The 57,457-nt window shown below is 71.0% G+C and carries 45 protein-coding genes and 2 pseudogenes (2 of these 47 running past the window's edge); 28 read left to right on the top strand and 19 right to left on the bottom strand.

The window, feature by feature from the left end; translation table 11 throughout:
* Window positions 1-975, bottom strand: partial view of a beta-galactosidase family protein gene (locus tag ACIBG6_RS02100; RefSeq protein ID WP_399220545.1) — the 5' portion only. Its footprint begins 777 nt before the window's first position; the window shows 975 of its 1,752 coding nt (coding positions 1-975); its start codon is at window positions 973-975; the stop codon falls past the left edge of the window.
* Window positions 976-1,399: 424 nt separating this feature from the next.
* Here ACIBG6_RS02100 and ACIBG6_RS02095 point away from each other — a divergent pair, with 424 nt between their 5' ends.
* Both ACIBG6_RS02095 and ACIBG6_RS02090 read left to right on the top strand, forming a co-directional pair.
* Window positions 1,400-2,476, top strand: a complete 1,077-nt coding sequence (locus ACIBG6_RS02095; protein WP_399220544.1) for a glycoside hydrolase N-terminal domain-containing protein — start codon at window positions 1,400-1,402, stop codon at window positions 2,474-2,476.
* Window positions 2,407-3,048 carry a glycosyl hydrolase family 95 catalytic domain-containing protein gene (locus ACIBG6_RS02090; RefSeq protein ID WP_399220543.1) on the top strand — a complete coding sequence of 214 codons (642 nt, stop codon included), beginning with the start codon at window positions 2,407-2,409 and terminating at the stop codon, window positions 3,046-3,048. The genes ACIBG6_RS02095 and ACIBG6_RS02090 overlap by 70 nt, the downstream gene beginning before the upstream one ends.
* Here ACIBG6_RS02090 and ACIBG6_RS02085 read toward each other — a convergent pair.
* The gene (locus ACIBG6_RS02085) at window positions 2,999-3,355 is read right to left on the bottom strand and encodes a hypothetical protein (protein WP_399220542.1); all 357 of its coding nucleotides are present in this window, start codon (window positions 3,353-3,355) and stop codon (window positions 2,999-3,001) included. The genes ACIBG6_RS02090 and ACIBG6_RS02085 overlap by 50 nt on opposite strands.
* A gap of 142 nt (window positions 3,356-3,497) precedes the next feature.
* Here ACIBG6_RS02085 and ACIBG6_RS02080 point away from each other — a divergent pair, with 142 nt between their 5' ends.
* The gene (locus ACIBG6_RS02080; RefSeq protein ID WP_399220541.1) at window positions 3,498-3,896 is read left to right on the top strand and encodes a molybdopterin-binding protein; all 399 of its coding nucleotides are present in this window, start codon (window positions 3,498-3,500) and stop codon (window positions 3,894-3,896) included.
* A 34-nt stretch (window positions 3,897-3,930) separates the two neighbouring features.
* Here the strand turns inward: ACIBG6_RS02080 and ACIBG6_RS02075 are convergent, their stop codons facing one another.
* Window positions 3,931-5,541, bottom strand: a complete 1,611-nt coding sequence (locus tag ACIBG6_RS02075) for a PucR family transcriptional regulator (RefSeq protein ID WP_399220540.1) — start codon at window positions 5,539-5,541, stop codon at window positions 3,931-3,933.
* Window positions 5,542-5,779: 238 nt separating this feature from the next.
* Between ACIBG6_RS02075 and ACIBG6_RS02070 the strand changes: the two genes are divergently transcribed.
* The 4 genes and pseudogenes from ACIBG6_RS02070 to modA all read left to right on the top strand — a co-directional run bounded on the left by ACIBG6_RS02070 (window position 5,780) and on the right by modA (window position 10,532).
* On the top strand, window positions 5,780-6,616 hold the full coding sequence (locus ACIBG6_RS02070; protein ID WP_399220539.1) for an FAD binding domain-containing protein: 837 nt from the start codon (window positions 5,780-5,782) through the stop codon (window positions 6,614-6,616).
* On the top strand, window positions 6,613-9,393 hold the full coding sequence (locus ACIBG6_RS02065; RefSeq protein ID WP_399220538.1) for a molybdopterin-dependent oxidoreductase: 2,781 nt from the start codon (window positions 6,613-6,615) through the stop codon (window positions 9,391-9,393). The genes ACIBG6_RS02070 and ACIBG6_RS02065 overlap by 4 nt, the downstream gene beginning before the upstream one ends.
* Window positions 9,394-9,520: 127 nt before the next feature.
* Window positions 9,521-9,607 (top strand): annotated as a pseudogene (locus ACIBG6_RS02060) (MerR family transcriptional regulator); the annotation flags it as partial.
* A 106-nt stretch (window positions 9,608-9,713) separates the two neighbouring features.
* Window positions 9,714-10,532: a molybdate ABC transporter substrate-binding protein gene (gene modA / locus ACIBG6_RS02055; RefSeq protein ID WP_399220537.1), complete on the top strand. Its 819-nt coding sequence runs from the start codon at window positions 9,714-9,716 to the stop codon at window positions 10,530-10,532.
* Window positions 10,533-10,738: 206 nt separating this feature from the next.
* Here the strand turns inward: modA and ACIBG6_RS02050 are convergent, their stop codons facing one another.
* Together ACIBG6_RS02050 and eno are read right to left on the bottom strand one after the other, a co-directional pair.
* Window positions 10,739-11,158: a molybdopterin-binding protein gene (locus ACIBG6_RS02050; RefSeq protein WP_399220536.1), complete on the bottom strand. Its 420-nt coding sequence runs from the start codon at window positions 11,156-11,158 to the stop codon at window positions 10,739-10,741.
* Between the two features lie 863 nt (window positions 11,159-12,021).
* Entirely contained in the window at window positions 12,022-13,329 is a 1,308-nt protein-coding gene (gene eno / locus ACIBG6_RS02045; protein WP_399220535.1) for a phosphopyruvate hydratase, read from the bottom strand.
* Window positions 13,330-13,492: 163 nt separating this feature from the next.
* Between eno and ACIBG6_RS02040 the strand changes: the two genes are divergently transcribed.
* Entirely contained in the window at window positions 13,493-13,915 is a 423-nt protein-coding gene (locus tag ACIBG6_RS02040; RefSeq protein ID WP_399220534.1) for a MarR family winged helix-turn-helix transcriptional regulator, read from the top strand.
* A gap of 76 nt (window positions 13,916-13,991) precedes the next feature.
* Here ACIBG6_RS02040 and ACIBG6_RS02035 read toward each other — a convergent pair whose 3' ends face one another.
* A complete protein-coding gene (locus ACIBG6_RS02035; RefSeq protein ID WP_317593359.1) occupies window positions 13,992-14,177 on the bottom strand; it encodes a CsbD family protein in 186 nt (61 codons plus the stop codon).
* A 47-nt stretch (window positions 14,178-14,224) separates the two neighbouring features.
* Window positions 14,225-14,650 carry a Fur family transcriptional regulator gene (locus ACIBG6_RS02030; protein WP_399220533.1) on the bottom strand — a complete coding sequence of 142 codons (426 nt, stop codon included), beginning with the start codon at window positions 14,648-14,650 and terminating at the stop codon, window positions 14,225-14,227.
* A gap of 201 nt (window positions 14,651-14,851) precedes the next feature.
* Between ACIBG6_RS02030 and katG the strand changes: the two genes are divergently transcribed.
* Window positions 14,852-17,041 (top strand): catalase/peroxidase HPI, encoded by a 2,190-nt coding sequence (gene katG, locus ACIBG6_RS02025; protein WP_399220532.1) that lies wholly within the window; start codon window positions 14,852-14,854, stop codon window positions 17,039-17,041.
* A gap of 300 nt (window positions 17,042-17,341) precedes the next feature.
* On the opposite strand, the gene ACIBG6_RS02020 is transcribed toward katG, so the two are convergent.
* The gene (locus tag ACIBG6_RS02020; RefSeq protein ID WP_399220530.1) at window positions 17,342-17,863 is read right to left on the bottom strand and encodes a hypothetical protein; all 522 of its coding nucleotides are present in this window, start codon (window positions 17,861-17,863) and stop codon (window positions 17,342-17,344) included.
* Between the two features lie 81 nt (window positions 17,864-17,944).
* On the opposite strand from ACIBG6_RS02020, the gene ACIBG6_RS02015 reads away from it, so the two are divergent.
* A complete protein-coding gene (locus ACIBG6_RS02015) occupies window positions 17,945-18,466 on the top strand; it encodes an AAA family ATPase (RefSeq protein ID WP_399220529.1) in 522 nt (173 codons plus the stop codon).
* 8 nt (window positions 18,467-18,474) lie between these two features.
* Here ACIBG6_RS02015 and ACIBG6_RS02010 read toward each other — a convergent pair whose 3' ends face one another.
* The 4 genes from ACIBG6_RS02010 to ACIBG6_RS01995 form a co-directional block, all read right to left on the bottom strand.
* Window positions 18,475-19,317: a hypothetical protein gene (locus tag ACIBG6_RS02010; RefSeq protein ID WP_399220528.1), complete on the bottom strand. Its 843-nt coding sequence runs from the start codon at window positions 19,315-19,317 to the stop codon at window positions 18,475-18,477.
* Window positions 19,318-19,389: 72 nt separating this feature from the next.
* Window positions 19,390-20,241, bottom strand: coding sequence for a universal stress protein (locus ACIBG6_RS02005; protein WP_399220527.1), 852 nt, complete (start codon window positions 20,239-20,241; stop codon window positions 19,390-19,392).
* Window positions 20,242-20,365: 124 nt separating this feature from the next.
* Entirely contained in the window at window positions 20,366-21,367 is a 1,002-nt protein-coding gene (locus ACIBG6_RS02000) for a transcriptional regulator TrmB (RefSeq protein WP_399220526.1), read from the bottom strand.
* Between the two features lie 137 nt (window positions 21,368-21,504).
* The gene (locus ACIBG6_RS01995; protein WP_399220525.1) at window positions 21,505-25,251 is read right to left on the bottom strand and encodes a S8 family peptidase; all 3,747 of its coding nucleotides are present in this window, start codon (window positions 25,249-25,251) and stop codon (window positions 21,505-21,507) included.
* A 230-nt stretch (window positions 25,252-25,481) separates the two neighbouring features.
* Between ACIBG6_RS01995 and ACIBG6_RS01990 the strand changes: the two genes are divergently transcribed.
* The 7 genes from ACIBG6_RS01990 to ACIBG6_RS01960 all read left to right on the top strand — a co-directional run bounded on the left by ACIBG6_RS01990 (window position 25,482) and on the right by ACIBG6_RS01960 (window position 33,739).
* A complete protein-coding gene (locus tag ACIBG6_RS01990) occupies window positions 25,482-25,751 on the top strand; it encodes a hypothetical protein (protein ID WP_399220524.1) in 270 nt (89 codons plus the stop codon).
* A gap of 32 nt (window positions 25,752-25,783) precedes the next feature.
* Window positions 25,784-26,701 carry a cyclase family protein gene (locus ACIBG6_RS01985; protein WP_399221156.1) on the top strand — a complete coding sequence of 306 codons (918 nt, stop codon included), beginning with the start codon at window positions 25,784-25,786 and terminating at the stop codon, window positions 26,699-26,701.
* Window positions 26,702-26,852: 151 nt separating this feature from the next.
* Window positions 26,853-28,433 (top strand): GMC oxidoreductase, encoded by a 1,581-nt coding sequence (locus tag ACIBG6_RS01980; RefSeq protein ID WP_399220523.1) that lies wholly within the window; start codon window positions 26,853-26,855, stop codon window positions 28,431-28,433.
* A 160-nt stretch (window positions 28,434-28,593) separates the two neighbouring features.
* Window positions 28,594-29,433, top strand: coding sequence for an SDR family oxidoreductase (locus tag ACIBG6_RS01975; RefSeq protein ID WP_399220522.1), 840 nt, complete (start codon window positions 28,594-28,596; stop codon window positions 29,431-29,433).
* A 42-nt stretch (window positions 29,434-29,475) separates the two neighbouring features.
* A complete protein-coding gene (locus tag ACIBG6_RS01970; protein WP_399220520.1) occupies window positions 29,476-30,936 on the top strand; it encodes a cytochrome ubiquinol oxidase subunit I in 1,461 nt (486 codons plus the stop codon).
* Window positions 30,933-31,967, top strand: coding sequence for a cytochrome d ubiquinol oxidase subunit II (locus ACIBG6_RS01965; RefSeq protein ID WP_399220519.1), 1,035 nt, complete (start codon window positions 30,933-30,935; stop codon window positions 31,965-31,967). The genes ACIBG6_RS01970 and ACIBG6_RS01965 overlap by 4 nt, the downstream gene beginning before the upstream one ends.
* Window positions 31,964-33,739, top strand: coding sequence for a cation:proton antiporter (locus tag ACIBG6_RS01960; protein ID WP_399220518.1), 1,776 nt, complete (start codon window positions 31,964-31,966; stop codon window positions 33,737-33,739). Before ACIBG6_RS01965 ends, ACIBG6_RS01960 begins: the two co-directional genes overlap by 4 nt.
* Before the next feature lie 16 nt (window positions 33,740-33,755).
* Here the strand turns inward: ACIBG6_RS01960 and ACIBG6_RS01955 are convergent, their stop codons facing one another.
* A complete protein-coding gene (locus ACIBG6_RS01955; protein WP_399220517.1) occupies window positions 33,756-35,606 on the bottom strand; it encodes a glycoside hydrolase family 15 protein in 1,851 nt (616 codons plus the stop codon).
* Window positions 35,607-35,816: 210 nt separating this feature from the next.
* Here ACIBG6_RS01955 and ACIBG6_RS01950 point away from each other — a divergent pair, with 210 nt between their 5' ends.
* The gene (locus tag ACIBG6_RS01950) at window positions 35,817-37,094 is read left to right on the top strand and encodes a DUF2254 domain-containing protein (protein ID WP_399220516.1); all 1,278 of its coding nucleotides are present in this window, start codon (window positions 35,817-35,819) and stop codon (window positions 37,092-37,094) included.
* A gap of 4 nt (window positions 37,095-37,098) precedes the next feature.
* On the opposite strand, the gene ACIBG6_RS01945 is transcribed toward ACIBG6_RS01950, so the two are convergent.
* The gene (locus ACIBG6_RS01945; RefSeq protein ID WP_399220515.1) at window positions 37,099-40,002 is read right to left on the bottom strand and encodes an AfsR/SARP family transcriptional regulator; all 2,904 of its coding nucleotides are present in this window, start codon (window positions 40,000-40,002) and stop codon (window positions 37,099-37,101) included.
* Between the two features lie 80 nt (window positions 40,003-40,082).
* Between ACIBG6_RS01945 and ACIBG6_RS01940 the strand changes: the two genes are divergently transcribed.
* The 7 genes and pseudogenes from ACIBG6_RS01940 to ACIBG6_RS01910 all read left to right on the top strand — a co-directional run bounded on the left by ACIBG6_RS01940 (window position 40,083) and on the right by ACIBG6_RS01910 (window position 47,981).
* Window positions 40,083-40,628 carry a carboxymuconolactone decarboxylase family protein gene (locus ACIBG6_RS01940; RefSeq protein ID WP_399220514.1) on the top strand — a complete coding sequence of 182 codons (546 nt, stop codon included), beginning with the start codon at window positions 40,083-40,085 and terminating at the stop codon, window positions 40,626-40,628.
* Between the two features lie 128 nt (window positions 40,629-40,756).
* The gene (locus ACIBG6_RS01935) at window positions 40,757-41,833 is read left to right on the top strand and encodes a GNAT family N-acetyltransferase (protein WP_399220513.1); all 1,077 of its coding nucleotides are present in this window, start codon (window positions 40,757-40,759) and stop codon (window positions 41,831-41,833) included.
* Window positions 41,834-41,939: 106 nt separating this feature from the next.
* Window positions 41,940-43,178, top strand: a complete 1,239-nt coding sequence (locus ACIBG6_RS01930) for a glycosyltransferase (RefSeq protein ID WP_399220512.1) — start codon at window positions 41,940-41,942, stop codon at window positions 43,176-43,178.
* A gap of 67 nt (window positions 43,179-43,245) precedes the next feature.
* A pseudogene (locus ACIBG6_RS01925) lies at window positions 43,246-44,436 on the top strand (glycosyltransferase); the annotation flags it as partial.
* Window positions 44,437-44,454: 18 nt separating this feature from the next.
* The gene (locus ACIBG6_RS01920; RefSeq protein WP_399221155.1) at window positions 44,455-45,192 is read left to right on the top strand and encodes an SAM-dependent methyltransferase; all 738 of its coding nucleotides are present in this window, start codon (window positions 44,455-44,457) and stop codon (window positions 45,190-45,192) included.
* Between the two features lie 20 nt (window positions 45,193-45,212).
* Window positions 45,213-46,082: an alpha/beta fold hydrolase gene (locus ACIBG6_RS01915; protein ID WP_399220511.1), complete on the top strand. Its 870-nt coding sequence runs from the start codon at window positions 45,213-45,215 to the stop codon at window positions 46,080-46,082.
* A gap of 183 nt (window positions 46,083-46,265) precedes the next feature.
* Window positions 46,266-47,981 carry a PP2C family protein-serine/threonine phosphatase gene (locus ACIBG6_RS01910; RefSeq protein WP_399220510.1) on the top strand — a complete coding sequence of 572 codons (1,716 nt, stop codon included), beginning with the start codon at window positions 46,266-46,268 and terminating at the stop codon, window positions 47,979-47,981.
* A 64-nt stretch (window positions 47,982-48,045) separates the two neighbouring features.
* Here ACIBG6_RS01910 and ACIBG6_RS01905 read toward each other — a convergent pair whose 3' ends face one another.
* Both ACIBG6_RS01905 and ACIBG6_RS01900 read right to left on the bottom strand, forming a co-directional pair.
* Window positions 48,046-49,023: a Ku protein gene (locus tag ACIBG6_RS01905; RefSeq protein WP_399220509.1), complete on the bottom strand. Its 978-nt coding sequence runs from the start codon at window positions 49,021-49,023 to the stop codon at window positions 48,046-48,048.
* Between the two features lie 162 nt (window positions 49,024-49,185).
* Complete coding sequence (locus ACIBG6_RS01900; protein ID WP_399220508.1) at window positions 49,186-49,371, bottom strand: CsbD family protein; 186 nt, start codon at window positions 49,369-49,371, stop codon at window positions 49,186-49,188.
* Window positions 49,372-49,505: 134 nt separating this feature from the next.
* On the opposite strand from ACIBG6_RS01900, the gene ACIBG6_RS01895 reads away from it, so the two are divergent.
* Complete coding sequence (locus ACIBG6_RS01895) at window positions 49,506-50,426, top strand: potassium channel family protein (RefSeq protein ID WP_399220507.1); 921 nt, start codon at window positions 49,506-49,508, stop codon at window positions 50,424-50,426.
* 62 nt (window positions 50,427-50,488) lie between these two features.
* The gene (locus ACIBG6_RS01890) at window positions 50,489-52,780 is read left to right on the top strand and encodes a PP2C family protein-serine/threonine phosphatase (RefSeq protein ID WP_399220506.1); all 2,292 of its coding nucleotides are present in this window, start codon (window positions 50,489-50,491) and stop codon (window positions 52,778-52,780) included.
* A gap of 28 nt (window positions 52,781-52,808) precedes the next feature.
* Here ACIBG6_RS01890 and ACIBG6_RS01885 read toward each other — a convergent pair whose 3' ends face one another.
* The 3 genes from ACIBG6_RS01885 to ACIBG6_RS01875 form a co-directional block, all read right to left on the bottom strand.
* On the bottom strand, window positions 52,809-55,847 hold the full coding sequence (locus ACIBG6_RS01885; protein ID WP_399220505.1) for a HAMP domain-containing protein: 3,039 nt from the start codon (window positions 55,845-55,847) through the stop codon (window positions 52,809-52,811).
* 88 nt (window positions 55,848-55,935) lie between these two features.
* Window positions 55,936-56,382 (bottom strand): ATP-binding protein, encoded by a 447-nt coding sequence (locus tag ACIBG6_RS01880; protein ID WP_399220504.1) that lies wholly within the window; start codon window positions 56,380-56,382, stop codon window positions 55,936-55,938.
* A 56-nt stretch (window positions 56,383-56,438) separates the two neighbouring features.
* Window positions 56,439-56,804, bottom strand: a complete 366-nt coding sequence (locus ACIBG6_RS01875) for an STAS domain-containing protein (RefSeq protein WP_399220503.1) — start codon at window positions 56,802-56,804, stop codon at window positions 56,439-56,441.
* A gap of 268 nt (window positions 56,805-57,072) precedes the next feature.
* Between ACIBG6_RS01875 and ACIBG6_RS01870 the strand changes: the two genes are divergently transcribed.
* On the top strand, window positions 57,073-57,457 hold the 5' portion of the coding sequence (locus tag ACIBG6_RS01870) for an STAS domain-containing protein (protein ID WP_399220502.1). The gene runs 56 nt beyond the window's last position; only the first 385 of its 441 coding nucleotides appear in the window; its start codon is at window positions 57,073-57,075; its stop codon lies beyond the right edge, outside the window.

Raw genomic sequence — 57,457 nt, 5'->3', positions numbered from 1 at the left:
GGTGGCGTACTTGGCGATCACGTCGCGGAAGGCGGCGTACTTCGGCGTCGGGTCGCCGGCTTCGTCGAGGGGTGCGTCGTAGTCGTAGGAGGTGACGGTGGGCCGGTAGGTGTGCTTGTCGTTGGCGCCGTTGGTGAAGCCGAAGTTGGTGCCGCCGTGGAACATGTAGAAGTTCACCGACGCGCCGGTGGCGAGGAGTTCGTCGAGCTCGCGGGCCGCCTGGCCGGGGTCGCGGACCACGTGGTGCGCGCCCCAGCGGTCGAACCAGCCGATCCAGAACTCCGTGGTCATCAGGGGACCTTCGGGGCGCCGGGCGCGGAGGTCGGCCAGGTGCTCAGCGGAACGGCTGCCGAAGTTCGCCGTGGCGAGGACGCCGGGCAGGGCGCCGCGCTCCAGGTCGGCGGGCTGGTCGCAGGTGAAGAGGGGGACGTCGACGCCACAGCGGCGCAGGGTTCCGGCGAGGTGCTCCAGGTAGGCGGTGTCGTCGCCATAGGCCCCGTACTCGTTCTCGACCTGGACGGCGAGGACGGGGCCGCCCTGGGAGGCCAGGTAGGGCCGGAGCGGGGTGAGGAGGCGGTCGAAGTAGTCGTCGACCGCGGCGAGGAACCGGGGGTCGCGGGAGCGCAGACGTATGTCCGGCTCGGCGAGCAGCCAGGAAGGGATGCCGCCGCCCTCCCATTCGGCGCAGATGTACGGGCCGGGGCGGAGGAGGACGTACAGGCCCTCGGCGGCGGCGAGGTCGAGGAACCGGGGCAGGTCGAGGCCGCCGTCCAGCGTGAAGCGGTCGGGCCGCGGCTGGTGGAGGTTCCAGGGAACGTACGTCTCGACGGTGTTGAGCCCCATGAGCCGGGCCTTGCGGAGTCGGTCCGCCCACTGGTCGGGGTGCACGCGGAAGTAGTGGAGACCGCCGGACAGGAGCCGAAACGGTTCGCCATCGAGGGTGAAGCCGCCCTCGTCGATCTGGAGAAGAGGCATGGACGGATGCTCCTGTGCTGGGGTGAGGTGCGCTGTCGCGGAACGGGAAGATCCTGATGCGGCTATGTTTGCGTAAACACGCCATACCTGGCAAGCCTCCATCACCCCCCGCTCAACACCCACCCAGTCCCCACCCAGTCCCCGCCCGGTCCTCACCCAGCCCTCGCCCGACCCCCGCCCACGAGGCGCCGGCACGCATCGCGGAAGCGGACCGACAGGGAATTCCCCCGAGCCTCAAGGGATCCGCACTGATATTGACGCGCTGTCGCGGCGCGTGCTGCACTGACCCGGGGCTGAATGTTTACGTTCACATTGCGCACGAGCAACGCCGGAGGGGACGCCGCGTGACTCGCCGCCGCCCACCAGCCACCCCGGCAAGCCGTCTTCCCCCTCCCCCCTCTCCTCCTGATGAAGGAGCCATGCAATGCCCTCCCGCGACGCCTCCCACGACGTCTCCCGCGATACCTCCCTCGACCGCAGGGGCTTCCTGGCCGCCGCCGCGCTCACCGCGGCAGGCGCGGTCGTGCTCCCCGGCGGCCTCCTCCCGACGAGGGCCGAGGCCGCCGTCCCGTCCCAGGTCGCGCTCCCGCAGTGGGGCATCCACGACACCGCTCCGGCGTCGGCGTGGACCGACGGCTTCGTCGGCGGCAACGGCGAGTACGGTGCGGTGTTCCACGGAACGCCGCAGCTGGAGAGGATCGTTCTCGACCACCACCGCTTCGTCCTGCCGAACGGCACCCGCGACGTGCTCCCGCCCGTGCTCGCCGACCGTCTGGAGTCGGTGCGGGACAGGGCTCTGGCCGGCGACTACTGGGGCGCCGCGGGGACCTTCGCGGAAGGCTGGTCCCTGCGCTGGACCCAGACCTTCCACCCCGGGTACGAACTGGTGCTGAGCACGCCCGGCGCGACCACCGCCGACGGCTACGCCAGGACGACCGACTTCCGTACCGGCGAGGTCGCCCACAGCTGGACCGACAGTGCCGGCGTCTGGAAGCGACGGGCCTTCGTCTCCCGCGCCGACAAGGTCGTCGTCCACGAGCTGCTCCCCGCCGGCGTCCGGACCGTCGACACGACGATCACGGTCGACACCGCGCTCGAAGGCGTACCCTCCGACGTCGGGTTCTCCACGGTCGCGACGGCCGCGAACGGCACGGGCCAGCTCCACGTCCGCGCCACGTACCCCTCCGGCCAGGGGGCGTACGGCTACGAGGGCGTCACCCGGGTCGTGGTCACCGGCACCAAGGCGGCGGTGTCGTCGGCCGGGGGGACGACGCTGGTCGTCTCCCGAGCGACCAAGGTCCTGCTGCTGACCAAGCTGGGCCGGTACGAGAACGCGGGTGACTGGAACGCCAAGCCCTTGCAGGCCGCCCTGGCCGCGCTCCCGCCGACTACGCCACGCTGCTCGGGCGGCACGCGCCGCTGCACCAGGCCATGTTCGACGGTTCGAGCCTGGATCTCGGTGTCTCCGCCACCGACCGGCAACTCTCCACGTCCGAGTTGACCGCGCGGCAGAACGACGACCGGTCGGTCGTCGACCTCGCGCTCCTGGAGCGGATGTACGACTCGGGACGGTACCTCTTCGTCTGCTCCAGCGGCGTCCTGCCCCCACGCCTCACCGGACTCTGGGCCGGCAGCTGGAACGGCGCCTGGGCCGACGACTTCACCACCGACGCCAACATCAACCTTCAGGTGGCCGGTGGCACCATCCTGAGTCACGGCGACGCCATGCAGGGGTACTTCGACCTCGTCCTGGGACAGCTCGACGACTGGCGCAGGAACGCCACCAACCTCTACGGAGCGCGAGGCCTCCTCGCCCCCTCCCGTACCGACGGCGAGTACGGCCACATGCTCCACTTCAACGGCGGCGACTTCCCGGGCCAGTGCTGGACCGGCGGCGCCGACTGGATGCTGTACCCGCTCCTGGAGCAGAATCGTCCAGACGCCGGCCGACGGTTCGGCCGGCCAGGACTGGGCGATCGTCGGCCTCTGACCCGGTCGCCGCGCAGTTACCGGAAACTCGGCCTCAGCGGAACTCGTGGACGACCTGGATCTCGCCGACCATGTGGGCGTTGAAGTCGTCCAGCTCCTCGGCCGGAACCCACAGCTCGAGAATCGTCCGCCCGCCCGCCTGCTGGACGGGATACCGGCTCAGGAACTCCGAATCGACCTCGAAGCGGGTGACGAAACCGGCGCCGTCGTGCTTCACGTTCCAGTCCCGCGCGATCCTGATCGCGTAGTCCTCGTCGAGGACCGGGTAGAAGATCGGCTGCTCGGGCAGCCGTGGCGGCCAGGCGCGCCACTTCAGCTCGCGCACCAGGTCCAGCTCCTTGGGTCCGGTCGGACGCCACAGGGTCGTCGTTGCTCGCCGGCTGGTGGTCATGCGCGTCGCTCTCTCTGAACGTGGACCGCTGGTACGGAGGGTCGGAAGTCCGGACGATACCGGGACCACAAGGCCGGCAGCCAGGCGGTTTCCGAGCCGCGCGGCAACGCGAACGCGTGTGTGCATGACCTAGAGTGCGGGGGTGTCGTCGTACAGCATTGGGCAGGCAGCTCGGCTGCTCGGAGTGAGTTCGGAGACCGTTCGCCGGTGGGCGGACGGCGGCAAGCTGGGCATGGAGCGCGACGGGGCCGGTAAACGGGTCATCGAGGGTGCGGCCCTGGCACGCTTCGCGAAGGAGCGGGGTGCGGGACTGCACGCCGTTCCGGAGGACGACGTGCCGACGTCCGTCCGGAACTCGTTCGTGGGGATCGTGACAGCCGTACGCGTCGACGACGTGGCCGCGCAGGTGGAGGTCCAGTCCGGTCCGCATCGGCTGGTGTCCCTCGTGACGCGCGAGGCCGTCGAAGAGCTGGGCCTCGACGTCGGCGTCACGGTGACCGCCCGGGTGAAGTCGACGAGCGTCCACATCGACGTGCCCTGACCACCCCGCCCCACCCCGCCCCGGGGCGTGACCGTCAGCGGCAGAGCAGCGCCGCGCGCAGGTCCGTCTTGTGGTCGAGGCGGGACAGGTCCCGGCCGGTGAGCGCCTCGATGCGCTCGACGCGGTAGTGGACCGTGTTCACATGGACGTGCAGGGCCTCGGCGGTCCTCGCCCAGGAGCAGTCCTTCGCCAGGAAGACCTCCAGCGTCTCCAGGAGCATGGCGCGGGAAGCCCGCCCGGAGCCCAGCAGCGGACCCAGGACCGTCTCCCGGTAGACGGCCCGTACGTCGGCAGGGATGCCGGCCATCAACATCTCAAGCCCGACGAGGTCGCCGAGGCCGGCGACTCGCGCCACCGACGGTGCCACGGTGCGGGCCGCCGACAGCGCGTAACGCGCCTGGGAGAGCGCGCGGTTCAACCCCGACGGGGATGTGACGGGCTCGCTCACACCGGCACGCGGCGTGGAGACCGGGCGGCAGGCGTGGACCAACGGCCATACGTCACCCAGACGCTTCCTGACGTCGAAACCGCCCCCGATCGCGGCTCCGCCCTCGGTCCCGGCTCCGACCCCTGTCCCGGTCCCGACCCCGGCTCCGCCCCCGGCTCCCTCCCGCGCCACGACCGCCATGGCCTCACCTCCGACGCCGTCGGCGCCCCCGGCCACGGCGAAGGAGACGGACGGCAGGTGATGCAGCGCCTCCGTGAGCGCGGCGACGGCATCCGCGCCCGCCTCGCCGTGCGGCCCCATGTCCGCGACGACCACGGTGTACGCCGCTCCCTCACCCAGACCGCAGGACGCCAGTGCGCCGTGCAATCGGTGGGGATCGACGCGCGGGGCCCCCACGGCGTCCATGAGCTCCGCGGCCGCCGTGATGCGCGCCGCCCGGTGACGGTCCTGACGCCGCCGGTGGCGGCCGAGGAGCTCGGCTATCTCCTGAAGGACCCGCGGAGGCACCCGTCCCGGCTCGGGCAGATGGAGGTGCCAGGCGTCGAAGACCGTGTCGTCCGCCTCGACCCGCACCGTCGTGCCGTGCGCACCGCGCAGGAGTTCCGCGGCCCGGGGTGCGGCCAGCTCCGTCGAGCCGGTGGTGCGGGCGACCGTCCGGCCGCTGCCGGTCAGCAGGTGGCAGGCAGGCGTGCCGAGATGGCCGAAGGCCCTGTCGAGCAACTCGCCTGCCGTCGCGTCGGCTTCCAGGGCGCGGTCGAGGTCCAGGCGGACGTTCTCCGGCAGCGCGAAGTGGTCGTCGGGACGGCGGCTGAGCTCGCCCCACTGCCGGAGGTACACGGCTTCGGTGATCGCCCGGAAGCTCGTGTGCGCCGGTACGGCGATCAGCGCGATCCGATGCCTCCGACAGGCGTCCGCCAGCTCGCCGGGCACCGCGCCGTGCGTTTCCTCGCCGGCGAGGAGCGCCACCGCCCCGGCACCGCGCAACGCGGAGACGAAGCTGTCGGCCTTGTCCGAGCCGCCGTCCGGGCTCCACCACACGAGTCCGCTCAGCACGACCTCCCCCGGCTGGAGAAACCGCGCCGGAGCCTCCAGGTCGGTCGCCGTCACGCCGCGGATCTCCTGGCCGAGCAACGCCTCGTCGCCCCAGACGAGCGAGAGGTCGAGACGGTCGAGTCGGAGGAGATGGTCGACGTGCATGCGGGCTCCTAGCGCGTTCACGGGACGAGCCCGCATCCCACATTCACGAGGCGAATGCGAGTCGGGACATCGTAGATGCACGGGCACAGGCAGAAAGCAGGTCCTGGTTGATCCTCCAGTCCGCAGTGTCCCGGGGTGGTGGTTCTCCGGCGTCGCGACCAGTCGTGCCGCCCGCCTCCGCCGGGCTTCACTGGCCTGAAGGCATCGGTCGGAAGACGTAGGGACATGGGGGCGTGGGATGGATCTGAACACGGTCACGGAGGTGAGGGACGCCCGGCTCCGCGCGCCGTGGCGGCCGGGTGACGCGTGGCTGGGCGGAGGCACGTATCTGTTCTCCGAGCCGCAGCCGCACCTGCGCCGGCTGATCGACCTGAGCGGGACCGGATGGGAACCGCTCACCCGGCACGCGGACGGCTCGCTGGAGATCGCGGCGACCTGCACGATCGCCCAGCTGTCGCGCTTCGGGAGACGTTCCCTCGATGCCCCGGCGGCGCCGCTCTTCGAGCAGTGCTGCCGGGCATTCCTCGCCTCGTTCAAGATCTGGAACATGGCGACCCTCGGCGGGAACCTGTGCAACGGCTTGCCCGCGGGGCCGATGATCTCGCTGACCGCCGCGCTCGACGGCAGCTGTCTCCTCCAGGCGCAGGACGGCTCGTTGCGGGACGTGAAGGTGGTCGACTTCATCACCGGCGCGGGTCGCAAGGACCTCGCGGAGGGCGAGCTGCTGCGCTCCGTCACGCTCCCCGGTCGCGCACTGGAGTGCCGTACGGCCTTCCGGCAGGCCTCGCTGTACGGGCTCGGCCGCTCGGGTGCGCTGGTCATCGGGACGCTCGATCCGGCGGACGGCTCGCTGGCCGTGACGATCAGCGCCGCGACCGTACGCCCGTTCCGGTTCTGGTTCCCGCTGCCGCCCGACCCTGACCAGCTGCGACGGGGTGTCGAGGCGAGTGTCAGCGAGGAGGACTGGTTCGACGACATCCACGGACTGCCCGAGTGGCGGCGGCACATGGGCTTCCGCCTCGCCGAAGAGGTCCGCCGCGAACTGACCCTCAGCTTCGAGAAGGGCGCCCGATGAGCTTCCGCATCCGTGTCAACGACCGTGGTTTCGAGGACGAGCCGCGCGCCGGCCAGTGCCTGCGCACCTACCTGCGCGAGCGTGGCTGGTTCGGAGTGAAGAAGGGGTGCGACGCGGGCGACTGCGGCGCCTGCACCGTCCACGTCGACGGCGAACCGGTCCACAGCTGTCTGTATCCGGCCGTGCGGGCCGAGGACCGCGCCGTCACCACCGTCGAGGGCCTCGCCTCACCTGACGGCGAACTGCACCCCGTACAGCGGAAGTTCCTCGACGCACAGGGCTACCAGTGCGGCATGTGCACGGCCGGGTTCCTGATGACGACGGCCGCTCTCGAAGCCGAGCGGGGCACCGCGCACGACGACGGCAAGCTGGACGACCTGCCCCGTGCCTTCAAGGGCAACATCTGCCGCTGCACCGGCTACCGCGCGATCGAGGACGCCGTACGGGGTGTGAAGCACACCGAGCGCCCCTGCGCGGGGAAGGCCGTCGGCAGGAACGTCGGCGCCCCGGCCGGTCCCGACGTCGTCACCGGCAGGGCCCGCTACACCTTCGACGTCGAGGTCCCGGGCCTGCTCCACATGAAGCTGCTGCGCTCGCCGCACCCGCACGCCCGGATCGTCTCCATCGACACGTCCACCGCCCTGCGCGTGCCGGGTGTGCACGCCGTCCTCACCCATGAGGACGCCCCCGGGACGCTGTACTCCAGCGCACGCCACGAGCACCCCACCGAGGACCCCGACGACACCCGGGTCCTGGACGACGTCGTCCGCTTCGTCGGGCAGCGGGTCGCCGCCGTGGTCGCCGACAGCGAGCAGGCGGCCGAGGCGGGCTGTCGGCGGGTCGAGGTGGTGTACGAGCAACTCCCGTACGTCACCGACCCGGAGGAGGCGATGCGGCCGGGCGCACCGGTCATCCACGCCGGCAAGGGCCCGGAGGTCCGCATCGCGCGCGTCGACGACAACGTGGCGGGCGAGGTGCACGGCGAGATCGGTGACATCGAGACGGGTTTCGCCGAGGCGGACGTCGTGTACGAGGAGACGTTCCGCACCCAGCGCGTGCAGCACGCCAGCCTCGAAACCCACGGCTGTGTGGCGTACTTCGAGCCCAAGGAGGACGGCACGGGCGAACGCCTCACCGTCCGCTCCTCCACCCAGACGCCGTTCCTGACCCGGCGGGCCCTGTGTGCCCTGTACGAGCTGCCGGAGGACGAGGTGCGGGTGGTCGCCGGCCGGGTGGGCGGCGGGTTCGGCGGCAAGCAGGAGATGCTCACCGAGGACATCGTGACCCTCGCCGCGCTGAAGCTGCGCCGCCCGGTGAAGCTGGAGTACACACGGGCCGAGCAGTTCTACGGAGCGACCACCCGGCACCCGTTCACCATCGGGATCAAGGCAGGCGCACGCGCCGACGGAACCCTCACCGCCGTCCAGATGCGGGTCGTGTCCAATACGGGGGCGTACGGGAATCACGGTCCGGCCGTCATGTTCCACAGCGTGGGCGAGTCGTTCGCCGTCTACCGCGCCCCGCACAAGAAGGTCGACGCGTACTCCGTGTACACCAACGTCGTCCCGGCCGGCGCCTTCCGGGGGTACGGCCTCGGCCAGGTCACCTTCGCCGTCGAGTCCGTCATGGACGAACTGGCCCGCCGTCTCGGCATGGACCCCCTGGCCTTCCGCGAGAGGAACATCATCGGCCCGGGCGAGGCCATGCACAGCCCGATCGGCGAGGAGGAGGACCTGCACATCGCCTCGTACGGCCTCGACCAGTGCCTGGAGGTCGTCCGCCGGGCCATCGCGGAGGATCGCAGCGCGGCGGACGCTCCCGAAGGCTGGCTCGTCGGACAGGGGACCGGCATGGCCATGATCGCCACCGGACCGCCCGGCGGCCACTACGCCGACGCCCGCGTCTCGCTCCTCGACGACGGCACGTACGACATCGCCGTCGGCACCGCCGAGTTCGGCAACGGCACCACCACCGTCCACAAACAGATCACCGCCGGCGCGCTGAACACCACCGAGGACCGCATCACCATCCGCCAGTCCGACACCGACGTCGTACGCCACGACACGGGGGCCTTCGGCTCCGCCGGGACCGTCGTCGCCGGCAAGGCCGTCCTGCTCGCCGCGACGTCCCTCGCGGAACGGCTGCGCACCCTGGCTGCCCGCCACACCGGCACGGCCCGGCACCTGTGCGTGCTCGGCGCCGAGGCCGTCGACTGCGCGGGACGGCTCGTCACCCTCAAGGAGCTGTACGAGGCGGGGCACGCCCTCGGTGCGGCGGAGGAGCTCGCGGCCGACGGACACTGGGGCGGCTCGCCTCGCTCGGTCGCCTTCAACGCCCAGTGGTTCCGGATCGCCGTCGACCCCGGCACCGGCGAGATCCGCATCCTGCGCAGTGTCCACTCCGCCGACGCGGGCAAGGTCATGAACCCGATGCAGTGCCGCGGCCAGGTCGAGGGCGGAGTCGCCCAGGCCCTCGGCGCGACCCTCTTCGAGACGGTCCGGATCGACGAGCGCGGCGAGGTCACGACGGCCGCGTTCCGCCGCTACCGGCTGCCGCAGTACGCGGACGTCCCCCGGACCGAGGTCCACTTCACGGAGACCAGCGACGCGATCGGCCCGCTCGGCGCCAAATCCATGAGCGAGAGCCCCTTCAACCCCGTCGCCCCCGCCTTCGCCAACGCGCTGCGGGACGCCACCGGGATCCGCTTCACCGAACTGCCGGTCACCCGCGACCGCGTCTGGCTCGCCCTGGACCGGAAGGCGCGGAGCGTCGGGTGACGGATCCGGCGCCACTCGTCGATTCCTACAGCCTCTCTCTCATTCGCAATGGAGAGTCCCACAGCTTTGTTGCATATGAGATCCAGTCCGCCCTACGGTGTGGCACATGCAGTTCTCCTCCATGGGTCAGGCCGTGGAGGCGCCGGGACTGGGAGTCGGCATGCAGGCCACCGCCCGCGTGAAGTCGACCAGCGTGCACATCGATCGCACCTGATACCGCTCACGCAGCACCGCAGCACCGCAGCACCACAACATCTCGGCAGTCGGCGCGGCCTGCCATCCCCCGTACTCTCCGCTCGCCCCAAGGAGCTCAGACCCTCATGACCTTCACCCTCGCCCCCACCAGACGTCGTGCTGCCGCTGCCGCCCTCACCGCGGCCCTGCTGGTCCCCCTCGCCGCCTGCGGCAACCACGACGACACCAAGAAGGACACCGCCGGGTCCACGCCCTCCGGCTCCACGAGCGCCGCGCCCCAGGTGAACCTCACCGTCCTCGCGGCGGCGTCCCTCACCAACGTGTTCAAGACGGCGGGTGCCGCCTACGAGAGGGCCAACCCGGGCACGAAGATCACCTTCTCGTTCGCCGGCTCGCAGGAGCTCGTCGCCCAGGTGTCGCAGGGCTCGCCCGCCGACGTCCTGGTCACCGCGGACACCAAGAGCATGGACAAGGTCGAGGCCGACACCGGCACCCCGGCGATCATCGCGAAGAACCGGCTCGTCATCGCCACGGGCGAGGGCAACCCCTTCAAGGTCGACGAGCTGACGGACCTTGGCGACACCAAGCTCAAGGTCGTCCTCGCCGCCCCCGAGGTGCCCGCGGGCAAGTACAGCAAGCAGGTCCTGGACGCCCAGAAGATCGCGGTGAAGCCGGTCTCGCAGGAGCCGAACGTCCGCGCCGTGCTCAGCAAGGTCGAGCTGGGCGAGGCCGACGCCGGTCTCGTCTACAAGACCGACGCCGCCTCCGCGGCCGACAAGGTCGACGCGGTCGAGATCCCCGACGCGCAGAACGCCATCGCGAAGTACCCGGCCGCCACGCTGAAGGACTCCGAGAACCCCGAGGCCGCGGCCGCGTTCGTCGCCTGGCTGTCGTCGCCCGAGGGCCAGAAGATCCTCCAGGACGCCGGCTTCCAGAAGCCGTAGTCGACCGCGGTCGACCGGACGGTGAGGGCTGCCAGATCACGGAAGCGCCCTCGGCCGACGCCCTCCCGCCCACCAGGCCCCACCGCCCAGCGCGCGGAGGGCAGTTCGGCGAGCGCCGGCCCGATCCGTGACCCGGCGGAGGCCGGCACTCACCGCTCTCGGCGTCCTCGCCCGTGCGCCGGGGATGTGGCGGCCTTCCAGAAGGATCAGGCGGAGGCGAGGGAGATCTCGGTCGACTTGATCAGGGCGACAACGGACGTACCGGCGTTCAGACCGAGGTCCTCGACGGCCTCCTTGGTGATCGCGGCGGTCAGCTCCCCGCCCTCCACGGAGACCTTCACCGACCCCATGGCGCCGCCGGTCGACACCTCGGTGACGGATCCGGCGAGCTGGTTGCGGATGGAGATGCCCTCGACGGGACCGGTCGCGAGGGCGACCTCGGTGGACTTCACCAGCGCCTTGACCGCGGAACCCGCGGCCAGGCCCAGGTCCTTGACGGCGTCGGCGGTGATGGCGGCGGTGATGTCCTGGCCGCCGGCCAGGCGCACCTTCACGGACGCCATGGCCTCGCCCGTGGTGACGGCCGTGACGGTACCGGAGAGCTGGTTACGAATGGACAGGGTCATGGAGAACACGCCTCACAAAGCCGAAACGAACAGTCATCACTTCTGTGACCTGCGTCCCGATCGACGCTACCGGAGGTGAATTCGCCGCCGGCAACGTGCGTCGCATTCACCAGCCTTTTGTGCCCCACCGCCCAGCTCATTCCATGAAGGTCTCGTGGACCTTGCCTTTGAGGCCTGCTAGCCCGCTGACCTGGGACTCCCTCGACAATCGAGCACCTGATAACCATTCGGGTCGATTTCCATGAAGGGCATATGAGCGGACCATCGGCGCCGCGGACCACATGCACATCCCCTTCGGCAATTCACCCCCTCCCCCGATGCACACCGGCGAGGCCAGAGGAGCTTCTCGGATCGCACATGCTCCCCATGATGGCGTGTTGCCCTCTTGGATGATCCACAAGAGCCGCCCCGACAACTGAGGCCGTTTTCTGTATCCGCGCCCAATCGCTCCGGCGGGGCGAGGGCTGCTTGACTGGCAGGCACCGGCCCCGGGGCGGAGGAGTGGCTCTCGCCGCGACGGGACAACCGGCCGAGGGCCTACTACGAGGGCGCCGTAGGCCACTTCCTGGCACGCGCCGAACTGCGGGGCTGAGCGACCCGACCGCCGTCGAACCGTCCGCCTCGATGCGGGCCCGGCGGTCGGACCGACTCCCCCGCGCGATCGACGCCGTCACCGAGGACCTGCCGTTCTCCGACGGCGAGACGGAGGCCCGGCGCCACCCGGTCGTCGACGACATCGCGGCGGCCCTCGGCGGAGCGGTCACCGTCGACGCCGTCCCCGTCCCCTTCGACTGCACCGAGGGGCCACGCCCTGAAGGGCACGGCCCCCTGGAGCCCGCGCGGCCTCTACCCCCGCCCCCTGTTCACGCCCGGCGCAGGGCAGAGAGGCCCGCAAAGCGCGCCGAGGCGCCCAGCTCCTCTTCGATACGGATCAGTTGGTTGTACTTCGCCGTGCGGTCGGAGCGGGAGAGCGAGCCGGTCTTGATCTGGCCGCAGCCGGTCGCCACCGCCAGGTCGGCGATGGTCGTGTCCTCCGTCTCGCCCGAGCGGTGCGACATGACGGCCGTCCAGCCGGCCTGGTGGGCCGTGGCGACAGCGGCCAGTGCCTCGGTCAGGGTGCCGATCTGGTTGACCTTGATCAGGATCGAGTTGCCGGCACCGGTGTCGATGCCTTCGCGCAGCAGCGTCTCGTTGGTGCAGAACAGGTCGTCGCCGGTGAGCTGGCACCGGTCGCCCACGCGGGCGGTCAGCTCGCGCCAGCCGTCCCAGTCGCTCTCCGCCATCGGGTCCTCGACGGAGAGGATCGGGTAGGAGTCGATGAGCTTGACCAGGTAGTCGACATTCTCCGAGGGGGTGCGGCGCACTCCCTCGCCCGCGTAGTCGTAGACGCCGTCGCGGAAGAACTCGGAGGACGCCGGGTCCATGATCAGGCCGATGTCGGTGCCGGGGCGGTAGCCGGTGCGCTCGATGGCGGCCATCACGAAGTCGAGCGCCTCCTCGGCGGTACGCAGCGCGGGCGCGAAGCCGCCCTCGTCGCCGACGCCGGTGGAGTGCCCCGCGGCCAGCAGATCGCGGCGCAGGGTGTGGAGGACCTCGCTGCCCATGCGGACGGCTTCGGCGAAGGTGTCCGCGCCCACGGGCGCGATCATGAACTCCTGGAAGTCCAGCGGATTGTCGGCGTGGGCGCCGCCGTTGACGATGTTCATCATCGGGAGCGGCAGGAGGTGGGCGTCGGCGCCGCCGAGGTGGCGATAGAGGGGCCGGCGGTGGGCCGCCGCGGCGGCCTTGGCGGCGGCGAGGGAGACACCGAGGATCGCGTTGGCGCCGAGCCGGGACTTCGTGGCGGTGCCGTCGAGGGCGACCAGCGCGGCGTCGAGACCCGCCTGGTCCGCCGCGTCCCGGCCGCGCACGGACGCCGCGATCTCCCCATTGACGTGGGCCACCGCACGGTCGACGCCCTTGCCGTGCCAGCGCCCGGAGTCTCCGTCGCGGAGCTCCACGGCCTCGCGGGCGCCGGTGGAGGCGCCGGAGGGGACCGCCGCGCGCCCCAGGGATCCGTCGGCCAGGACGACGTCGACCTCGACCGTGGGGTTACCCCGGCTGTCGATGATCCGGCGGGCGGTGACGGACTGGATGACGGCTTCGATGGTGTCGACTGCCTCTGCGGACATGGGAGTTCCTCCCCGTTGTCGTGTGCCGTGGCCCCGGCTGCGACGACGCTGACGCTGAGCCCGGCAAGCCCAAACCCTACAGCAATGCTGCTCAGTTTTGCTGTACAGCATTGCTGTGCAGGTCAGCGGCACGGCAATACCGACCAGCGGGGTAAAGTGCCCTATGCCCACCTCGGAAGCCGCCGCCATCGCCGCTGAACTGCGCACCGCGATGGGCAAGCTCACCCGACGCGTCAAGCACGAGGACCGCATCCCGCTGGGCCAGGCCGCCGTGCTCGGCGCACTCGACCGCAACGGCGCGATGACCACCAGCGACCTCGCCGCCGATCAGCGCGTACGCCCCCAGTCGATGGCCCGGTCGGTGGGCCTGCTCATGGACCAGAACCTGATCACGCGCCGGGCGCACCCCACGGACGGCCGCAAGTCCCTGGTCGAGCTGTCGGACGCGGGCAGGACCGCACTCGAAGCGGAACGCGGCCGCAGGGCCGGCTGGCTCGCCCAGGCGATCGAGGCCGAACTCACGGACGAGGAGCGCGAGTTGCTGGCCCGCAGCGCCGCCCTCCTGGAGCGACTCGCCACCCGCTAGGCCCACGGACACCGCCCCCGCCTCCTAATGCGGAGGCAGGGGCGGCCGGCACCGACGCCTGACCTGCTCGCCCGCTCTACTTGTCGCGGTCCAGGGAGTCGCGGATGCCCTTGGCGCGCTCGCGGACCGCCTCGACCGCTTCCCGCACCTTGCCCTTCATCTGGTCCGTCTTGCCTTCCGCCTCCAGGCGCTTGTTGCCCGTCACCTTTCCGGCGGCTTCCTTCAGCTTGCCCTTCGCCTTCTCCATGCCCTTGCCAGCCATGACGGGGTCACCCCTTTCCTGCGGATCGATCCCACAGGTCACGCTAGTCACGCGCCGGGAATCCCGCCCGTCGACAGCACGCCGTGGCACTGGGGGCACAGCCCGCGGTAGGTGAGCTCGACCTCGTACACCGTGAAGCCGAAGCGCTCCGCCTCCGGGAGGCAGCCCAGGGGATCGCCGGTCGGATGGACGTCGCGGACGGTGCCGCAGCCCGAGCACACCAGGTGCTCGTGCGGGCGGTGCGCGTTGGGGTCGTAGCGTTTCGCGCGGCCCTGGGCCGCGACTTCCCGCACCTCACCGAGCAGGACCAGTTCGCCCAGGATGTTGTAGACGGCCGCCCGGGAGATCTCGGGCAGTCGCTGTGCGGCGCGGGCCTGCACCTCGTCGGCGGTGAGGTGGACGTGCTCGCCGTCGGGCTCGATGGGGTGACAGGAGTTTACCGATAGGCGTCGACAGAGAAGCACGAGGAACACTGCTCACAATCCCGCCGCCCTATCACGATGATCAGAAAATCCACCGTCGCTGGGAATTTGACCGCGTTATGCGGGGACCTCTGCGTGTTCCCCTGCCGGTGCGGTCCATGGTGCGCGACCATACGGACGCTGACGCGGTCGTACAGCGTTCAGAGCAAGCAGACGGCAGACGAGAACACCGAGACAGGAAGAAGGACGGACGTGTCCGGCAGCGAAAGCGAGAACCCGGTAATCCCCGCCCCCACGCCCACGCCGACCCGGCCGAAGACGAATCGGGACTGGTGGCCCGATCAACTGGACCTCCAGGTTCTTCACCAGCACTCGTCCCAATCCGATCCGATGGACGCGGATTTCGACTACGCGGAGGAGTTCGCGACCCTCGACGTCGACGCGCTGAAGCGCGACGTCATCGAGGTGATGACGACGTCGCAGGACTGGTGGCCGGCCGACTACGGACACTACGGGCCGCTCTTCATCCGGATGAGCTGGCATGCCGCCGGGACGTACCGCATCGCCGACGGCCGAGGCGGTGGCGGCTCCGGCGCACAGCGCTTCGCCCCCCTCAACAGCTGGCCGGACAATGCCAGTCTCGACAAGGCACGTCGCCTGCTCTGGCCGGTCAAGCAGAAATACGGGCGGAAGATCTCGTGGGCCGATCTCCTGGTCTTCGCCGGTAACTGCGCCATGGAATCGATGGGATTCAAGACGTTCGGATTCGGCTTCGGCCGAGAGGACATCTGGGAACCCGAGGAGATCTTCTGGGGTCCCGAGGACACCTGGCTCGGAGACGAACGCTACAGCGGCGACCGGGACCTTACCGGTCCTTTCGGTGCCGTGCAGATGGGCCTGATCTACGTCAATCCCGAAGGGCCCAACGGCACCCCCGATCCGATCGCGGCCGCCAAGGACATTCGCGAGACGTTCGCGCGTATGGCCATGAACGACGAGGAGACGGTCGCTCTCATCGTCGGCGGCCACACGTTCGGAAAGTGCCACGGCGCGGTCGATCCCGAGTACATCGGCCCGGAACCCGAGGCCTGTCCCGTCGAACAGCAGGGTCTCGGGTGGCGGAACACGTACGGCACCGGCAGCGGCGTCGACGCGCTCACCAGCGGCCTGGAGGGCGCATGGACCTCCGCGCCGACGACGTGGGACAACGGCTACCTGGACAACCTGTTCCGGTACGAGTGGGAACTGACGACGAGCCCGGCCGGTGCGCAGCAGTGGACTCCGACGGATCCCTCGGCGCAGGACACGGTGCCCGACGCTCATGATCCGTCGAAGCGGCACGCGCCCATGATGCTGACGACGGACCTCTCCCTGAAGCTGGATCCGGTCTACGCGCCGATCTCGAAGAGCTTCCACGAGGACCCGCAGAAGCTCGCGGACGCGTTCGGCAAGGCGTGGTACAAGCTGTTGCACCGCGACATGGGCCCCCTCTCGCGCTACCTCGGCCCGTGGATCCCGGCGCCGCAGCTGTGGCAGGACCCCGTCCCCGAGGTCGATCACCCGCTCGTCGGGGACGAGGACGTCGCCACCCTCAAGCGCAGCATCCTCGCCTCGGGACTGTCCGTCTCCCAGCTGGTCACCACCGCTTGGGCGTCGGCGGCCAGTTTCCGCGGCACGGACAAGCGGGGCGGGGCGAACGGGGCACGGATCCGCCTCTCCCCGCAGAAGGAGTGGGAGGTCAACGACCTGCCCGAGGTGGCCGAGACGGTGCGCGGCCTCGAACGGATCCGACAGGACTTCGACGGCTCGCACCCCGGCGGAGCGAAGGTCTCGCTGGCCGACCTGATCGTCCTGGGCGGCTGCGCGGCCGTCGAGCAGGCCGCGAGGAACGCCGGGCACGACATCACGGTCCCGTTCGCGCCGGGGCGCACGGACGCCTCGCAGGAGCAGACGGACGTGGAGTCGTTCGCCGTGCTCGAACCCAGGGCGGACGCCTTCCGCAACTACCTCCGGGCCGGAGAGAAGCTGTCGCCGGAGACGCTCCTGCTGGACCGCGCCAACCTGCTGACCCTGACCGCTCCCGAGATGACGGTCCTGACCGGCGGCATGCGGGCGCTGAACACGGGCTTCGGGCGGTCCCCGCACGGCGTCCTCACCCAACGGCCGGAGACGCTGACCAACGACTTCTTCGTCAACCTGCTCGACATGCGCACGGAGTGGAAGCCGTCGACGTCGGAGGAGAACGTGTACGAGGGCCGGGACCGCGCCACCGGCGAGGCCAGGTGGACGGCCACCGCCGTCGACCTCGTCTTCGGTTCGAACTCCCAGCTCCGGGCGGTCTCGGAGGTCTACGCGTCCGCGGACGCGGGAGCGAAGTTCGTCCGTGACTTCGTGGCGGCGTGGGACAAGGTGATGAACCTCGACCGGTTCGACCTCGCCTGAGTCCGCCCGATGTCCCGGTCCGCCGTCCGTCGGCGGACCGGGACATCGTCGTGATCCGCTCCGGCCCCTGGGCCCGCACCGGGGCTGACGGGTACCTCGACGCACGACGGGGAGACGGCGTCGACGTCGGTCAAGGGCAACGGCTTCGACCCGCAGGACTGCCTTCCTGCCCGCGTGGTGCCCGGCGCCACCGAGGTGTGGGTGCCGGCCCGGATCCAGCGGATGCCCGAAGAGGGTGGCTGCTTCTTCGGCAACGCCCTGGAACCGGTTCCGCCACCGCACTGAACGGGGCCCCGGGGATCACGGGAAGTACAGGGCGGCCTTCTCCAGTACGTGGCCCGTGAACATGCCGCCCCAGACGACCCGGCCCCGGTACATCGTGGTCCGTACGGCGGCGTCCGGGGCGGTCTCGACCGTGAGGGGGCGGCTGATCAGCGTCGTGTCGAGGATCCGGGCGTCCTGGGCCGCCCACTGGACCGCCTCGGGCCGGACGCGCGTGCTCACCAGGGCGGGGAGCACCAGGGCCGCGTTGCGGGCGCCGGGTATGCCGCCGCGCAGGCTCTTGGCGTAGCGCATGGCCCAGGCGGTGAACTCGCCCAGGGTGGCCGCATCGATCTCGGGGACGGCGGTCGCGAAGACGAACAGCTCGGCCTTCGTCCCGAACCAGCGGACCTTGCGGTCGGCGCGGCAACCGGTCACCACCGGGCGGTCGTTCCATTGCGGCAGGGTCACCGTGCAGCCGTCGGCCGTGAGCCGTCCGTGGAGCCCTGTGAGGTACGTGGCCGCCGCGTCGGCGGTCGGTTCGGTCGCATGCGGGTTCATGCGTGGATCCTCCAACACCCTTGGCAGGCAGGGGAAGAGGAGCACCAGCCACGACCCCGCGGAGCGACTAGCGTGGAGTCCGTGATCGTATGGCTGAACGGCACCCACGGGGCAGGCAAGACGACGACCAGCGCACTCCTCCAGGAGTTGGTCCCGGATTCACGGGTGTTCGACGCCGAGAAGGTCGGCGAGACGCTCATGAACATCACTCCGGGGCTGCCCGAGACGGACAACTTCCAGCACTGGCCGCCGTGGCGGCCGCTGGTCGTCGAGACCGCCCGCCGCGTACTCGACTACACCGGCGGCACCCTGGTGATGCCCATGACGGTCCTTGTCGAGGAGTACTGGCGCGAGATCAGCACGGGCCTCGCCCAACACGCCATCCCCGTCAGGCACTTCGTCCTCCACGCCGACCAGGAGACCCTCCGCGGGCGCATCGAGGGCGACGCTGTCATGGGCCCCTCCGCCTTCCGCCTCAAGTACCTCGAGCCCTACGCCGAGGCGGCCCGCACCTGGCTGCACGGAGAGGCCGAGGTCGTCGACACCACGCACCTGACGCCCGCACAGGCCGCACTGCGGATCGCGGGGGCGCTCGACGGGTGAGGCGGGTCCTAGGGACGTTCGAAGGCCTGGAGGACACCACCCAGGGAGAAGCACAGCGCACCGCACAACGTCCCCCAGTTGGCGATGCCGGTGTCGACCAGGCTCTGGGTGGTGGGCCGGGTGAAGGCGGCCAGCGCGGCGACCATGAAGAGCACCGACCCGAACTGATTCACCGCGACCACCCACCAGCCGAGGCTGCGCGAGCGGACGCAGGGCCGGGAGCGATGGCAGATCTCGACGAACGCGAGATGCCCCGACACCAGGAACAGCACGCACCCGATCACGTCCGGTGTCCAGATCAGCCGGTTGGTCTGCTGGACGGTGAGCCCCTGCAGGAAGGAATCCAGCAGGTTGACTCCGAACACGAGCGTCCCGGCGAACAGCACGAACGTGCTGAGCCAGTCGAGACGCATCGGCTCGTATCCCCACCACCGCCAGTCGACCGCAGCCAGTGGGCCGCCCCCTGGGGAGTGGCGAGGCGCGTTCAGCACCTGCAGGAGCGAGGTGTAACCCCCGACGCTGAAGAAGATCCCGCCCACCAAGTAGATCGAGGCGCTCTCGACCGGGTCGCCCGAGCCGAACTGGGCGACCCCGGCACCGAGGGCGAAGAGCAGACCGCCGAGGAAGAACGCGCCCGAGGCGACGGAGTTGAGCCGCCGAAGACGGTCGAGGGCCCCGGCATCGGCAGTCGAGGACGTGGGTACCGCGCTCCCGGGGCCGCGGACGGACAGCGTCCCCCGCTTACGCGCGAGCCGCGACTCCCACACCACCGTCTCCCCTTCGGGGCGGTGCCAGGTGAGCCGGGTGGTGAAGGGTCCCGCGCCTTCGGCGCGATGCTCAGGCGGTTCCACGGCACGAGCCTAGTTCCGGCTCCGCTGCCCCGCGGGCAGTGAAACGTGGACGTTGTCCGCCGTCCCCACCTGTCACGTGTGCGGTACGACGGCCACGGGACAGGGGGCGTGGTGGATGACGGCGTGGGTGACCGATCCGATGTGGGCGCCCCTGGCCGCCCCGCGCCGGCCGACGATCACGAGGCGGGCGTCCGACGCGGCATCGATGAGGTGCTCGGCCGCCCGTCCCGGGGCGGACACCTCCGCCACCTCCGTCGCCGGATACCTGTCCCGGAAGGGTCGCACCGCGGTGGAGAGCGCTGACGCCCGCTCGTCCTTCGTGGCCGCGTCGGGGTGGTGGACGAAGGAATGGTGCCACGTGTGCACGATCTCCAGCGGGACGCGGTGGCGTCCTGCGAAGTCGAACGCGAAGTGCAGGAGCTCGTCCTTGACGTCGTTCACATCGAGACCGAGGACGACCTTCCGGTGGCTGCTCCCCTCGGACGCGCCGGAACCGTCCTGCTCGTATCCGGGGCGAACGAGAACCACCGGACGGTCTGCTCCCGCGACGACCTCCTGTCCTACCGAACCGACGACGAAGCCGCGGACGCTGCCCAACCCATGCGAGCCCACGACGAGCAACTCCGCCTGGGAAGCAGCGGAGAGCAGCACGTTGACGGGGGCGTCCTCGACCTCGTCGGCGGTGATGGCGAGGTCCGGCTGCCGGGAACCGACACGCCGCTCGGTCGCTGCCAGGACGCCTTCCGCCTCGCCGGCACGGTCGGCGTGCGACACCTTCATCGCCCCCAGCTGATGCTCCGCCCACAGCGTGGCGTACACCAGCCGCAGGCCGTCGCCGCGCAGCGTCGCCTCGTCGGCGGCCCAGTCCACCGCCGCCACGCTTCCCTCTGAGCCGTCCACTCCCACGGTGATCGGTCGGGACATGCCGCTCTCCTCGCCTCGGGCCATCGTCGACAGCGAAGCTACCGAGGCGCTGGAGCCCTGGTGTGCATGGTCTTCGGCGACGCTGCCGAAGTGCCCCATCTGGCGGACGACGCTCTTGTCCGGTTCAGGGCACCTCTGCCCAGCCGTTGCGTATCGCGTGGGCGCCCAGCTGCATCCGGGTCCTCACTCCGGCCAGGTCCATGAGGTGGCGCAGGCGCCGGTGCAGCGTGCGCGGTGACAGACCGAGTTGTGTCGCGGCGGTCAGGTCCGTCAGGCCGGCCAGGAGCAGGGCGAGGATCCTTCGGTCGAGGTCGGTGGGGCCTTCCGCGCCGACTTCGACGGCCGGATCGGCCTCTCGGCCGGTGCCCGCCAGTTCCAGGGGGCGGGCGGTGCGCCACACCGTCTCGAAGAGTGCGTCCAAGGCGTCCAGGAGGCCACTGCGGTGCAGCAGCACGGCGCCGGGTTCTCCGGCCGCCGTGACCGCGAGCGGGACGAGTCCGAGGTCGGCGTCGGCCAGGACGAGTTTCATCGGCAGTTCGTCGGCGACACGCAGGTGCACGCCCTTGCCCAGGGAGTCGATCGCGTCGTCGATGATGCCGGGTTCCGCCAGGACGGCCCGGTCCAGTACGGCGCGGAAGTGCACGCCCCGGCCGATGGCCATGGGTTCGGCCGTGTTCTCGTCGGGCGGCAGGGCGACGAACGGCGCGGTGATGAAGGAGCGGACCTGGGTACGGGCCGCCTGCTGCACCTGGAGGAACCGGTGCCGGATGGCGTCGACGCCCGTGACGACCTCGATCAGGTCGCTGATGCTGCTCCCGGTCATCGCCGCCCGGTGCTCCTCGGCGAAGGTCACGAGGGCATGCTCGGCCATGCGCAGCCCGTCCCGCCGCTGGCTGATGAGGGCGCCGAGCGCCATGGCCGGCGGCGCGGCGGTGAACCGTCCGTCCGCCGACCTGGTCGCGAGCCCCCACTCGACGAGGCGGGACAACGCCGTGTCGACGTGGGCCTGCGACAGGGCGGCCGGGTCGGCGACGTCGGCGAGGAGGGTCGCGGTGGAGTCCGGCCGTCCGAGCAGCGCCCGGTAGACGCGCTCGTCGTCGGGATCGAGGCCAAGGACATCCAGCATCGGCGTTCGTCTCTCCTCCGCTTGCCGCAGCGGGGAGAGTATCCGCCATGGCGGCAGACCTTGAATAGTCCCTGATGGGAGCAGGTGTGAGGGGAAGGGCCCCGGGGAGTCGCCTCCCCGGGGCCCGACGGCGTAGCTCATCGCAGGCCGTACGCCCGGATGATCTCGTTCGTGACGCCGAAGCCGCTGTCCGTTCCGGCGCTCGCGCGGAGCGAGACGAAGCCGCCGGGCTCCTTGGCCGTCCTGAACGAACCCGTCCAGGTACCGTCGGCCCGCTTGGCCAGCGTCACCTTCTGCCAGCGGGCGCCGTCGTCGTACGAGACGTCCAGCGTCACCTTGGTGACGGTGCCCGGTACGGTCCCGAGGTTCATGGACACCGGCTTGAGCGCGATCTCCTGGGTCGCGCCGGCCTTGACGTCGCCGTGCAGGTCCGTCTCCAGCCGGTAGTCCAGGTTCAGTACGGAGAACGGCTCGAAGCGGTCCGAGTCGACGGTGTCGGACAGGAAGGTCCACTCGGTGTGGGTGCGCGTCGACAGCCGGAAGACGTCGCCGGGCCGCTCCACGTCGAGGACGGCGCGGTAGGGAAGGTTGCCCGCCGGCACCTCCACCCACTGCATGTCGCCGCTGTTCGGGTTGTCGTGGATCAGCGTGTCACCCTGGAAGACCTGCAGGTGGGACGGTGTCTCACCCCACGGCAGGTAGCCGCCGAGACGCATGGTGTCGCTCGCGGAGGCCCACGCCTGCACGTTCCAGGTCATGTAGTTCTGCCAGCGGGAGTTGTACACGCCGAACGACTCGCTCTGGCCGGGCCGGGTCGCCGGAGCGAACCAGTCCAGGCGGGTGGTGCTGCCCTTGGCGTACGTGTTGTCGCCGGACACCATCGACCACGGCAGCGGTCCGTCGACGCCCTGCGTGTGGAACTCCCTCCAGACCTGGCCCGGGGTCACCCACTCCGTGCGGGTGCCCGGGTGCCACTCGCGCTCGGGGAAGTTGAACGACGGGCTGAGGGTGAAGTCGGACCGGTAGCCTTCCGCGACCCGGCCGCCGGCCGCCGCGTAGTAGCGGGCGTCGATCCGGGCGAGGTCCGCCTTGCTCGGCGTGTAGACGAGGGCCCGGTCCGGCACCCTGCCGGGGTAGTCGCGGGTCAGGTCGTAGACGAAGGGCGTGTGCTCTGTCTGCTTCACGGTCAGGGTGAAGACGCCTGCCTTGGCCATCGCGACGAGGCCCTTGCCCGCGTCGCGGTGCACGGTGGCGACGGGGATGGTGGACTCGCCGACGTACTCCATCAGGCCACCGGCACGGTCGTTGACCACGATCAGCGCCTTCGCGCCGGCCGCGACCGCGGCCTCGGTGCGCTCCTGCGGCGAGACCTCGTCGCTGCGTTCGACGACGACGATCTTGCCCTTGGCCGTCACGTTCTCGTACGCGGCCGCCGCGCCGGTCCCCGCGTAGACGGCGCGCAGCGTGTCCGTGCCGGTGCCGAGTGCGCTGCCCGCCTGTACCGACGTCTCGAACGGGAGCCGGCCGCCCAGCGCGCTCAGGCCGAGCTGCGGCTCGCCCTTGCGCCAGCGGGTGATCAGCATGAACTCGCCCCGCGTCATCGCCTCCGTCGGCGAGACGTAGACATCGTCGTACGCCGGCGGCACCACGTACGCGCTGCGGTAGTCCATGTACGGGTCGAGGCCCTCGTAGTGGACGTTGAAGTCGACCTTGCGCTGGCGGTCCTCGGTGCGCTGCGGCGCCTCGGTCCGGAGCAGGCGCGCCTTGCTCGCGTCGAGGACGACGTCCGCGGAGCCGTCCTCGAGCACGGTCTCCGGGTCGACCAGCACGGCCATGCCCGAGCGGTCCGCCTTCTCGCCGGGCACGTCGACGTACGCCGCGACGGTGTACAGACCGGGCGCCATGCGCATGGTGGTCGAGCCCTCGACGTAGACGTTCCACGGCCAGGGGTCGCCGGCCAGGTTGACGCCGACCCAGCCGGCGGCGGGCTTGCCGTCCTTGCCGACGAGCGTGATGTTCAGGTCGTAGCGCTCCTCCTCCTTGAGCAGCGCCACGGACGTGCGGGTCACCGGCTGTCCCGTGGCGGCGTCGGTGGCCGTCACGTAGCCGACGTGTCGACCGGCCGAGGCGGTCCGCGGGTCACCGGTCACCGGGACGGCGGCGGTGCCGCCTGCCGGGACGGTCACCTTGTCGGCTCCCAGCGTGAACGGGCCGTCGTCGTCGGTCGGCGTCAGGTCGAGGGTGACGTCGGCGGAACCGGTGTTGGTGAAGGTCAGGTCCTTCGTGACGGCGACGTCGCCCGGCTCGTGCGGCCAGGTGTAGTTGCCGAAGAAGAGCGACCCGGTGGCCCGGAGCGTGGTGCGCACGGCGGCGGCCACGTCGAGGCGGCCGGTGCCGACCTCGTACGGCGAGTAGCCGCCGTCCAGGCCCTTCGCGGTGCTCGTCAGGTGTTCCTTGAGCTGCGCGCCGGTCCAGTCCGGGTGCTGCTGGGCCAGGATCGCCGCCGCGCCGGCCACGTGCGGGGTGGCCATCGACGTACCGCTGATGGCGCGGTAGAGGCCCTCCCCGCCGTCGGTCATCGCCTGGGAGCGGGCGGCGGTGATGTCCACGCCCGGTGCCGCGATGTCCGGCTTCATGCCTCCGGATCCGGCCAGCGGGCCGGTGCTGGAGAAGGACGCGAGCCGGTCCTCCTTGTCCGTGGCGGCCACGGTCAGCGCCGACGCCGCCGCGCCCGGGGCCGAGATGCTCTCCGGGCCGGAGTTGCCGGCGGCTATGACGAAGAGGGTGCCGTACCGCGCGGACAGCGCGTCGACCGTCTGCGACATCGGGTCGCTGCCGTCGGTCGGATAGGAGTCGCCGAGGCTCATGTTGACGACATCGGCACCGGATTCGGCGGCCCACTGCATTCCGGCCATGACCCAGGAGTCCTGGCCGTAGCCCTCCGCGCCGCCGAGGACCTTGCCGACGTACAGGTCGGCACCGGGCGCGACACCCTTGTGGTCACCACCGGAGGCGGCGCCCGAACCGACGATCGTGCCGGCCACATGCGTACCGTGCCCGTTGACGTCGGTGACGCCCTCACCCGGCACGAAGCTGGCCGTGCCGTCGACGAGGCCGGCGAAGTCGGGGTGGCCGGCGTCGATGCCGGTGTCGAGCACGGCCACCTTGACGCCCTTGCCGGTGTAGCCGGCCGCCCAGGCCTCGGGCGCGCCGATCAGCGGCACGCTCTCCTTCAGGCTGGCCTTCACGCGACCGTCGAGCCACAGTTTCGCGACTCCGGCGCCCAGTGTGTCGCTGCCCTGGGGCGCGACGGAGGTCCAGAAGGTGCGGGTCTGCCGCTTCTCGGTGCTGAGCGCGGCGCCGCGGATGCCGGTGAGCTTGCGGGTCAGCTTGCTGCCGCGGGGAGCCGTCGGCTCGGCGGCCGCGCGGGACGTCGGCTCGGCGTAGGTGGCGATCAGCGGTACGGCGGCCGCCTTCGCGTCGTCGTACCCCATCTCGATGAGGTCGGTGACGTTGAACAGCCGCCGGTCCAGCCTGTCCGTTCCCAGGAGCGGCGCCGCCTCGTCCGGGATGACGTACAAGTCGCCCTTGATCTCTTGGAGTTTCACGCCGCCGACGGCGCTGTCGGGCCGGTCGACGTCGGCGATCTGCTTGCCGTCGGCGGCCGTGGTGACCGTGACGACGTCGCCGGTGACGAGAGTGACCTGGTGGGTCGCCGAGGGCTTGGCGGGGGCGGTGGGCTTGGCGGGGGCGGCTTGTGCGGGGGCGGCTTGTGCGGGTGCCTGCAGAACGGCGAGCCCCGAGGCCAGCAGGGCCGCGGTGGCCGCCGCGATCAGCCGTCGGCGCCCACGCCGAAGGCCGGAAGGATCAGAGGGGGAGTTCATGCCATGGGTCTATCGACCGGTGAACACCGCCGTGAAGGCCTCATGACGGCAAGTCCTCGCCATGGCAGAGGCTTGTCAGCCGTGAACCGCGCGATTCCGGGCGGAACGACGCCGTACGGACGCGGGTGCCGACATGCGCCCGGGGGACGGCGGGGGTCAGATGGGAGGTATCCGACCCGCCGGACGGAGACGCCTCGGCGGGCAGACGACATGGAGGAGCCCGTCGGACCATGGCACGCGAAGAAGCGACCGGTGAGCCGCCGCGGCCGGTTCTCGTCGTCGGCGTCGCCGGGTCGGGCACGTCGACCGTGGGGCGTCTCCTCGCGGAGCGACTCGACCGCGACCCTGACGGGCGGGCGATCGTCCGGCCGGCGGACCCCTCCGGCTTGCGGGGCATCGATCTCTGGCTCGGCGAGGGAACCAGCTGCGTACAGGTGTACACGGGCGACACCCTGGCCGAACCCGGACGGCGGGGACTGAGCCCATGGAGGTACTCATGACGCCGTCCGTGGAGCCGCCCACGGCGAGCGGCATGTCCGCGCGCGAGTTCCGGTCGCTCTACGAGCGGCTCCGGAACCAGGCGGCGCCGCCGGCCGTGGACGGCCGGTGCGGCGCGCTCCGTCATCTGACGCCCGAGCGGGTGGCAGCGGCCGCCGCGGAAGTCCGCACGGGGGACACGGTGTCGCTGGCGGCTCCGATCGAGACCGTGCGAGGTCCTGACGATCCCGAGCCCGCCGTACACCGGATGACCGGGCCGAGCGCGAGCGAACTCGGCTCGGACGCGCTCCACTTCGCCACGGACCGCTTCGCCATGAACGTGCACGGCGACGCGGACAGTCATCTCGACGCCCTCTGTCATGTGGTGTTCGGCGGGGAGCTCTACGGCGGGGTGCCCGCGCGTACCGTGACCGCCGACGGCGCCCGGCGGCTCTCCGTCGACGTGCTCGAGAACGGCATCGTCGGCCGGGGGGTCCTGCTGGACGTCCCGCGGCTGCGTGGCGTGCCCTGGCTGGAGCCGGGCGACTCTGTGACCTCGGACGACCTGACGGCCGCCGAGGCCGCGCAGGGGGTCCGTGTCGGACCGGGCGACCTGCTGTTCGTCAGGGTGGGTCATCGCCTTCGGCGCACCGAACTCGGGCCGTGGGACTCGGCCGGGGCACGCGCCGGTCTCCACCCGACCGCCGTGGACTTCCTGGCCGAGCGCCACGTCGCGGCTCTGGGCGGAGACGGCAACAACGACACCGCGCCCGCCGTGGTGGACGACGTCGCCTTCCCCGTGCACGTCCTGGCCATCCATGCCATGGGGGTCCACCTCATGGACTACCTGCGGTTCGAGGACCTCGTCCCGGTCTGCGCGCGGACCGGGCGCTGGAGTTTCCTGTGCGTGGTCGCCCCTCTGCGGCTGACCGGAGCCACGGGATCGCCCGTGAACCCCATAGCGGTGCTGTGAACCGTACGCGTGCCAGCTTGCCCGCCCTCCGGTCGCCCTCCACGAGGAGGGCGGCTACGTTCGAAGGAGGTGGGCCGCCGGACCCTCGCCCAGCGGGGCGCCAGGTGCCTGACACCAGGTCGGGGCCATGATTCCAAGGACGGTGGTCGCCATGGGCGACGCCCCTCACTACGACGTCGTCATCATCGGCACCGGCGCCGGCGGAGGCACTCTCGCCCATCGGCTCGCCCCGTCCGGCAAGCGCGTCCTCCTTGTCGAACGCGGCGGCTACCTTCCGCGGGAGCGGGACAACTGGGACTCGACGGCCGTGTTCGTCAGGGGCAAGTACCGTGCGCCGGAGTTCTGGCTGGACAAGAACGGCGACGAGTTCCCGCCCGAGGTCAATTACTACGTCGGTGGCAACACCAAGTTCTACGGGGCCGCCCTCTTCCGGCTGCGTCCGGAGGACTTCGGCGAGATCCGGCATCACGGCGGAATGTCCCCGGCCTGGCCGATCCGGTACGAGGATCTGGAGCCGTACTACACGCAGGCCGAGCACCTCTACCTCGTCCACGGACGGCACGGCGAGGATCCCGGCGAAGGCCCGGTGAGCGCGCAGTACGCCCGTCCGCCGGTGGAGCACGAGCCGCGCATCCAGCAGCTGAGCGACGACCTCGAGAGGCGCGGCCTGCACCCGTTCCACCTGCCGATCGGCGTCGATCTGACCCAGGAGGACGGGGGGCGGGCCGCCCACTCCAGCGTCTGCATCCGATGCGACCGCGTCGACGGCTTTCCGTGCCTGGTGCGAGGGAAGTCCGACGCCGAGGTGATCTGTGTGGGTCCGGCCCTGGAACACCCCAACGTCGAGATGGTCACGCACACCCAGGTGGTCCGTCTGGAGACCGACGCCCGGGGGCACAGCGTCAGCGCGGTCGTCGGCCGGCTGGCGGACGGCTCGGAGGTCCGGTACACGGCGGACGTGGTCGTCGTCTCGTGCGGGGCGGTGAACTCCGCCGCGCTGCTGCTGGCCTCGGCGAACGAACACCATCCCCGTGGCCTCGCCAACAGCTCGGACGTGGTCGGCCGGTTCTACATGCGGCACAACAACCTCGCCCTGATGGCGGTGTCGAAGGAACCCAATGACACCCGGTTCCAGAAGACCCTCGCCCTCAACGACTGGTACTTCGGCGCGGACGACTGGGACTTCCCGTTGGGCGGCATCCAGATGCTGGGCAAGTCGGACGCCGAACAGATCCACGGCGAGGCCCCCCGATGGGCCGGTGCGGTGACACCCGACATGCCGTTCGAGGTGCTGGCGCACCACGCCGTCGACTTCTGGCTGTGCGGTGAGGATCTCCCCCTGCCGGACAACCGGGTCACTCTCGACGGCGACGCCCGCATCCGTCTCGCCCTCGACGAGAAGAACAACGTCGAAGGCCTGAGGCGGTTGCGGCACAAGCTGCAGGGCATGCTCGGCCACCTCGGCATGCACGAGCACCACCTGCTGTCCCGCAGCATCTACCTGCACAAGGGCATGCCGATCGGTGCGACGGCGCACCAGGCGGGCACCGTCCGATTCGGCACCGACCCCGCCACCTCCGCACTCGACGTCGACTGCAAGGCCCACGACCTCGACAACCTGTACGTGGTCGACACGAGCTTCTTCCCGAGCATCGGCGCGGTCAACCCGTCCTTGACGGCCATCGCCAACGCCCTCCGGGTCGGGGACCACCTCGTGGCCCGGCTGGGTTGAGCACGGCGCCCGTCCGCTGGTCCGTCCGGAGGAAGATGCTGGGCTCAACGGCGCAACGACGATTCGGAGGAGAGGCCGACCGCCTCATCGGGTGATTGCGTGAGACGCCCGGCCGCGCCGGTCCCGGGCTCGGCGCGACCGCGCAGCGAGGAGGCAGGGAATGGATTCCACTGTGGGGGCACCGCGGAGCGTGATCCCGGAGCGCTTGCTGCACGGCCAGAAGGCGCTGGTCACCGGCGCCAATTCGGGCATCGGCAAGGCCACGGCCATCGGTCTGGGCCGCGCGGGCGCCGACGTGGTCGTGAACTACGTGGCGGGCCGGGAGGCCGCCGAAGAGGTGGTCCGGGAGATCGCCTCGTTCGGGGTGCGCGCCGCGGCGTACGAGGCCGACGTGTCCCAGGAGGACCAGGTCGTCGCCATGACGACGCGGATGGTCGAGGAGTTCGGCACCATCGACGTCCTCGTGGCCAACGCGGGACTGCAGCGGGACGCGCGGCTCACGGACATGACCCTCGCGCAGTGGCAGAAGGTCATCGACGTCAATCTCACCGGTCAGTTCCTGTGCGCCCGGGAGGCGGCCAAGGAGTTCCGGCGCAGGGGCGTGGTCCCCGAGGTCTCCCGCTCCGCCGGGAAGATCATCTGCATGAGCTCGGTGCACCAGCTCATCCCCTGGTCGGGGCACGTCAACTACGCGTCCTCCAAGGGCGGGGTGCAGATGATGATGCGGACCCTGGCGCAGGAGCTGGCGCCGGAGAAGATCCGGGTGAACGCGATCGCCCCGGGGGCGATCAGGACGCCGATCAACCGCGCTGCCTGGGAGACGCCCGAGGCGCGGGAGGACCTCCTGCGGCTCATCCCGTACGACCGGATCGGCGACCCCGAGGACATCGCCCATGCCGTCGTCGCACTCGCCTCCGACCTCATGGACTACGTGGTGGGGACCACCCTGTACGTCGACGGCGGCATGACGCTCTTCCCGGGCTTCGCCACGGGCGGCTGACCGTCTCCCGGCCTGTCACGTCCACGAACAGCGAAGGCTTGCATGTCCACCTCGCTCCACCTGCTGGCGGATGCCCCGGCCCAACTCCTGCCGGCCCGGGAACTCATGGCCTTCACGCTGGCCTCCCACATCATCCTGGTACCCCTGGGCGTCGCCTTCCCCTTCATCACCCTGGTCATGCACTACCGCGGGCTGCGCCGCGCGGACCCCACGGCCCTGCTCCTGGCGCGGCGCTGGTCGGCCGTCATGGCGGTGCAGTTCGCGCTCGGCATCGTCACGGGCACGGTGCTGTCGTTCGAGTTCGGTCTGCTCTGGCCCGGCCTGATGGGGCGGTGGGGTGATGTCTTCGGCATCGGATTCGGCGTCGAGGCCTGGGCCTTCTTCCTGGAGGCCGTGCTCATCGCGATCTACCTGTACGGCTGGCGGCGGCTGAAGCCGCGGACGCACTTCCTCCTCGGACTGCCCCTGCCGTTCGCCGCGCTGCTCGGAGCGTTCGGCATCCTGGCCGCCAATTCCTGGATGAACACGCCGCAGGGATTCTCGCTCGACTCCGCGGGCAACCCGGTCGACGTGAACGTCTGGAAGGCGATCTTCACGCCAATGTTCGGACCGCAGTACTGGCACTTCGTCGTGGCGATGATCATCACGGCGGGCTTCATGGTGGCCGGGGTCTATGCCGTCGGCTGGCTGCGCGGCCGCCGGGACCACTACCACCGGCTCGGTTTCACCGTCCCCTTCACCATCGCCGCCGTCGCCACCCCGGTGCAGTTCGTCCTCGGCGACGCCATCGCCCGGTCGGTGTTCCACAAGCAGCCGGTGAAGTTCGCCGCGATGGAGATCGTCTGGAAGACCGACACCCGGGTACCGGAGTACCTCTTCGGGAGGCTCCACGAGGACGGCACCGTCTCGGGCGGCATCAAGATCCCGCTCCTCGACTCGGTCCTGGCCGGGTTCAGTCCGAACACCGAAGTGGTGGGACTGACCTCCGTCCCCGCGGACCAGCGCCCCACCGCGACCCAGGCGACCATCGCCCACTGGGCCTTCGACATCATGGTCCTGATCGGATCCGCGATGGTCCTGCTCGCCCTCTGGTACGGGTTCGTCTGGTTGCGGCACCGCCGACCGCCCGCCTCGGCGTGGTTCTACCGCTCGGCGGCCTGTGCGGGCGTGGCGTCCGTGGTGGCCGTCGAGTGCGGCTGGATCGCCACCGAGGTGGGACGCCAGCCCTGGATCGTGTACGAGAACACGCGGGTCGCCGAGGCGGTGACGTCGACCCGCGCCGGCACCCTGTGGATCATGCTCGGCGTGGTCATGGTGGTGTACGTCCTCCTGTTCGGTACGTTCCTCCGCGTCCTGCTGTCGATGCGGACGCGCTGGCGGCTCGCGGACGAACAGGGTGCGGCGGGTGGTGCGGCACCGGAGCCCGAGGCCGACACCCCCTACGGACCACGGGCCGCGCAGGACGCCTCCGCGAACGGTCGCGCGGGGAACGGTCGCCCGTGACCGCCGACCTCATCGCCGTCGTGCTGCTCCTCGCCGTGACCGCGTACGCCTGCGCCGGCGGCACGGACTACGGGGCCGGCTTCTGGGACCTGACCGCCGGAGGGACGGAACGCGGGCGGCGCCCCCGGTGGCTCATCGACCACGCCATGGCTCCGGTGTGGGAAGTGAACAACGTCTGGCTCGTCTTCGTCCTCGTCGTCATGTGGACCGGCTTCCCCACCCTCTTCCAGACCGTGTTCTCCGCGATGTGGCTGCCGCTGGCCCTGGCGGTGGTGGGCATGGTCCTGCGTGGCGCCGGTTTCGCCTTCCGCAAGCCCACCCGGCGGCTCGCCGGACGACGCCTGTTCGGTGCCGTGTTCGCCGTGGCCTCGCTCGTGACGCCGTTCTTCCTCGGAGCCGCCGTCGGAGGCGTCGCGTCGGGACGCGTCACGCCCGGTACGACGGCCTCGGCCGACGCCTGGATCAACCCCACCTCCCTCGTGTTCGGACTGGTGGCGATCGCGACCACGGCGTTCCTCGGCGCGGTGTTCCTCACCGGTGACGCCCGCAGATTCGAGGCGCCCGATCTCGTCGGCTACTTCAGGCGGCGGGCGCTGGGCAGTCTCGGCGTGCTGACCGTCCTGGCCGTGGTCACCGGGTTCGTCACCCATGAGGACTCCCCTTACGTGTGGCACGGACTCACCCACGGCCTGGGACTGCTCTTCGTCGCCCTCGCCGGAGTGGCCGCACTCGCGACCGGCCGGCTGCTCCCGCGTACACCGGGCATGTGGCTGCGCCTCTCGGCGGTCATCGTCGTCGCGTCCGCGGTCCTCGCCTGGGGCATGGCCCAGCGCCCCTACCTGCTGCCCACCTCGCTGACCGTCGCCGACGCCGCCGGCGCGCCCGCCACCCTCACGTGGCTGGCGTTCGTGACCCTCGTGGCCCTGGTGCTCGTCGTACCGGCCGTCGTCTTCCTCTACCGGCTCGACGCCCGCGGCGAGCTGGAGGAGCTCACCGACGCCGACCTACGAGCAGAAAGGAAACCGCGGTGACCGACGACGAGATCCTTCTCGGACTCGCCCTGACGGTGGTGCTCGCCACCGGCTCGCAGATCCTCGCGAGCAAACTGCGTGTGCCGGCCCTGATCATCCTGCTGCCCGTCGGGTTCGCCGCCGGCGCGATCACGGACGTCATCCACCCGGAGAACCTGCTGGGCCCGGACTTCTCCGCCATGGTGTCGCTGGCCGTCGCGGTGATCCTCTACGACGCCGGTCTCGGACTCGACCTGCGCAAGCTGGCCCACCACACCCGGGGGATCGTGGGCAGGCTGCTCGTGTACGGCGTGCTGCTCACCTTCCTCGTCACCGGGATGGTGGCACCGGCGATGTTCGACATGCCCCTGCGCGTGGCCGCGATGCTCGGCATGATCCTCGTCGTCTCCGGGCCCACGGTCGTGGGGCCGATCCTCGACTTCGTACGGCCGAGCGACAAGGTGCGGCGCATCCTGATCTGGGAAGGGACGCTGACCGACCCGATCGGCGCCATCCTCGGCGCCCTCACCTTCCACGCGGTCGCCTCGTCCCATCAGATCGACATCGGCCGGGGCTACCAGCTGGGGCAGTTCATGCTCAGCCTCGCCTTCGGGCTGGCGGGCGGGATCGTGGCAACCGCTCTGCTCTGGTTCACCCTGCGCACCCTGCGGCTCGGCGAGACCCTGGGCACCCTCGCCCAGCTCGCCGTGGTGATCGGCGTATCCGCGGGCTGCGACATCGTGCGGGACGACACGGGGCTCATCGCCGCGATCGTGGCGGGCCTCGCCGTCTCCAACATCCGCGGCTTCGACATGCCCGCGCGCCGCCCGTTCCTGGAGACCCTGGTCCAGCTGATCATCGGGCTGCTGTTCGTCTCCATCTCCTCCACCGTCACCCCGGCGTCCCTGGTGCCGGTGCTCCTCCCCTCGCTCGGCCTGATCGCGATCCTCGTCCTGGTGGTCCGCCCGATCGTGGCCTTCGGCGCCGCGGCACGCACGGACCTCTCACGCGGCGAGCGCGCCTTCGTCGGATGGATGGACCCACGCGGCATCGTCGCGGCGGCGACGGCGTCGGCCTTCTCCGCCGGCCTGGTGCAACGGGGCGTGCCCGGCGCGGCGAAGGTCCTCCCCGTCACCTTCCTGGTGATCGTGGGAACCGTGCTGCTCTACGCGCTGACGGCGGCGCCGGTGGCCAGACGACTGGGGGTCGTCAAGGCGGAGGGCACCCGCGTCCTCCTGGTGGGCGGTGAACCGTGGGTGGTCGACCTGGGCAGCGCCCTGCGGTCCGCGGGCCTCGACGTACTGATGTGGGCGGGACTCGACGAGGAACGGGAACGGATCAAGCGGGCGGGCCTCGAACTGGCGAAGGGCGATCTGCTGGCCACGGCCATCAACCCCGGGGCCCGTCTGGAGGGCGTGACGGCCGTCTTCCTGGCCACGGAAGACGACGACTTCAACGCGCTCGCCTCGATCGTGATGCAGGACAACGTCGAGGGCCCCGTCTACCGGGTGGGGCCGCCGCACGACAGCCACGGCGTGGTCGCTCCGTACACCGGCGGCGACATCCTCTTCGGACGCTCCCTGGTCCGCCACGTCCTCGCGGAGCGGTACGGGCGGGGAGCCCGGTTCACGGTGCGGCCGGCCACCGCCCCGCTGCCCCCGGAGTACGACACGCTGTTCGTGGTACGGGCGGACCAACGGCTGGACCCCGTCACGGAGCGACGGAAGACCGTGCCTCAGAAGGGTGACACCGTCGTCCTCCTCGGGCCCGCGCCCACCGCCGCACCGCGCTGAGACTCTCGCGGCCCGCCTACCGTCCGGCGCGCCGCGTGTCCTGGAGCATCGAGTCCAGGGTGATCGCGGCGTCGATCAGTGCCAGATGCGTGAAGGCCTGGGGGAAGTTGCCCAACTGTCGTCCCGTCAGGTCGATCTCCTCGGAGTACAACCCCAGGTGGTTGGCGTACGTGAGCATCTTCTCCAGCACCAGCCTGGCCATGTCGGTGCGTCCGGCCCGGGCCAGGGCGTCGACGTACATGAACGTGCACAGGGAGAAGGTTCCCTCGGAGCCGCGCAGGCCGTCCGGGGATGCCTCGGGGTTGTAGCGGTAGACGAGGCTGTCGCTGACCAGCTCACGCTCCATCGCGTCCAGAGTGGACTTCCAGAGAGGGTCGTCGGGCATGATGAAGCCGACCGTCGACATGCGCAGCAGCGACGAGTCGAGCACGTCATCGCCGTAGTGCTGCACGAAGGCCCGCTTTCCCGGGTCCCAACCACGGTCGAACACCTGCGCGTAGATCTCGTCCCGCGCCTCGACCCAGCGTCCGCCGGCCGCGGGACGGCCGTCGTCGTAGCCGATCCGCAGGGCGCGGTCGAAGGCCACCCAGGACATGACGCGACCGTAGGTGAAGTCCTTCCGGCCCCCGCGCGTCTCCCAGAGCCCTTCGTCGGGCTGATCCCAGTGGTCCGCCAACCAGTCGATCAGGGTGTGCAGGGCCTTCCAGCCGTTGTGGTCGAGATGCATGCCGTGCTGGTGCGTGAAGTAGATGCTGTCGAGCGCCTCACCGTAGATGTCCAGCTGGAGCTGGCTCGCCGCTCCGTTGCCGATGCGGACCGGGGCGGAACCGCGGTATCCCTCCCAGTGGTCGAGGGTCTCCTCGACCAGGTCGGCGGAGCCGTCGACCCGGTACATGATGTTCAGCGGCCCCGAACCGTTGTCCTGGCCTGCCTCCTGCTTCACCCGGTCGTGCAGCCAGTTGATGAACGCGGACGCCTCTTCCTTGAATCCCAGGCCCAGCAGGGCGTACACCGAGAAGGAGGCGTCACGGATCCAGGTGAACCGGTAGTCCCAGTTGCGCTCCCCGCCCAGCTGCTCGGGGAGGCCCGCCGTGGGCGCGGCGACCAGGGCGCCGGTCGGCGCGTACGTCATGAGTTTCAGCGTCACGGCGGAACGTTCCACCGCCTCCCGCCACCGGCCGGAGTACGTGGACTGCCCCAGCCAGGAGCGCCAGAAGCCGACGGTCTCGTCGAAGAGGCGCTCGAACTCCTCCAGGCCGATCTCGCGCGGAGGCCCGTCGGGGGCCGATTCCATGACCAGGCCGCGCTGCTGACCCGCCCGCAGGCTCAAGGTGAACTGCAGGTCGTCGTTCTCTCCCCGGCGGATGCGCAGCAGCCGCTCGTCCTGCGGCTCACGAACGGGGTGGACGGCGAAGGCCAGGTCGTCCGAGGTGAACAGGGCGCCGTACTCGGAGACGTGCAGTTCGTGCGGCTTCCGGCCGTAGTCGAAGCGCGGAGCGAACTCCCCTTCGAACGTCATGCTGCCGCGTACGCAGCGGAGCATGCGGACGAGACGGTGCCGGTCCGTCGCGGTGGTCCCGGTCACCGGCATGAAGTCGACGACCTCCCCCGCCCCGGCCTCCGTCATGAAGCGCGTCACCAGAACGGCCGTGTCCGGGTGGTAGAGCTGTTTGGTCGTGTACGTGTCCGCAACCGGCCGCACGGTGAAGTGGCCGCCCTTGCGCCGGTCGAGCAGAGCGCCGAAGACGCTGGGCGAATCGAACCGGGGGCAGCAGAACCAGTCGATCGTCGCATCGGTCGTCACGAGCGCCGCGGTCTGCAGATCGCCGATCAGACCGTGGTCCTCGATCAGGGGATAGTCCTCCATCGCGGGCCCCTTTCAGCCCCGGTCGACCGCATTCGGGGCATCAGCGCGCCCGGGGTGCGGTGGACCGGACTGCACCCGATCAGCTTAGGCCGACGGTGTCGCTCCGTCCTGGCGAGAGCGTGACACGGGGTGACGGCGAGGTCGCTGTGCGCGCGTCCGGGAATCGCCCTACCGTGAGGTGGAGGAGATCCTTCGCGAAGGGGGCGTGGCATGGGTGTCAGGCCGTCCTGGGCGGCCAGGTTCAGGTGGCGGCAGTACGTCAAGGCCAGCCTGTGGATCGTGCCGATGCTCGGTCTCGTCCTCGGCGCGCTTCTCGCCGAGGCCGCCCTGGCCGCCGACAGCGCGGACTGGCCGCCGAGCGGCTGGCACTACTCCGCCACGACCGCGAGCGGTGTGCTCACCGCCATCGTGGGCGCGATGGTGGCGCTGCTCGGGTTCGTCGTCACCATCGGCGTGCTGGTGGTGCAACAGGCCACGGGAACCCTCTCTCCCCGGTACATGCGCCTGTGGTACCGGGACCGGCTGCAGAAGGCGGTCCTGGCGACCTTCACCGGGACGTTCGCCTTCGCCTTCTCCCTGCTGAGGAGCGTCGAATCCTCGTCGGTCCCCGATCTCGGGGTCACCCTGGCCGGTGCGGCGGTGGCCGTCAGTCTGGTCCTGCTGCTCGTCTACCTCAACCGGTTCACCCACCGCCTCCGACCGGTGGCCATCGCGGAGTTGGTCGCCCACCTGGGAGAAACCGTCTTCACCGAAGGCGCCGCGGCGATCCGGGGCGCCGCGCCCCGCGAGGGCGGACCCGTACCGTCGGACGGTCCGGTGATGCGCATCCGTACCGAGCGCGGCGGCGTCATCCAGGCCTTCGACGTGCCCGGTCTGGTCGCGGAGGCGGGCCGCCACGACTGCGTCCTCGTCGTGACGCGGCTGATCGGAGACTTCGTACCGCCCGGCACCGTCCTGGTGGAGGTCCATGGCGGCACGTCCAGACCCGACCCGCGGCGGGTGACCGGTTCCGTGGCCCTCGGGGCCGAGCGCACGATCGAACAGGATCCCGCCTTCGCGCTGAGAGTCCTCGTCGACATCGCGATCAGGGCCCTCTCCCCCGCGGTGAACGACCCCACGACCGCCGTGCAGGTCATCAACTACATCGAGTGGTTCCTGCACACGGTCGGCGGCACGCGGCTCCCCGGACGTTACGTCCTGGCCGATCGCGGCGGGGACGCCCGGCTCGTGCTCCCGGGCCGGGACTGGGACGACTACCTCCAGCTCGCCGTCTGCGAGATCCGTGACTACGGCAGTTCGTCCGTGCAGATCTGCCGGAGGCTCCGGGCCATGCTCGACGGTCTGCTCGACACCCTGCCGCCACCGCAGCACTCCGCCCTGCGCACAGAGCTGCGCCTCCTCCAGGAGTCGATCGAGCGGGAGTTCACCGACCCGGCCCGCCGGGCCATCGCGGAGCAGGCCGACCACCAGGGCATCGGCGGGCGGTGACTCCTCACGGCTCGTGCGCGATCGGCGGCAGCGCGGTGAGCAAGGTGCGGATCTCGTCGGCCTCCGGGACGGCGAGGGCGGTGTAGAGGTCGAGGGCCTGTCGGGCGTGGTCGTGGGCGAGGTCGACGCGGCCGAGGTCGCGGTGGACGTGCGCCAGGCCGTCATGGGCGCGGGCCTGCTCGGGGCGGTAGCCGCACTCGCGGGCGAGGGTCAGCGCGTTGTCGTGTTCGGCCGCGGCCTGGGCGAGGTCGCCCATGGACCGGGAGGCCTCCGCGAGGGCGTTGAGCGACTCGGCCTCGTCTCCGGGGAAGTCGAACCTGCGGCTCAGCTCCAGGGCCTGGTCGTGATGGCGCCGGGCCTCGTCGTAGCGGCCTTGCCGTTGGTACAGCAGCCCGATGTTGTTCAGCACGACGGTCTCGCCGATGCGGGACCCCGTCTCGCGGTGCACGTGCAGCGCCTGCCGATGGTGCTCGTGGGCGTCCTCGTACCGCCCTCGGCGTTCGTGGAGGATGCCGAGGTCGGTCAGGCATCTGGCTTCACCACCGCGGTCGCCGAGCTCGCGGAAGAGCACGAGGGACTGCGCGCAGTGGTCGTGGGCCTGGTCGTACGCTCGCAGTCGCGTGGACAAGGTGCCGAGGTTCTGCAGTGCGCGGGCCTCGGCGCCCTGGTCGCCGCTTCGACGCGCGAGGCCCAGGGCGTTCCGGTAGTGCTCGTCCGCTTTCTCGTAGGCGCCGTGCCACCAGTAGTACACCTCGCCGAGATCGAGGAGCGTGCGCGCTTCGGCGGCCGTGTCGCCGCTCCGGCGGGCGGCGCGCAGTGCCAGGCCGTGGAGGGCCAGCGCGTCGGCCTGGTGGGCGTGGCCGAGCAGATAGCGGTGCAAGGTGGCGGCCAGTTGGCTGGTGGTGTGCGGGAGCCAGTCGAGCTCGGCCGCGTACTGGCCGGCCGCCATGAGGTTCGCGCGTTCGCCGTCCAGCCAGGTGATCGCCTCGGCCTCGTCCTGCGGCGGGTAGGACGGGGTGTGCGGCGCGGGGATGCGCGGCCTGCGGTTCCTGCCCTGGGGATAGAGGTGGTCGATGGCCGTGCTCGCGGTGTGGAGATAGTGGTGGAACAGTCGGCCGAGGGCCTCGCGCTGGGCGTCGAGGGGGTCCTGGGCGGCCGCGGTGGCGAGGGCGTGTTCGCGCAGCAGGTCGTGGAAGGTGTAGCGGCCGAGTTGATGCTGGGTCAGGACGTGGGCGTCCAGGAGATCTTCCAGGAGAGTCTCGGCCTCGTCGAGCGAGAGGTCGGCCAGCGCGGCTGCCGCCTCGGCGCTGATGTCACGGCCCGGCTGGAGCCCCAGGAGCCGGAACATGCGTTGCTGATCCGGGGTCAGCTGCTCGTAGGACAGAGTGAACGCCGCTGCCACCCCGCGCTCCGAGGTGGCCAGCTCCGAGAGTCTGCGGCGCTGGTCGCGGAGCCGGTCGGCCAGGTAGGCGACGGTCCAGCGGGGGCGATGGTGCAGGCGGGCGGCGGCGATACGGACGGCCAGCGGCAGGAATCCGCACAGCTGCAGGACGTCGAGGACCGCCAGGGGTTCGGCATCCGCCCGTTCGCCGACGATCGCCGTGAACAACTCCACGGCGTCCGCGGCGGGCAGAACGTCCAGGGACAGGGCGTGCGCCCCGTCCAGGTCGGTCAGCCGTCGGCGGCTGGTGATCAGGACGAGGGTGCGGGAGGATCCGGGCAGCAACTGGCGTACCTGGTCGGCGCCGAGGGCGTTGTCCAGCACGGCCAGCACGCGACGGCCGGAGAGTTCGGACCGCCACAGCGCGGCGCGATCGGTCACGGACGCGGGTATCTGCTGTGCGGGCACGCCGAGTTGACCCAGGAGGATCTCCAGCGCGGTGCCGGCGTCGAGCGGCGCCTGACCGGCGGTGTGCGCCTGCAGGTCGACGAAGAGCTGTCCGTCCGGGAAGTGGTCGGCGAGGCGGTGCCCCGCGTGGACCGCGAGCGTCGTCTTGCCGACCCCGGCCATCCCGTCGATGGCCGAAATCGTCACGACGCCACCGCTGTTGCCCGACCAGAGGCGGATCAGCCCGTCGAGCTCACCTTCGCGTCCGGTGAAGTCCGGGACGTCGTACGGCAGGAAGTTGATCCCCTGCGGCTTCGCCGGTGCGGTGACCACCGGCGGCCGCAGATCGGGGGCGTCCCGCAGGATGTCCTCTTCGAGCTTGGCGAACGCGTGGCCGGGGTCCAGTCCCTGCTCTTCGGCCAGGGTCGACCGGAAGGTTCGTGCCGCGTGCAGCGCGTCGGTCTGGCGTCCGGCGCGGTGCAGGGCGAGCATCAGCTGGCAGCGGAGCCGTTCCCGCAAGGGGTTGGCCGCCGCGTGGACGGACAGTTCGTCGATGAGGTCGTCGTGCCGCCCCCGGGCCAGTTCCACCTCGGCCAGGCGCTCGACGGCGGTCAGCAGCTGCCCGTTCAGCCGTGCTCTGGCGCTCTGGACGTAGTGGGCGGTGATGTCGGCCAGCGGCTCTCCGCGCCACAGCGCCAGTGCGGTACGGATCTGGTCCGCGGTGTCCTCGGGGTCGTCGGAGACGGCCGGCGCCTTGGCGAGCAGGCTGGTGAACTCGTCCAGGTCGAGTTGTCCCGGGGCGGGGGTGATCACGTATCCGGCCGGCCGCGTGGCCAGCATCCCGTCGGCTTCCGAAGCGCGCAGCATCCGTCGGATCGCGGCGATCGTGGTCTGGATCTGCGCGCGGGCGGAGTCCGGCGGCAGCGGCCCCCACATCGCGTCGATCAGGCGATCCGTACTGATCGCGACCCCGGCGTGCAGCAACAGATAGGCGAGCACCGCGCGATGGCGGGGTGCCAGACCGGGCGCGTCCGAACCGGGAGCCACGGCTTCCACCGGGCCGAGGATCGTGAACCGCATGCCGTCACTCCAGGGGTCGCCATCGCGTGCATCGAAGAAGCATCGGGAATGTATCAAGATCAACCGCCATGGTTACCGGCATGCAAGCACTCCACAGCGTCGAACCGGAGACAGCGACCGGTGAGACCGCAGCCCTGTTCACTGCCACGCACCAGGCCCTGGGGGTCGTCCCCAACCTGGCCAGGGTGATGGCCAACAGCCCGACCGTACTGAAGGGGTACGTGGGCGTCGTCACCACCCTGAACGGGGAGGGAACCCTGTCGGCACAGGTCCGCGAGAGCGTCGCGTTGCTGGTGGCGCAGGAGAACAGGTCCGACTACTGCCTGTCCGTGCATGCGTTCCGCGGGACGAAAGTAGCCGGGCTGAGTACGGCCGAGGCCATCCGCGCACGGCGGGGCGAGGCCGACGACCCCTGGGCCGCGGCTGTCCTGGACCTGGCCGCCGTACTGGTCCGTGACCGCGGAGCCGTTACGGACGAGCAGCTGGCCGCGGCCCGGGGCGCCGGCCTGTCCGACGGGCAGATCGTCGAGGTCGTCGCCCATGTCGCTCTCAACGTGTTCACCGACTACCTCGCCACGGCGGCCCGTGTCGACATCGACTGGCCGCTCGTGCGTCACAGCGACTGACGCCGCCCGCGCGCCACCCCGACGTACGACCGCCCCGACCGATCCGACCCGACCGCCCCACCCCGCCTCGTCCCACCCCGCCTCGCCTCGCCTCGCCTCGCCTCGCCTCGACCAGGAAAGCCATCACTGTGCCCACATCAGTACACGTCCATCCGCTCCAGCACGTTTCGGCCGCCGACGCCCTCGCGTGGCATCAGGTCGTCGTGGCCGCGACGGCCCACGACCTGCCCGGAGTGCCGGCCCCCGACCCCGGACAGATCCACGCCCAGCTCACCCGGCCCGCTCTGGGCAGCCACCGGCTGACCTGGCTGGCCACCGGTGTGGACGGCGCCCCGGCCGGAGTCGCCGGCCTGCGGGTGTTCACCTCCCCCGGCCAGGAGCACCTGGCCGAACTGGAACTCCACGTCCACCCCGCGCACCGCCGCCTGGGAACCGGCTCCCTCCTGCTGTCGGCGGCCGTGGCGGCCTGCCGCACCGAGAACCGGCGCAGCCTGGTCGTCACCGCCGAGGCCGACGGTCCGGGCGAAGCGTTCGGCGAACGGTGGGGATTCCGCCGCGCGCTCACCTTGGATCACCTCTTGCTGCACCTCGTAGGGGACGACGAGACGGACCGGTCCGACCTGCTCCGGATCGCCGCTGCCGAGCACCCCGGCTACCGGCTGACCGGCTGGACCGGAACGGTTCCCGACAGCCTCGCCGCGGCCTTCGCCGCGGCCAAGAACGCGATGAACGACATGCCCGTCGGAGACCTGGACTACGGCAGTGTGGCGTGGGACCCGGACCGCGTGCGCGCCATGGCGGCGGTGGTAGCCGACCGCGGGGACACACTGCTGACCGTCGCCGCCGTCCACGACGACGGCACCATGGCCGGCTACACCGAGATCCTGATCCCCCAGGGAGCGGCGCCGCGGGTCCAGCAGTACGACACGGCGGTCGTGCCCGAACACCGGGGTCACGGGCTGGGGTTGTGGGTCAAGGCCGCGATGGTGCGCCGGCTGCGCGCCGAGCACCCCGGCGTCGTCGAGATCGAGACGGACAACGCCGACGACAACGTCCACATGCTGGCGGTCAACCATCGCCTGGGGTTCCGCTCCTACCGGCGCACGCGCGAGTTCCAGCTCGACGTGTCCGCGACTCACTTTGCGAAGGTGCTCGGGGCCGGTGGCACCGGCGTCCATCGAAGGTCACAGCCGGCCAGACCATGATCCTGCCGACGGGGTCGCCTCCGTTCCCGGCACCGAGGGCACCCGTGAACTGCCCTGGGCCCGGTAACTCGAAGAACACAGCTGATCGAAACAGGAGACGCACGAAATGCGCGTGTTGTTGTCAACGTATGGGTCTCGTGGGGACGTCGAACCGCTGGTGGGCCTCGCGGTGCGGTTGCGGGAGCTCGGTGCGGAGGTGCGGGTCTGCGCGCCGCCGGACGAGGACTTCGCGGAACGGATGGCCGGGGTCGGCGTGTCCGTGGTGGGTGTCGGGAGGTCGGCGCGCGCGCTGACGACCGCGGCTCCGCCGCCGTCGAAGGGCAATCTGCCGCAGCGCGCGGCGGAACTGATCGCCAGTCAGTGCCAGGTATTGCCCGCGGCGGCCGAGGGGTGCGACGTGCTGGTGGCGACGGGCGCGATGCCGGCTATCGCCGGTGCGCGGTCGGTTGCCGAGAAGCTGGGCATCGCATGCGTGTCCGCGATCTTCCAGCAGCTGACCCTGCCCTCGCCGCAACGTCCGCCGCTGGCGTACCCCGGGAAGCCGTTCCCGCCGGAAGTGACCGACAACCGGGTGCTGTGGGAGCTGGACGCCCAGAGCATCGACGCGCTGTTCGGTGAGGCGCTGAACACCAGTCGGGCGTCGATGGGTCTGCCCCCGGTGGACAACGTCCGCGACTACGGCTTCGGTGACCGGCCGTGGCTGGCGACGGATCCGGTGCTCGACCCGTGGCGGGAGACGCCGGACCTCGACGTCGTACAGACCGGCGCGTGGGTGCTGCCGGACGAACGACCGCTCCCGGCGGACCTGGTGGCCTTCCTGGATGCCGGCGCGCCGCCCGTGTACGTAGGGTTCGGCAGCATGGCCGTGCGCGCGGGTGAGGAGGCGGCACGGGTGGCCGTCGAGGCGGTCCGCTCGAAGGGCCGCCGGGTCCTCGTCGGGCGTGGCTGGGCGGAACTGGGCCTTGTCGACGACCGGGACGACTGCTTCGCCGTCGGCGAGGTCAACCATCAGGAGTTGTTCGGACGCGTGGCCGCCGTCGTCCACCACGGCGGTGCCGGTACGACGACGACGGCCGCTCGGGCCGGTGCTCCGCAGGTGGTGGTGCCCCAGTTGGCGGACCAGCCGTACTGGGGCGCACGGGTGGCCGAGCTGGGCATCGGCGTGGCCCACGACGGCCCGGTTCCGACCGTCGATTCCCTGTCGGCCACGCTCAGGACAGCCCTGGAACCGGAGACCGGCAGCCGGGCGCAGGCCGTGGCGGGCACGGTCCGTACCGACGGGGCGATGCTGGCGGCAAGACTGCTCACGGATGCGGTGAACCGCCGGCCGCCCCTCCCCCGATGATCGCCACCACTCGGCACCACCACTCGACACGACCGCTTGCCACGACCACAGAAACGAGAATCACGACATGCGTGTGCTGTTGATGGCGTACGGATCGCGCGGCGACATCGCGCCGCTCGCGGGACTGGCGGCGCAGCTGCGGACTCTCGGCGCGGAGGTACGCGTATGCGCACCTCCGGACGAGGAGTTCGCGGAACTGCTGGCCGGTGTCGGTGCGGAGCTGGTGCCCTTCGGGCGGGACGTGCGCGCACTGCGGACGGGAGCGCCGCCGTCGGACGCGGCCGCGTTCGCGGCCGAGCTGGTCGCCGCGCACTTCGACACGGTCGGCAAGGCGGCCGAGGGCTGTGACGTGCTGGTGGCGAGCGGTCTGATGCCGGCCGGTGCCCGCTCCGTGGCCGAGAAGCTGGGCATCCGCTACGTGTACGCGGGCTTCCACCCGTTCGAGATGCCGTCCGCGCACTACCGGCCGTCGTCGCGGCCCGGCCCGCCGGCTCCGCCCGACATGACCGACAACCAGGCCCTGTGGGACTTCGACGCCCGGAAGGTCAACGCCCTGTACCTCCAGCCCCTCAACGCGCACCGCGAGGCGCTTGGCCTCGCACCGGTGGACAACGTCCGCGACCACGTCTTCACCGAACGGCCGTGGCTGGCGGTGGACCCGGTCCTGGGCCCGTGGGAGCGGCTGACGAACCTCGACGTCGTACAGACCGGCGCGTGGATCCTGCCCGACGCACGCCCGCTGCCCGCCGATCTGGAGACGTTCCTGGACGCCGGCACGCCACCGGTGTACGTCGGCTTCGGCAGCATGCCCATGGGCACGGCCGCCGACATCGCCCGGACGACCGTCGAGGCGGCGCGGGCACAGGGCCGCCGCGTGCTCGTCTCCCGTGGCTGGGCGGACCTGGCCCTGGTGGACGACGCGGACGACTGCTTCGCCGTCGGCGACGTCAACCACCAGGCACTGTTCCGCCGGGTCGCGGCCGTCGTCCACCACGGCGGCGCGGGCACGACGACCACCGCCGCCCGAGCCGGTGCACCCCAGGTGGTGGTACCCCAGTTCGTGGATCAGCCGCACTGGGCGGCCCGTGTGGCCGAGCTGGGCATCGGCGCGGCACACGACGGGCCGACGCCGACCTTCGAGTCCCTGTCGGCCGCGCTCAGGACGGCCCTGACCCCCGAGACGGAAGCACGGGCGAAGGCCGTCGCCGGCACGATCCGCACCGACGGGGCGGCGGTGGCCGCGAAGCTGCTCATCGACGCGGGCCAGGCCGCGCCCATGAGCCGCGAACAGATCTCCGGCATCGCGCACGCCGACCACCCGATCAAGTCTCCGCTCGACGACGACTCGGTGACCCGCCTGCTCGAACGCGGCCTCCCGCGGGGCGACGAGCGGGTGCTGGACCTCGGATGCGGCACAGCGGAATGGCTTCTGCGCACCCTGGCCACTCGCCCGCGCCTGCACGCCGAGGGCGTGGACATCTCCGACGTCTCCCTGAGGCAGGCCCGCCAGGCGGCGAGCGAACTCGGGGTCGGCGAGCGCCTGGTCCTCCACCGTCAGGAGGCCGCGGAGTTCGTCTCCTCAGAGCCGTTCGACCTGGTGATCAGTGTCGGCGCCACGCATGCCTTCGGTGGTCTGCTCCCCACCCTCGCGGCGGCCCGCGAGCACCTGGCGCCCGGAGGCCGCGTGCTGATCGGTGAGTCGTTCTGGGACCGCGCCCCTTCGCCGGAGGCCGTCGAGATGTTCGGCGACCTCGACGACCTGGCGACCACGGTGGACCGCGTCGTCGCCGACGGCTGGACCCCTGTCCACGGCCACGTCAGCTCCCGCAGCGAGCTGGACGCCTACGAGTGGGCCTGCTGGGGCTCGCTGGCCTCATGGGCCCTGGACCACCCCGCGGATCCGGCCGGCGCACAGGCACTGGAGACGGCCACCGCCCAGCGTGCGCAATGGCTGCACGGATACCGGGACAGCTTCGGCTTCCTCTGCCTGGTCCTGCGCCGCACATCGAATTGATCAGGAAAGCGAGTACACACATGCAGCCGACTTTCGTCCTGGTTCACGGAGCCTTCGCGAACTCCTTCTCCTTCGCGCCCCTGCAGGCCGAACTCGGGCTCCTCGGGCACCGCTCGGTCGCCGTCGACCTGCCCGGGCACGGATTCCAGGCGACGTTCACCCACGCCTATCAGTCACCGCAGGACCCCGCAGGGCTCGCCGGCGCGCCCGGCGCGATCAAGGGCGTCACGCTCGCCGACAACGTCGCCCACCTCATCGGGATCCTCGAACGGGCCAAGCGGAACGGACCCGTGATCCTCGTCGCCCACAGCCGGGGCGGCATCACGGTCACGGCCGCGGCCAACGCGCGCCCTGACCTGATCGACCGCGTCGTCTACGTCTCGGCCTGGTGCCCGGTCCACCTCGACGTCAACGACTACTACGCCGAGCCGGAGATGGCCACGGTGGACCCCGCCGCCTTCGCTTCGGCGCTGGCCGGAAACCCCGTCGACCTCGGCCTGCTCCGCGTCAACTTCCGCACCGCGAACCCGGACTCGCTCACGGCGTTCAAGGCGGCCTTCCTCGCCGACGGCACCGACGAGCAGTTCCTCACCTTCCTGAACACCTTCCAGCCCGACGAGAACCTGGACGCCGGCGGTTCCGCCGACCGGGCGCAGGCTGCGACCTGGGGCCGCGTCCCGAAGACGTACATCCGCCTGACCGACGACGCGAGCCTGCCTCTCGCCCTTCAGGACCGCCTGATCCGCGAGGGCGACGAGCTGACTCCCGACAACCCGTACGACGTCCGCACGCTGGAGGGCAGCCACCTGAAGTGGCTGGTCGACCCCGCACCGTCGGCCCGTGTCCTGGGCGAACTGGCCGCGCTCCCGGCCTCGGCCACTCAGGCGTGATCGGACGCCGCGAGCGGGTGCCGGCTACGGCATGGGCGCATGGACCCGCCCGTGGCGGGCACCCGCCTCGTGGTGGCCGGGATCCTGGCGTCCCGTGGCCGCCGAGAGCCCAGCGGAATCGAGCAACGTGCCGCCGACATCCAGGAGACGTGCGGCGTGTCATGCAGTTCGCGGAGGCGAGGCATGAGCTTTCCCCTGCCCGACAGTATCGATGCCCTCAAGGACATGATCACCCGCGAGATCACCGCGCTGCGCGCGGCGGTGCGCCGGAACACGGAGCGTCCGCTCGGTGGATCGGCCAGTACGGAACTGACATCGCCCCTGCAGTCCCTGGCGGTGGTGCCGTCCACGGGGACGGACGGGGTGTCGCGATGCCTGTGCAGCGCCCACGAGCCAGGCGGCTCCGGCCTCTGCTCGGTGCTCGCCGCGATCCCGGTCTCGGCCGTGCTCCTCGAACCGGTGTGGGACGAGGCGGGCGCCCTCCGGGACTTCCGCATCGTGGCCGGCAACCGCGTCCGGTCGGCGGACTGGCTGGAGGCTCCGGAGCACCAGATCGGCCAGCGGTTCCTGGAGGCACGGCCGGGAGCGGCGCACTCGGGGCTGCTGGCCGCGTTGGCGGACGCCGTGGACACCGGCAAGCCCTTGGACGGGCTGGTGGTGGACTACACGGAGCAGCGGCTCGGCCGCATCCACCGGGCGCCGCTGCTCTACTCAGCGGCCCGCTGCGGTGACCAGGTGATGGCGACCTGGCAGCCCGTACAGAGCCAGGCGGAGCTGCTGACGATCGACGCGCAGTTCCTGGCGTCGATGGGGTGGGGGAACTGGGACCTGCTTTCGGGGAAGGTGACCTGGTCGGAAGGGCTCAGCCGGATCTTCCACGCCGATGTGCGCATGCCGTGGACGTTGGCGCAGTTGTGCGACGCGTTGCTGCCGGACGATCTGACGGCGCTCGCGGAGTTCCTCAGCTCGGTCCTGGCGGGTGAGGAGCCCGCCTGGACCCGGATCCGCTTCCTCGTCCTCGGCGAACTCCGGACGCTCGACCTGCTGGGGCGACCGGTCACCGGCACGGACGGCCGGGCGTGGGCGCTCAACCTGGTGGCCCGTGACCTCACGCCGCAGATCCGCAGCCGTCGACGGCTCGCCGAGACGGAGCGGGAGTCGGACCGGCTGCGGCGGCAGACGGAAGCGGAGCGCAGGGTCGCGGACGCACTGCGCGAGGCGATCCTCCCCACGCATTCCGAGGCCCTGGCAGCGGTCGGGCTGACGGTGGCGGCCTCCTACCGGCCGGCCGAGCCGGACGCCGCGGTGGGCGGTGACTGGTACAAGTGCCGACTGCTGCCGGACGGCCGGGTGCTCGTCGCGATCGGCGACGCGTCGGGACACGGCCTGGACGCCGTGGCGCGGATGGCCCAGCAGCGGCACGCTCTGGCGGGCCTGGCCCAGACGGGAGCGTCCGCCGGCGAGATCACGACCTGGCTGAACGAGCTGGTCTGCAGCGACCCGGCGGGACAGACGGCCACCATGGTCGCCGGCCACCTCGACGAGGACAAGGTCCTTCACTGGGCCGACGCCGGGCACCCCGCACCGCTGCTGCTGCGTGACGGACGGACGGAGCCGCTGGGTGCCGAGCACCGCGGCCCGCTCCTCGGTGCGCTGCCGGGGTACGCGTACGAGACGACGTCGACGCCGCTGCGACCGGGCGATCTGCTGGTGCTCTACACCGACGGCATGGTCGAGCGCCGGGGCGAGGACGTGACCGAGGGCATCGCGCGGCTGGCCCACGCTGTGGAGGACGCGACCCCCCGGGAACCGCAGCGGGTGATCGACGCACTGCTGGCCCATCCCGAGATCGCGGACCACGAGGACGACGCGTGCGTCCTGAGCATCCGGGTGGCCTGAACGCGAGGCGGAGGATGGTCGAGGGTGCCGGGGAAACGACCCGTGACCACCCCCTTCTCAGGTCTCAGGCGGCGAGGGCCTTGGCGAGTTCGTCGCGCGTCATGGTGGAGCGACCCCGTACCCCGGCCTCGGCGGCCATGTCGTAGAGCTCCGACTTGGTGAGGTCCCCGAGGTCGCCGGAGCGCCGTGCGGTGTCGGTGCGCCGCTTCGGCCGGGGCTGCTTCCCGGGTTCGCGACGGCCCGCCCCGCCGCGCCTGCCCTTGGTGCCGCGTGCCTTGTCGACGCTCGCGCGCAGCGCCTCCGTGAGATCCACGACGTTCGTCGCCTCGGCGGCGGGCTCCGCCTTCTCCACGGTCTCCCCGGCCTGCTTCGCCTCGATCAGTGCGGCGACCTTGTCCCGGAAGGTGTCCTGGTACTCCTCGGGGTCCCAGTCGATGGCCAGTGTCTCGATGAGCTGGTCGGCCATCTTCCGTTCTTTGTCGGAGGTCTTCGGCCGACCGGGGAGATTCGCGATCTCCTTCCGCGGATCACGGATCTCGTCGGCCCAGTGGAGGGTGTGGCAGGTCAGGAGTCCGTCCTCGGCCTTCACCGCGACGAGGTACTCGCGCTGCCGCATGACGAACGTGGCGATGCCGGCCCGGTTCGCCCGGGACAGGGCCTGTTCGAGCAGGCGGTAGATCTTGCCGTGCTCGGCGCCGCGCGGACCGAGGTAGTAGGTCCTGTCGAAGAAGATCGGGTCGACGTCGTCGAGGTCGACGAAGCCGGTGATCTCCAGCGCCTTGGAGCGGCCGGGGGCGATGTCCTCCAGTTCCTGGGGCTCCACGAGCACGTACGCGTCGCCGGCGTCGAAGCCCTTGACGATGTCGTCGAGGTCGACCTCCTCGCCCGTCCGCTCGTTCACCCGGCGGTTGCGGACACGGTCCGACGTGCCACGCTGCAGCTGGTGGAAGTGGATGGTGTGACTGTCCGTGGCCGTGTACAACCCGACCGGCACGCTGACCAGCCCGAACGCCAGGACTCCCGACCACACCGGTCGCGCCATGACCACCACCGCCTCATCGCAGCCCCCACACCCCGCGGCTTCCCGATCGGTCCCTCCCCACACGGGTGTACGCAGGCGAGGGAAGCCGCTCGCGACGCGGCCCCCGCCTCCTCGGACGGAGGCGGGGGCCGGCGGTTACGACGTCCGGACCGTTCGCCGGGTCTACTTCTCGGGGTTCAGGGAGTCGCCGACGCCCTTGGCGCGCTCGCTGGCCGCCTCGCCCGCCTCCCGGGCCTTGCCCTTCATCTGGTCCGTCTTGCCTTCGGTCTCCAGGCGCTTGTCGCCCGTCACCTTTCCGGCGGCTTCCTTCAGCTTGCCCTTCGCCTTCTCCGTACCCTTGCCAGCCATGGCGGGATCGCCCCTTTCGTGTGGATTGCTTCCATGGGTCACGCTAGTCACGCACGGGGAATCCCGCCCGTCGTGCCGAGCCCGGGGCGGAGGTCCCGTCGGACGGCAGAGCCGAGCAAAGGGGCCGAGGTCCAGTGGAATGGTCGCTGTCGCTGCTGGGTGCGGCACTGGTGATGTTCGTATTGCGCGAGGTGTTCCACACGCTGTGGCATCCGACGCGTCACGGCGGTCTGAGCCGGCTGGTCATGACGATGCTGTGGCGACTCTCCGGTCACCTCGGCCGTCGGCGCGGGACAGCCGGGCTTTCCGGCCCGCTCGGCATGGTGTGCGTCGTCTCGATCTGGGCGCTGGCCATCGCCGTCGGATGGGCGCTGATCTACTGGCCCCATATGCCGGAGGCCTTCACGTACTCCGCCGGGCTGGAGCCCTCCGCTCACGCGGGCCCCGTGGACGCGCTGTACGTCTCGCTCGTGACGCTGGCGACGCTCGGTCTGGGCGACATCGCACCCGCGACGGGCTGGCTACGGATCCTCGCGCCGGTCGAGGCGCTGGTCGGATTCGCCCTGCTGTCGGCGACCGTGACCTGGATGCTGGGGCTCTACCCCGCGCTCGCCCGGCGCAGAACCCTGGCGTTGCGCCTCTCTCACCTGCGCCGCACGCACGCGACCACCGAGGCACTCGACTCCGACGCCGGCGTGGCCGTCCTCGACGGCGTGGCCACCGACCTGTGTGTCGTGTCCATCGACTTCCTGCAGTACCCCGAGTCGTACTACTTCTACGACGTCGACGACCGCGCGTCGCTCGCCGAGCAGATCGGCTACGCGGCCGAACTCGCGGGGCACGCGGCGAAGGCCCGGCACCCCGACGTCGGCCTCGCCGCCGACGTCCTGAACGCGGCACTGGACGATCTCGCGATCATCCTGGACGACCTGTTCCTCCACACCGAAGGAGGCACGGGAAGCATCCTGGACGCGTACGCCGCCGAGCACAGCATCAAGCGCCGAACGACACAGCGCCCGGACGGATCCTCGAACACGGAGCGTGACCGCGGGTAGAATGCGAGTCGAGTGCGAGCGGGTGTTCCGGGCGTCCAGGGCGGGACGGGACGGAGGTCGTCGTGAGCGGTCCGGTGGGTTCCGAGGAGCCGCTGCCCGACGCCCTGGTGGATCCCGCGCTCGTCGGTCTGGTCGCCGAGAACCGGTGGCTGCGGACCCGGATCGCGCATCGTCACCTCCTCGATCTCGCCGCGGGTGTGATCGCCGCGGAGATGCGCCTGTCGACCTCCGACGCGGCCGAGCACCTGACCGTGCTCGCGCAGGCGACGGGTCTGTCGGTCGCCGACCTCGCGGCGGACATCGTCAACGCCGTCGCCGGGCCGGACGGGCACGGACCGTCCGCCGATGGTCCGACCGGTGATGATTCCGTCCTCAAGCACCCTGTGGTGGGCAGGCGGGTCCGCCGTGCCGCCGCCGCGGCCGAGGCCGCCGACACGGTCGGTGAAGCGGCACGAACCCTGCTGGAGACCGGACTCTCCCCCTGGGGAGCGGACAGCCTCCTGCTCTGGGAGCGGACCGATGACGGCTGCCTGCGGCTCGCCGGCCACGCGGGGGCGGGGGCCGTCGAAGCAGCGGCATGGCAGTGGATCCCCCCGGCGGCGCCGGAGCCGTTCCGCTCGGCCCTCGCGGACGGCGAACCCGTCTGGCTGGAGGAGGGACCGGTCGGTACGGAACCACTGCCGGGGCCGTCGGCGCGCGCCGCCCGCGCCCTGCTGCCGCTGCGCCGACGGGGCAGGACCGTCGGTCTGGCGCTCGTTGGCTGGCCCGGACCGACGGCCATCGACGCGACGGCGCGGCGGACTCTCGTCGGGCTTCTGGAGGTGGCGGGCACCGTACTGGACACCGCCGAACCGGCGCCGCCCGCCGTCCCCGTACTCGTGGACCTCCTCGACTCCCTGGCTCATCCGGCCATGCTGCTCCGTGTGCCGGGAACGGCCGGAAATCCGCTGGTGGAGCACCTGAACGACGAGGCGGTCGCCGCGCTCGGGGCCACGCGACCTTTCGCGGACACCCCTCTGGCCCGGACCCTCCCCGTCGTCCACACGGGCCTCACCCGTATGGCCCGGAGAGCCGTGGGCACCCTTCGTACCCAACGGGCCGCACGGCTTCCGGAATCCCCCCTGCCGGGCGAGGGCGCGCCCATGGTCGACGTCCGCGTGCTGACGGTCGGCGAGGAGCGGGCCGTCGTCCTGTGGCACGCCGCCGGCGACCCCGGTCTCGCCGCGGCCCGGGCGGTCGGCCGGTTGCGGAGCGTGGCCCTCTTCCAGGACAGCCTGACCGGCGGGGAGACGGTCTGGTCGGAGCAGACGTACGGCATGTTCGGCATGGACCCCGACGAGTCGCCGGTGCCGCTGCTCGCCCTGCGGACACGGGTGCACCGGGACGACGGCGACCTCCTCACCGACCTGCTGACCACACTGGCGGAGGGACAGACCGGGGCGCAGACGGTGCTGCGGATCGTGCTCCCCGACGGGACCGTGCGCCATGTGCGCGTGGCGGCCGAGCCGTTGATCACCGGGGGGACGGTCACCGGTTTCGCCGGCGTGTACCAGGACGTGTCGACCGTCCGTCGTACGGAAGCCGCCCTGACGGCGACGTTCGACCGTCTCACCGCGCTGCACGACCAGGCGGAGACGCGGCACCAGCTGGCGCTCCAGCTCCAGCGGGCGATCGTGCCCGAGGTGCCCGCCCTCCAGAAACTGCCGGGTGACCTGGTGGTCGCCGTCCGGTACCGGCCGGCCGCGGAGGAGTACCGGGTCGGCGGTGACTGGTACGACGTGCTGGCCTTGCCGAGCGGCAAGGTCCTGGTGGCGGTCGGGGACATCGCGGGACACGGGATCGACTCCGTCACCGGGATGGTGGCGCTCCGCAACGCCCAGCGGGCGCTCGCCTTCACCGGCCATTCGCCCCAGCGGCTCATGGGGTGGCTCAACGAGGTGACGCTGCGGACCGGCGGCGGCACCACGGCGACGGCGGTGTGCGCGCTGTACGACCCCGAGGACCGCGGCCTTCTCTGGTCGAGCGCCGGTCACCTGCCCATGCTGCTGCTACGGGACGGCCGGGCGCGGCTGCTCGACCCGCCCCACGACATCCTGCTGGGCGCGGTGTCCGCCTTCTCCTACCGGGAACAGCGGACCGGGCTGCGCCCGGGCGACACGCTGCTGCTGTACACCGACGGCCTGGTCGAGCGCCGCCACGACGGCCTCGACGAAGGTCTGGCGCGGCTCGCAGCCGAGGCGGAGCGGCTCGCGGACCTCGCGCCGGACCTGCTCGTGGACGAACTGCTCAGCACGGCGACCGGCGACACCGACGACGACACCAGCATCGTCGTCGTACGGGTGCCAGGCGGCTGACGAGCAGCGGCCTCCGTCGACCGAATCCTCAACCAGGCAGCCAGGTACGGATCTTGGCCGTCAGTTCGTCCTCGTCGACCGGCTTGGCCACGTAGTCGTCGGCGCCCGCCGACAGCGCGTGCGCGCGGTCGTCGGGCATGGCCTTCGCGGTGACCACGATGACCGGGAGGCTCGCGCGCCCCGGCAGGTCCCTGATGGCCTTGATCGTGGTGTAGCCGTCCATGCCGGCCATCATGACGTCCATCAGGACGAGCCGGATCTCGTCGTGCGCGGCGAGCATGTCGAGGCCGGCGCGGCCGCCGTCGGCCGTGAGCACGCGCAGACCGTGTCCTTCGAGGACCTCGGTGAGAGCGAAGACGTTACGGGCGTCGTCGTCGACGACCAGGACAACCTCCCCCTCGGGCCGTTCCGGCGTACCGCTCCCGGCCCGGCGGCCGGAGGGAGGGGTGAGGTGGTCGGGGGACCGCAGGGCGACGACGTCGGAGGCCGCCCCCGATTCCCCTTCACGCGCCGCCCGCTCCGAAGGCAGGTAGGTCGACCGCTCGGAAGGCAGGTAGAAGGTGAAGGCGCTGCCCCGACCGGGGGCGCTCTCCGCCGTGATGGTGCCGCCGAGGAGATCGGCCACCTCGCGGCTGATCGACAGCCCCAGGCCGGTGCCGCCGTAGCGGCGGGCAGCGGTGCCGTCGCCCTGCTGGAAGGCCTCGAAGGTGTGCTCCAACTGCTCGGCGGGGATGCCGATGCCAGTGTCCACGACCCGGAAGGCGAGGACGTGCCGGCTGTCGCGCAGGGCAGGCGGAACCTCGTCGGGGCTCGCGTACTCGACGGTGAGCGCCACGCGACCCTCGTCGGTGAACTTCAGGGCGTTGGAGAGGAGATTCCGCAGGATCTGGCGGATGCGGGCCTCGTCGCTGTTCAGCTCGACGGGCACGTCGTCGGCCAGGGTGACGACGAACTCCAGGCGTCGCTCGTCGGCGACCGGACCGAAGGTCGCGATCAGGTCCTCCATGAGCCGGCGAAGGGCGAACGGCTCGTGCGTGACGTCCATCTTGCCGGCCTCGACCTTCGACAGGTCGAGGATGTCGTTGATCAGCCGGAGCAGGTCGGAACCGGCGGAGTGGATCACTTCGGCGTACTCGACCTGTTTGTCCGTCAGATTCCCCTCGGTGTTCTGGGCGAGCAGCCGGGCGAGGATCAGCAGACTGTTGAGCGGAGTGCGCAGCTCGTGGCTCATGTTGGCGAGGAACTCGGACTTGTACATGGAGGTGCGCGACAGCTGCCGGGCCCGCTCCTCCAGCTCCTGGCGGGCCTGCTCGATGACGAGGTTCTTCGACTCGATGTCCTTGTTCCGCTCGGCCAGGAGAGCCGCCTTCTCCTTCAGCTCCGCGTTCGAGAGCTGGAGATCCCGCTGGCGGCTCTGCAGCTCCTTCGACCGGGAGCGCAGTTCGTCGGCCAGGGTGCGGGACTGGCCGAGGAGTTCGTCGGTGCGGAGATTGGCGAGCAGGGAGCTGAGTACGGCTCCCGCGCTGTCCACGAACCGGTCGAGGAACTCCCGTCGCAGGCTGCTGAACGGATGCAGCGAGGCGAACTCGACGGCGCCGAGGGTCTGTTCCTCGACGACGATCGGCAACACGATCAGCGTCGTCGGCTCGGCGGAACCCGCTCCGGAGGTGACGGTGGCGTACCCGGCGGGCAGGTGCTCGACGAGGAGCGTGCGCCGGTCGTGGGCGGCCTGCCCGACGAGCGACTGCCCGAGACGGAACCGGCGCGGCGCGGCGTCGGGGCCGTCGGGAGACCCGTAGGAGGCGGTCATGACGAGCTCGGTGCCGTGCTCGCCGTCCTCGGCGAGGAAGAAGGCACCGTACTGGGCGGCGATCAGCGGGGGCACCTCGACCGTGATCAGTTCGGCGATCTCGGGCAGGCTCCGGGTGCCCTGGAGGAGGCCGGTGATTCTGGCGAGGTTGGTCTGGAGCCAGTCCTGCTCCTCGTTGGCCCGGGTCGTGGCGCGCAGCGACTCGACCATCGCATTGATGTTGTCCCGGAGTTCCCCGACTTCGCCGGGCGCGTGGGCCGTGATCGAGCGGGTCAGGTCTCCCTCGGCGACGGCGCTGGTGACCTCGGCGATGGCACGGACCTGGCGGGTCAGGTTCCCGGCCAGTTCGTTGACGCTCTCGGTGAGCCGCTTCCACGTGCCGGACACGCCCTCGACCTCGGCCTGTCCGCCGAGCTTGCCCTCCGTACCCACCTCGCGGGCGACCCGGGTGACCTCGGCGGCGAAGGACGACAGCTGGTCCACCATGGTGTTGATGGTGGTCTTGAGCTCCAGGATCTCGCCGCGGGCCGAGACGTCGATCCGACTCGTCAGGTCGCCCTGGGCGACGGCGGTGGTGACCTGGGCGATGTTGCGCACCTGGTTGGTGAGGTTGTCGGCCATGGAGTTGACGTTGTCGGTGAGGTCCTTCCAGGTGCCGGAGACGCCGTGGACGGTGGCCTGTCCGCCGAGCTTGCCCTCCGTACCCACCTCGCGGGCCACGCGGGTGACCTCCTCGGCGAAGGACGACAACCGGTCCACCATGGTGTTGATGGTCTCCTTCAGCTCCAGGATCTCGCCGCGCGCGTCCACCCTGATCCTCCGGGTGAGGTCGCCACGGGCGACGGCCGTCGCCACCTGGGCGATGGACCGCACCTGGGAGGTGAGGTTGTCGGCCATGGTGTTGACGCCGGAGGTCAGTTCGCGCCACACCCCGCGTGCCCCGGGCTCGCGGATCCGACCGCCCAGCAGCCCTTCACCGCCGACCTCGCCGGCGACGCGGGTGACCTCGGACGTGACGAGCGAGAGCCGGCCCACCATGTCGTTGTAGACGCCGGCGATCTCCCCCAGGATGTCGCCGCCGGCCTCGGGGAGCCGGACGCTGAGGTCCCCGTCCCGTACGGCGGTGAGCCCGGCGAGCAGCTGACGGAGACCGCTGTCTCCGAGCCCGGTATGAGGGCCCCCGTCGTGAGGGCCCTTCTCATCGGGCTCCGCGAACGGTGGCTCCGAGTCGGAGGGCGGCGGTCTGCGCTCTGCCATGGAGGACCTCGCACAGGGCGATCGTGGTGCGGGCCCGAGTGCGGGGTGCACCGCGGTGGTCCCATGCCACCCCTCCACTGTAGAACGATCACGACTGCCGAGCCCTGGGGAGCACCTCCACCGCGAACCACACCGCTTTGCCGCCTCCGCGCGGGACCGAGCCCCAGGCCGCGGAGAGCCGTTCCATGAGGTACAGCCCGTGACCGGACGCCCGGTCCGCGTGATGGGGTCCATGGGGCCGCGGCGGTACCGGGCTCGTGTCGCTGACCTGGACCCACAGCCGACCGTCAGCGCGGTCGAGGCGCAGTTCGTACGGGGCGCCGCCGTGCGCGAACGCGTTGGTGACGAGCTCCGACACCAACAGCAGCGCGTCCCCGGCGGCGATCCGCCCGGGACGGCCCGCAGCTCCGAACCAGTCACTCAGCGCCTGCTGCGTGAGATCTCGGCACTTCCGCGCCACGCCCGCGCCCTCCGTGAGTGCGTAGCGGCGGGTGCGATCGGTGGACTGCCCGAGCCGCACGTTCCGGCTGGTCATATACGGCCGCTGCCCCGTTCGACGGCGACGAACCCTGAGGCGCGGCCCTTGCGTGACTACGCCTTCGGCCGTCGCCCGTCGGACGCGGTGCCGGGGTCGGCGTACTCCCGGAACACCCTCCGCGCCCCGGTGATCTCGAACATCCGGTCCACCGGCGGGTGCAGGCCCGAGAGCTCCACCCGCCCTCCCTCGGCCAGCATCCGCGACCGTGCGTGCAGGAGGACGTTCAGGCCGGTCGAATCGCAGAACCGCAGACCGGAGCAGTCGACGACGACGCGCTCCGCGCCGACGTTCTCTTCGAGCGCGTTCCGCAGGAGGACGGCCGTGTCGTCGTCGAGCTCGCCGTCCAGCATCAGGACCACGGTGCCGGGACGCCCGCCGGGACGCGTCTCCACGCGGAGACGGAGATCTCCGGCTTCCATGGAACTCACCCGTCTCTTCGCGTCCGGCCCGGTGATTCAGGGGCGGCGGCCGTTCCGGGAATCCTGGTCGCCACTTCGTCCATCGAGTCCTCGCCCGGCCGTCGGGGCGGGCCGGGGGTCTCCTCGCGGCGCTTGGCCATGTCATGGCGCCTGCCCCGGATCCGGCGGGGTATTCCACCGGTCCGGCCGTGGCCGACGCTCCTCGCGACAGAACACCGGCTCGCTGCGAAGGTGGAGGGAGAACGACAGGTGCGAGGAAGGTCGGCCGATGTGGGACGAGATGGTGACGGAGGGGGACGGGGAGGAAGAGGAAGAGGGGACGTCGTCCCCGCGCGAGCGTTTCACGGTCGACATCCGCCCCATGACACACGCGGACACGGTCGTCCTGGCTATCGCCGGCGAACTCGACCGCGACACGATGGAGCCGCTGCGGAAGGCGGTGGAGGAGCACCTCGGAGCGGGCAGGATCGTCGTCGACTGTTCGGCCCTGCGGTTCTGTGACTCGTCTGGGCTGAACACCCTGTTGAGGGCACGTCTGCGGATGCAGGAGGCGGGCGGACGGCTGGAGCTGGCGGAGATCCGCCGGCCGGTGGCCAGGATGTTCGAGATCACCGGCGCCCGGTCGGTCTTCCGGGTGTACGAGACCGTGGCCG

The organism is Streptomyces sp. NPDC050842 (assembly GCF_044456565.1).
In the GTDB taxonomy this organism is placed as follows: domain Bacteria; phylum Actinomycetota; class Actinomycetes; order Streptomycetales; family Streptomycetaceae; genus Streptomyces.
Note: the sequence above shows the minus strand (reverse complement) of the source record. Positions and strands in the feature narration are given on the sequence as shown.

Coding starts and splice junctions, on each gene's coding strand:
- ACIBG6_RS02050 (WP_399220536.1), bottom strand. CDS start 11,158: ATGACCCTGTCCATTCGTAACCAGCTCTCCGGTACCGTCACGGCCGTC.
- ACIBG6_RS02020 (WP_399220530.1), bottom strand. CDS start 17,863: ATGAACCCGCATGCGACCGAACCGACCGCCGACGCGGCGGCCACGTAC.
- ACIBG6_RS01995 (WP_399220525.1), bottom strand. CDS start 25,251: ATGAACTCCCCCTCTGATCCTTCCGGCCTTCGGCGTGGGCGCCGACGG.
- ACIBG6_RS01950 (WP_399220516.1), top strand. CDS start 35,817: ATGGGTGTCAGGCCGTCCTGGGCGGCCAGGTTCAGGTGGCGGCAGTAC.
- ACIBG6_RS01975 (WP_399220522.1), top strand. CDS start 28,594: ATGGATTCCACTGTGGGGGCACCGCGGAGCGTGATCCCGGAGCGCTTG.
- eno (WP_399220535.1), bottom strand. CDS start 13,329: ATGTCCGCAGAGGCAGTCGACACCATCGAAGCCGTCATCCAGTCCGTC.
- ACIBG6_RS01910 (WP_399220510.1), top strand. CDS start 46,266: ATGAGCTTTCCCCTGCCCGACAGTATCGATGCCCTCAAGGACATGATC.
- ACIBG6_RS01945 (WP_399220515.1), bottom strand. CDS start 40,002: ATGCGGTTCACGATCCTCGGCCCGGTGGAAGCCGTGGCTCCCGGTTCG.
- ACIBG6_RS01920 (WP_399221155.1), top strand. CDS start 44,455: ATGAGCCGCGAACAGATCTCCGGCATCGCGCACGCCGACCACCCGATC.
- ACIBG6_RS02090 (WP_399220543.1), top strand. CDS start 2,407: ATGTTCGACGGTTCGAGCCTGGATCTCGGTGTCTCCGCCACCGACCGG.
- ACIBG6_RS01915 (WP_399220511.1), top strand. CDS start 45,213: ATGCAGCCGACTTTCGTCCTGGTTCACGGAGCCTTCGCGAACTCCTTC.
- ACIBG6_RS01885 (WP_399220505.1), bottom strand. CDS start 55,847: ATGGCAGAGCGCAGACCGCCGCCCTCCGACTCGGAGCCACCGTTCGCG.
- ACIBG6_RS02095 (WP_399220544.1), top strand. CDS start 1,400: ATGCCCTCCCGCGACGCCTCCCACGACGTCTCCCGCGATACCTCCCTC.
- ACIBG6_RS01970 (WP_399220520.1), top strand. CDS start 29,476: ATGTCCACCTCGCTCCACCTGCTGGCGGATGCCCCGGCCCAACTCCTG.
- ACIBG6_RS01985 (WP_399221156.1), top strand. CDS start 25,784: ATGTCCGCGCGCGAGTTCCGGTCGCTCTACGAGCGGCTCCGGAACCAG.
- ACIBG6_RS01980 (WP_399220523.1), top strand. CDS start 26,853: ATGGGCGACGCCCCTCACTACGACGTCGTCATCATCGGCACCGGCGCC.
- ACIBG6_RS01880 (WP_399220504.1), bottom strand. CDS start 56,382: ATGACCAGCCGGAACGTGCGGCTCGGGCAGTCCACCGATCGCACCCGC.
- ACIBG6_RS02035 (WP_317593359.1), bottom strand. CDS start 14,177: ATGGCTGGCAAGGGCATGGAGAAGGCGAAGGGCAAGCTGAAGGAAGCC.
- ACIBG6_RS02085 (WP_399220542.1), bottom strand. CDS start 3,355: ATGACCACCAGCCGGCGAGCAACGACGACCCTGTGGCGTCCGACCGGA.
- ACIBG6_RS01990 (WP_399220524.1), top strand. CDS start 25,482: ATGGCACGCGAAGAAGCGACCGGTGAGCCGCCGCGGCCGGTTCTCGTC.
- ACIBG6_RS01940 (WP_399220514.1), top strand. CDS start 40,083: ATGCAAGCACTCCACAGCGTCGAACCGGAGACAGCGACCGGTGAGACC.
- ACIBG6_RS01900 (WP_399220508.1), bottom strand. CDS start 49,371: ATGGCTGGCAAGGGTACGGAGAAGGCGAAGGGCAAGCTGAAGGAAGCC.
- ACIBG6_RS01905 (WP_399220509.1), bottom strand. CDS start 49,023: ATGGCGCGACCGGTGTGGTCGGGAGTCCTGGCGTTCGGGCTGGTCAGC.
- ACIBG6_RS02075 (WP_399220540.1), bottom strand. CDS start 5,541: ATGCACGTCGACCATCTCCTCCGACTCGACCGTCTCGACCTCTCGCTC.
- ACIBG6_RS01875 (WP_399220503.1), bottom strand. CDS start 56,804: ATGGAAGCCGGAGATCTCCGTCTCCGCGTGGAGACGCGTCCCGGCGGG.
- ACIBG6_RS01930 (WP_399220512.1), top strand. CDS start 41,940: ATGCGCGTGTTGTTGTCAACGTATGGGTCTCGTGGGGACGTCGAACCG.
- modA (WP_399220537.1), top strand. CDS start 9,714: ATGACCTTCACCCTCGCCCCCACCAGACGTCGTGCTGCCGCTGCCGCC.
- ACIBG6_RS01955 (WP_399220517.1), bottom strand. CDS start 35,606: ATGGAGGACTATCCCCTGATCGAGGACCACGGTCTGATCGGCGATCTG.
- ACIBG6_RS02005 (WP_399220527.1), bottom strand. CDS start 20,241: ATGTCCCGACCGATCACCGTGGGAGTGGACGGCTCAGAGGGAAGCGTG.
- ACIBG6_RS02065 (WP_399220538.1), top strand. CDS start 6,613: ATGAGCTTCCGCATCCGTGTCAACGACCGTGGTTTCGAGGACGAGCCG.
- ACIBG6_RS02040 (WP_399220534.1), top strand. CDS start 13,493: ATGCCCACCTCGGAAGCCGCCGCCATCGCCGCTGAACTGCGCACCGCG.
- ACIBG6_RS02070 (WP_399220539.1), top strand. CDS start 5,780: ATGGATCTGAACACGGTCACGGAGGTGAGGGACGCCCGGCTCCGCGCG.
- ACIBG6_RS02000 (WP_399220526.1), bottom strand. CDS start 21,367: ATGCTGGATGTCCTTGGCCTCGATCCCGACGACGAGCGCGTCTACCGG.